This is a genomic window from Neorhizobium puerariae, assembly GCF_042429745.1.
In the GTDB taxonomy this organism is placed as follows: Bacteria; Pseudomonadota; Alphaproteobacteria; order Rhizobiales; family Rhizobiaceae; genus Neorhizobium; species Neorhizobium puerariae.
Map to the genome: position 1 here is coordinate 1 of NZ_JBHMAA010000038.1, position 54,993 is coordinate 54,993.

The following is a 54,993-nucleotide window of genomic DNA, read 5'->3' on the forward strand; positions in this document are numbered from 1 at the left end:
CAAGCTCAAACAATTCCGACGTGTCGCCACACGATACGACAAGCTGCTCGCAAACTTCATGGGCTTCGTCAAAATCGCCGCTATCGCCATCTGGCTCAAATAGTTAATTCGTCGCTACGGCCTAGACCGCCGCCGGCGGTGGCTCTATGGCATGTGTTGTCGAGGTGAAGCCCAGCCTGCCCAGCCCGCGGCGGACTTCCGGCGCATTCATGAAAAGCCGCCACAGCAGGCCGGACCGGTAGTTCTCGATCATCGCGACGACCGGCCCCTGGTCGATCGCCAGACAGGTGCCGGCCACCCAGCCCGTCTTCGGGGCGAAGGCATCGGCAAAACCGAACCGGCCGAACAGTTTCCCGTCCTCGTAGCGAAGCATCGCCCGCATGGCGCTTTCCGCTTCGACGGGCAGGAAGGGAAAGCTCGACAGGGCGGCGGTCGGGGCGATAACGCCGATATCGGATGTCGGCGAGCTGGCATTGTAGCCTTCCGGCCCCTCCGAGGCCGTCAGGCCCCATACTCCGGATTTGCGGTAGGCGGGCACGGTCAGGCAATAGTCGTGGTTGATGCGCGCATGCGCCACAGCCTGGTCCCAGTAATTGCCGTAGCGATCGCTCAGGCCGCGCGGATCGAGCACGCAGAACGAATATTGCGACAGGAACAGGGGGCCGCCATAGGGTTCGCCGAGCGGAAGCACGGTTCCGAGATAGGCATTGCCGTTGAGGATCTCCCCGGATCTTGCCCAGCCCGAATGATAGCTTTCGGGCTTTATCGGGTAGGAGTCCGAGCCGGCGGCGAGCACATAGGCCGACAACGCCTCGTTCCATCCCCGGATCGGGAGGTTCATGATCCACCCGTAGTTCGGGCTCCAGTGCCAGTAGAGCGCTTCGTCCTTGCCGCGGGTGAACCAGCTCCACTCCACGTCGTCGAACAGCCGGGTGATCCGGCTGCGGAGCATGCTTTCCGGGGCCGCCGGCCCGTCGAAATATTCCCGTGCGCAGATCAGGCCCTGCATCAGCAGCGTCGTTTCCACGAGATCGCCGCCGTTGTCGCGCTCGGCGAAATGGATCACCTCGCCTGTCGACCCGTCGATGAAATGGGCGAACGCCCCATGAAAGCGCGGTGAGCGCTGCAGGTGCGCGATGATGGACAGCAGCCGCTCCAGCGCATCCGGACGCACGATCCATCCCCGCTCGGCGGCGGCGATGATCGCCAGGATGCCGAAGCCCACGCCGCTGACCGAGACGATATTGGCCGCCGGGGCGCCCGATACGAGGCATTTGTCGAACGGCAGCCCGGTTTCGGGGTGCGCGCCATCCCAGAAGAACCGGAACGTCCGGGACTGGACCTGATCGAGATGGTCTTCGAGGGCGACGGACGACGAAGCGGAATTGAAATTCATGATCCTGGCTTTGGCAGCGAAATGGCTGAGCTTACGTAGGCGCTCGCAGCGCCCGATTCACTTCGAGCGCAGGCCGGCGGGAAACACTTTGGCGTGAGGGGTCAGAGCGCGGTCGCGTTCTGGCGCTCGATATCGTGGAACTGCAGCCGGGCGAGCTTGGCGTAAAGCCCGCCTTTCGCGATCAGGCTCTGGTGCGTGCCTTCCTCGGCGATGCGCCCGTCTTCCATGACCAGTATGCGGTCCGCCTTGAGCACGGTGGCGAGCCGGTGGGCGATGACGAGCGTCGTGCGGTTCTGCATCAGGCCGTCGAGCGCCTTCTGCACCAGCGTTTCGCTTTCCGCGTCGAGCGCCGAGGTCGCCTCGTCGAGAAGCAGGACCGGCGCGTTCTTGAGGATGGCGCGGGCGATCGCGATGCGCTGGCGCTGGCCACCGGAAAGCGTGATGCCCCGTTCGCCGGCAAGCGTGTCGTAACCCTGGTCGAGCTTCGAAATGAACTCGTCCGCCTGGGCGGCGATCGCGGCGGCGCGCACGGCCTCGCGGCTGGCATCCGGCGCGCTGAAAGCGATGTTGTCGTGAATGGAGGCAGCGAAGATCGTCACGTCCTGCGGCACGATGGCAAGCCGCGACCTGAGGTCGGAAAGCCCCGTCCGCCGCAGGTCGATGCCGTCGAGCTTCACCGTGCCGGCGGACGGATCGTAGAAGCGCAAGAGCAGCGAGAAGATCGTACTCTTGCCCGCGCCCGACGGCCCGACGATCGCGACCGTCTCGCCCGGCTTCACATGGAAGGAGAGCGAGTTCAGCGTGATCGCGCTGACGCGGGCGGGGTAGGCGAAGGAGACGGTTTCGAACTCGACCTCGCCGCGCGGCGGGGAGGGAAGGGCGACCGGGCTTTCCGGGTCGCGGATCGCCGGCACTTCGTGGAGCAGTTCGGTCAGCCGTTCCGCGGCGCCGCCGGCGGCCGACAGCTCGCCCCAGACTTCCGAAAGCTGGCCGAGCGAGCTTGCGGCGATCACCGAGTAGAGCACGAACTGGCCGAGCGTACCGGCCGTCATCGTGCCGGACAGCACGCTTTGCGCGCCATACCAGAGAACGCCGACGACGCTGCCGAAGACAAGAAGAATGCCGAAACCGGTCAGCAGCGCGCGGGCCTTGATCGCGACGCGGGCCGCGTCATAGGCGTTTTCCACCGCCTTGCCGTAGCGGTTGCCGGCGGTCGTCTCGCCGCCGAAGGCCTGCACGGTGCGGGTGGCGCCGATCGTTTCCGCCGCGAAGGCGGAGGTTTCCGCGAGCGTGTCCTGCGCCGCGCGGGAGCGCCGCCGGACCGAACGGCCGAAGCCCACCAGCGGAAAGACGATCAGCGGAATGGCCCCGAGCACCAGGGCGGAAAGCCTCGGGCTCGTGTAGATCATCATTCCCATGGCGCCAAGACAGAGGATGGTGTTGCGCAACGCCTGGGAGGCGGCCGAGCCGAAGGCCGACTTGATCTGCGTCGTATCGGCCGTCAGGCGCGAGACGATCTCGCCCGACTGGTTGACGTCGTAGAACGAGGGCGAAAGCCTGATGATGTGGGAAAAGACCTCGCGGCGCAGGTCCGCGACGACGCGCTCGCCGATGGTGATGACATAATAATAACGCATGGCGCTCGCGATCGCGAGGAGAGTGGCGAGCGCCAGCAGCATGCCGAAATAGTTGTTGATGAAGCTGCCGTCGGCAGACGCGAAGCCGTGGTCGACCATGCGGCGGACGGCGAGCGGCAGGGCAAGCGTCGTGGCAGCCGCCAGCACGAGGAAAAAAGTGGCGGCGGCAACCATCGACCGGTAGCGGGCAAGGTAGGGAAGCAGTCTCGTGAGCGGTCTTAAAGCCTTGCTTCTCGGTGGGTTTTCTCGCGCTTCTGCCACGTCGTCTCCATGGGCCCGACAGAGGCATTCTCGGCCCTGCGGGGTACTTGTACTTCCGGCAACCTTCCTGTATAGGCTCCGCATCGAATTGGGAAGCCGTGACCGGACCGGTCTGCGGCTTCATTTATTAAAGAGGGTTCTCGCTCGCAATTGCGACATATGGACCTCGCAGAGCAGGAATATCGACATGAAGGCTGACATCCATCCCGACTACCACATGATCAAGGTGGTCATGACCGACGGTACCGAATACGAGACCCGCTCCACCTGGGGTTCCGAAGGCGCAGTCATGAACCTCGAAATCGATCCCAAGTCCCATCCGGCCTGGACGGGCGGCAACCAGCAGCTCGTTGACCGCGGCGGCCGCGTCTCCAAGTTCAACAAGCGTTTCGGTGGCCTCGGTCTCTAATTCGCCTGACCGGACTGATCAACGAAGAGCCTGGCGAAAGCCGGGCTTTTCTGTTTTCAATGCGGGTTTCAAGGAGGAATGGCGATGACGGGTCGCCCGGAGCTTCTCTTCCCCCTGCGGCGAATCCTGATCATGGGCAATGGCGGATCGGGCAAGACCTGGCTTGCGAGACGGCTGGCGGCACGGCTGGGCCTCGAAGCCGTGCATTTCGACGACATCTACTGGCAGCCCGGCCGCTACGGCATCGCCCGCGACAAGCCGGTGGTGATCGGCGAGGTCGAGCGGCTTGCGGAGGCGGACGCCTGGTTGATGGAGGGCGTCTACGGCTGGCTGATCAACGCCATCCTCTCACGGGCGAGCCTGCTGCTGTGGCTCGATCTCAGTGAGGAGGAATGCGTTGCGAATGTGCGGTCCCGCGGTATCCAGGGCGGCGAAAGCCGGGAAAGCTTCGACGGGCTGGTAAGGTGGGTTTCCGGCTATCGCGCCCGCAAGGACAACTGGAGTTCGTTCGACGCGCACAGGAAGCTTTTCGATGATCACGACGGCGCGAAGTTCCGGTTCGAAAGCCGCGAGGAGATCGTGGCTTACCTGACGCAGATACCGGAGCGGAGCCGATAAACGAAAAGGCAGGCGAGAGGCTTACCTTCGATAGGTTCGTGCGTCTTCGGGATCAGTTGCCGAAGGCGGTGCGCAACAGGTTGAGCTGGGCGCGGACGCTGTTCTCGTTGTCCGGCAGCACGGTGGTGTCGGTCGGGCGGTAGATTTCGCGGTCGAGAAGCGCGACCCGATTCTGCAGGCGCAGCGAGCGCTCGACGAGGTCGCGGAAGCCTTCCGGCAGGTCGCCCCAGCCCGGCGCATTGCGGTCGACGTTGAAGCCGTCGAGGCGCACCTTGCTCTTTTCCGACATGACCTGGTCACGGCTCATTTCGCCGTTGTTGACGGCGCGCTGCAGAAGCAGCCAGGAAGCCATCTGCATCAGGCGGGTGGTGAGGCGCATGGATTCCGCTGCGTAGAGGACCGAGGCCATGCGCGGCAGGACCTTGGAGGCGGCGCGGCCCGGACCGTCAAGATAGCTTGCGGTTTCTTCGACCAGCGCCATGCCTTCCGAATAGAGCGCCTTGAACTGCGACGAGGCAGCGGCGCGGCCGGCAAAACTGACGGTGTTCAATCCGTGTTCGGACATCGAATTCATCCTGCTAACGCAATCACATTCAGGCAAATGGCAAGCTCGGGTAAAAGTTCCCGGCCGCTCCAACTGGCATGAACATGATACTTATAATGGAAATCCGCAAGGCGTTTCTTAAGGAAAGGTTAATACCCACAAGAAGTGGTAAACAGGCGCCATCTTCCTGAAATGGGACGTATTTCGGGGCGTGAATACAGCAGCGGATCGTGCCGGGAAACTGTTTTCTTGACAGCCTGCGGGCGAGCCGTGTCGCGGAGGAACGCCTGAAACGGGCCGGCGGCAAAAAAGAAGAGCCGCGGGAAGGCGGCTCTCAAGGTAAAACAGGGAGAAATCAGACCATTCGCCGAACGGTGAAACTGTCTGAGTCCAGGAAGGCCCGGACAAATTGATATTCTCCATTAATGATTAATATTTCTTTAAAGCGAAGCAAAAAACACGTTTAAACTTTGCTCCATCCGGTGTCTTCAAGTTCGGAAGAAGCTGTCGGCGGCGCGTCGGCCGGCTGTCTTCCTCTCCTTCTCGGCTTCCAGCCGGGCGATCTCCTCCTTCAGGAGCCCGATGCGCGAATCGAGCTCGTCGGCGGAGAGCATGGAAAGGTCCGAGCCGATTTCATGGGCCGTCGGTTTCGTCGGGCGATCGTCATCGAGAAAGCTCATGGTGCCTCCTTCATGTCTGCGTTGGCGTCGGGCTTGGCACGCGGATCGAGAGACAGGCTTTCCGGTGTCGCAAGCGGCGCGGTCGAGGCCGGCGCGGTCGTATAGGCGTCGCGGGCGCCCGCCGGCACCGGCGCGCGCTGGCGGCTGCGGATGATCGCATAGGCCGTCACCAGAATATGCGCGATCGCGGTCACCGCAAAGAGGGCATGCGGGCCGGCCCAGGTCATGACCGGGCCGCCGAGCGTTGGCCCGATGATGGTTCCGATGCCAAAGAGGAGAAGGAGGCCGCCCGAGACCTTCACGAAATCCTCCGGCGCGGCGAAGTCGTTGGCATGGGCGACGGCGATCGGGTAGAGCGCGTTGGCGGCCGCGCCATAGATCGCCACCAGCACGACGATGCTGTAGACATCGGTCGGTCTGATGAGCGCGATCGCCAGGCCCGCCAGCGCGGCTACCGCCGAAAGGCCCGCCAGCACATGGCGCCGGTCCATGTTGTCCGAGAGCCGGCCGGCCGGGAACTGCATGATGGCGCCGGCGAAGATGGTGATGCTGACCATGGCCGCGACGGCGCCGTGATCCAGGCCGGCGCGGGTGGCGAAGACCGCGCCCAGCGTCCCGTAAGCCCCGTTGGCCGTGCCGATCAGGAGAATGCCGACGAAGGAGATCGGCGAATTGCGGAAGAGCCCCGGGAGATCCAGCCGCGCCCGTTTCAGCGGCTGCGGGGAGGCAGCCTTCGAAAGCGTCGTCGGCAGCGCGGCGATGCAATAGAGGATGCCGCAGACCATGAAGAGCAGGGGTGTCGAGATATCCGCGAAAGGCACCATCAGCTGGCCGCCGACCACGCCGAACAGCGTGATCGAGATATAGAAGGAAAAGATCGTGCCGCGGCTTTCGCTCGTGGCGCGCTCGTTCAGCCAGCTTTCGATGATCATCGAGGTGCCGGCGGTGCAGAAGCCGGTGATGGCGCGCAGGGTCAGCCAGGCGTTCTGGTCGACCAGAATGCCCGTCAGCAGGACGTTGAGGCAGATGAGGGACAGGAAGCCTGAAAAGGCTCGCACATGGCCGATGCGGCGCACCACGTTCGGCGCCACGAAGCAGCCGATCACGAAGCCGGAGGCCCAGGTGGTGCCGAGCAGGCCGAGCACTTCGTTGGAATAGCCTTCCTGCGAACCGCGCACGGGCAGGAGAAGCCCCTGCAGCCCGTTGCCGAGAAAGAGGAAGAGCGTACCGCAGAGGAGGGCGAGGACAGGAAGAAGGTTTCGTCTCATCATCGGTACTGTTCAGCTCTTTCGCGAATGCGATCACAACGGCTTCGCGCGCAAGCATTGTTGCACGCGGATGAACCGGGCGTTAACGAAGGCGGAGCGGATCACCTTTTCCCCGAATCCCCTTCAAGTTTATCTGTGGTGGAGTGAAAAAATGTCCAGCCCATGGCGCGAGAACCGGATCTGAATGACGAAGACAATTGCCGTTCTGCTGATCCTCGCCATGCTGATCCAGATCATCAAGCCGCTCGGATTGCCGGGCCTGCGCCGCCGTGGCGATTTCTGGAAGCTTGCCCTCTTCGCCTTCGCGATCTGGGGCGCGGCGCTGCTTCTGCGCGATTTTTCCTGACCAGTCCCGAGGCGATGCGCGCGCCGGGGATCAGCAATCGATCCTGCCCTGCATGACCGGCACGCAGCGGCCGCTGATGGTGACGCCGGTGACGGTTCCCGCCGTCTTCGTCACGTCGAGTCCGATCAGGCTGCGGCGGCCCATTTCGACGCCCTGCTCGATCGTGAGATGCACATTCGCATCCGCTTCCGGCGCATGCGTGACAAGGAAGGCGGAAAGGGCGGCGGAGGCGCTGCCGGTCGCCGGGTCCTCCATCACGTTGTCGAGCGGTGCGAACATGCGGGCGCGGATATGCCACGGGTCCACGGCGCTGCGGACATAAAGGAAGAGCGAAAAATCCCCTCCCGACAGCGGGTGCCGGCCGGCTGCCTCGCGGAAGGCCGTGATGTTGGGCCTTGCGGCGGCCAGCGCGTCCAGGCTTTCGAGTTCGGCGATGGCGAAGGGCAGGCCGACGGAGGCGACCACCGGTCCGTGACCGGTCGTGCGGACGTGAGCGGCGTCGATCGAGGCGCAGGCGGCGATCAGGTCCGGAGCCACCGCATCGCCGATTTCCAGAGGCCGGGGCGCGCGGATCGCGGCTCCCGCCACCTTGCCGGCTTCCCGGAGAAGCTCGACCTCGACAAGCCCGGCGATTTCTTCGAAGCGAAGCGTCTTCCCGATCGGCCTGCCGAAAAGCTCCGGCTGCCGCCCGAGCACATAGGCCGTGCCGACATTGGGATGGCCGGCAAAGGGAATTTCCATCGTCGGCGTGAAAATGCGCACGCGGGCGCTGTTTTCAGACGCGTCCGCCGGCAGGACGAAGGTGCTTTCCGCATAACCGAACTCGGTGGCGATCTGCTGCATCTGCCGGCCCGACAATCCGCGCGCATCGGGAACGACGGCGAGCGGATTGCCGGAAAAGCGCTCGGTCGTGAAGACATCGACGGTGACGAAATCGACGGACGGCATGAACGTTCCTCCGGGTGCATGTTTCGCCTGTTGGTTAAGCGACGAAACAGGCGGGCGCCAGCCAATCTTTGTGATCCGTCGATCAATAAAACGAAACGCCGGAAACCGAAACGCAGGGTGCGAGGTCCGGATCAGGTCAGGCCATGGTCCTTCATCGCCTTCTCCTCGTCGCCGGTGATATAGGCAAAAATCCTCGGGCTACCGTCGGCGACGGTGACGAAGTAGAAATTGGTGAACCGCACATGGCCGCTTTCGCCGGCCTTGTTGACATAGGCGAAATCCCAGCCCACCTGCGCCAGCGCATGGAGGTCGTTAAGCGGCGTGACGGTGACGCCGGTGATGCGCATCTCTTTGCCGCCGATATCCCGGTAGCGCGCAAATCCCTGCGGGATGACATCGTGAAATTTCTCGTCGTTGGCGCCGCCGATCACCGCCTGCGGGGTCGAGCCGACGAAATAGGCGGCAAAGAACGATGCCACCTTGCCGGTATCCACCGACGGCGGGTCGCCGAGTGCTTCGCTGCTGATCCGGCCGTAGTCGTCGAAGAGAGCACGAACCCTGTCTTCCAGCTGCGTCATGTCTGGCTTCCTCGCTGCCGACACCCCCTTGCAGGGAACGCGATACCGTCCATTCGGTTCATCGAGGCTGTTCGCCGGCCGGCAAGAACAAAAGGCCGCCCCGTTGCGGGGGCGGCCTTTTCCCTCCCTTGAAAAGGAGCGTCCTACGCAGCCTTTTCGAGATTCTCCTGCGAGGTTCCCCTGCCGGCGAGGCTGTTCATCCTGGTGCGGTGTTCCTGCAGGGCTTGGTCGTGGTATCCCGTCCGGGATTGACGATATGCTCTACAACCGGCCATCAGGATCGCATCAGGACTTGTTGACGCTTGCGGCGTAGATCTGATCGATTGTTTTGGCCAGGCTCGCATCGAAGTCCGCGTCGCTCATGGAGACGCGCAGGTTCTCCGCCAGCGCGCGCGAGAAACTCGCGATCATGCCATGGTTATGGCTGAGCTTTTCGCAGGCGTCCGCGGTGCTGTAGCCGCCGGAAAGGGCGACGACGCGGATGACCGACTTATGGGCGACCAGAGGAGCGTAGAAATCGGCGACCGTCGGGATCGTCAACTTGAGCATGACGGTCTCGCCTGCGGGAAGCTTGTCGAGCTGCTGCGCGATCTCATCACGCAAGATGGCTTCAGCCTGTTCCTTTGTCGGGCTCTTGATGGAGACTTCAGGCTCGATGATCGGCATGAGGCCCTGGCCGATGATCTGGCGTGCCACCTGGAACTGCTGCTCCACGACGGCGGCGATGCCGGCCTTGTCGGCATGGCCGATCACCGAGCGCATCTTGGTTCCGAATATCCCTTTTTCGCGGCCGCGGATCAGGAGGGCATCCAGATCGGGCATCGGCTTCATCGTCTGAACGCCGTTTTCCTCGGCGTTGAGGCCCTTGTCGACCTTGAGGAAGGGGACGACGCCGCGCTTTTCCCAGAGATAGGACGGAACGGCCTGACCGTCGACGTCGCCATCCATGGTCCGCTCGAACAGGATGGCGCCGATAACCTTGTCGCCTGAAAAGGCGGGCGCGCTCATGATGCGGACGCGCATGGCATGCACCAGGCGAAACATCTCCTCGTCACCCTGATAGTCGGACTCGGACACGCCATAAAGACGCAACGCTCCAGGTGTTGAACCACCGCTTTGATCCAGCGCCGCAATAAATCCGGGCGCGGAACTCATCTTGTTCAACATCTTCGCGTCCACCATACTAAACTCCTGTCCCTCAAGTTGGCGCGCAACGCGCTCATATGTCCCTAAGCTGCCATTCGCGGATAACAGAAGTTTTTTTAAAGTGAAATGCACGCTTAAGCTATTGAAACGATTGAATTCATTTCAATCGTTTAAAATATCTAAATATTTTAAAGGCGGTTAATAACGAAGCGCGCCGCTCTATATAGGCGCGCTTCGTTGCAGGCATGCGACGATCAGGCCGTCTTCGACAGGACGGAGACGCCCGGCAGTTCCTTGCCTTCCATCCATTCGAGGAAGGCGCCGCCGGCGGTCGAGACGTAGGAGAAATCGTCGGCCACGCCGGCATGGTTGAGGGCGGAGACCGTGTCGCCGCCGCCGGCGACGGACGTGAGCTTGCCGGCCTTGGTTTCGGCTGCCGCATGCCTTGCGGCGGAAACGGTCGCCCTGTCGAAAGGCTCGATCTCGAAAGCGCCGAGCGGTCCGTTCCAGACAAGCGTCGAGGCCTTGGAAATCCAGGCATTGACGGTTTCCACCGACCTGGGGCCGACATCGAGCACCATGGCGTCGGCGGGGATCGCTTCTATCGCCACCACCTCGTTGGCGGCTCCTGCCTTGAATTCGCGCGCGACGACGCCGTCCACCGGCAGGACGATCGCGCAATTGGCGGCCTCGGCCTCTTTGATGATCTCCCTTGCCGTCTCGGCGAGGTCGTGCTCGCAAAGCGACTTGCCGACATCGATGCCTTGCGCCGCGAGGAAGGTGTTGGCCATGCCGCCGCCGATCACCAGCGCGTCCACCTTCTTCACGAGGTTCTGCAGAAGGTCGATCTTGGTCGAGACCTTGGCGCCGCCGACGATCGCGACTACCGGGCGGGCGGGATTGCCGAGGCCCTTTTCCAGAGCTTCCAGTTCTTCCTGCATGGTGCGGCCGGCATAGGCGGGCAGGTGATGCGCCAGGCCTTCGGTGGAGGAATGCGCGCGATGGGCGGCGGAAAAGGCGTCGTTGACGAAGATGTCGCCGTTCTTCGCAAGCGCCTCGGTGAAGGCCTGGTCGTTCTTTTCCTCGCCCTTGTGGAAGCGGGTGTTTTCGAGCAGCAGGATATCGCCGTTCGCCATCTTGGCGATCGCCTGTTCCGACTCGGGGCCGATGCAGTCGGACGCGAAGAAAATCTTCTGGCCAAGCACCGTGTTCACGGCGGGCACGATGAGGGAGAGCGACATGTCGGCGACCGGTTCTCCCTTCGGACGGCCGAAATGGGCGAGCAGGATCACCTTCGCCCCCTTCTTCGCCAGTTCCAGGATGGTCGGCGCCACGCGCTCGATCCGGGTCGCGTCGGTCACCTTGCCGTCGGAGACGGGGACGTTGAGGTCGACGCGCACCAGGACGTGCTTGCCTGCGATGTTGCTGAGATCGTCAAGGGTTTTAAAGGCCGGCATGGTGCTTGATCCATCTTCTGGGAAAGTTGCAGCGGACCATACTATGCCTGACCGATGACGCAAGACGCTTGGTCCGCCTCGCGCATATTCCCGTTTCGTGTCCCGGCGCTTCAGGCCGCCGGCGTCGGGCCTCCCGGCGGTGTTGCTCCCTTTTCCGGCACGGCCTTGCCCCGGTACTTGCGGAGCAGATCGCGGATGCGGTGGGCGATCTCGCGCATGTTGATGAAGATCGGCAGATTGGTGGCCGGCTCCACCGGCTCCAGCGAAATGCCGATGCTGCGGACATGTTCGTGCTCGTCGAGCTCGCGGACGATCAGCACGATCGAACCGAAGCGGATGCGGTCGGCATAATCCGCCTTTCCACCGAGCCGGGAGGTCATGAGATCGCCGATGGTCATGTTCTGCTCGTTGGCGGTGAGCAGGCCGGGGCCGTAGGCCGCGTCGAGCTCCCTGGCGGGCCGGGCCGGCGAGATGGCGAACGCGCCGAAGAACTCGGCGTCGTCCTCGTCCACCGGCGCATGGCTGGCGAAAAGCCGGTCGAGGAGCCTCGTGTAATTCGGCGCGACGAAGAGATAGACCTGATCGCCTTCCTTCAATCGCCCGGCATATTGGTAACGCATGCTGCGGCCGTCCCGGATCACCAGCGAGGGCATGGCCCAGCGGGGAATGCGCTCGCCATGCAGGATCGGGCTGCTCTTCATGACACGGTAGGAGATGAGCTCGTGGGTCGCCTTGCCGGGAAGGTCCAGCTCCACCTTGTCGACCGCGCCCATGCGCGGCGGGATGATGAGGCCGAGCCATTCGGCCACCGGCTTGATCGTCCAGCCCTGTACGAGAAGGGAGGCCAGCACGATGATGAAGGTGGTGTTGAAATAGATCGGGCCGTTCTCGACACCACTCAGGATCGGCATGATCGCAAGCAGGATCGAAACGGCGCCGCGCAGGCCCACCCAGGCGACGAAACCGGTTTCCTGCTGGGTGAAGTCGTAGGGCAGAAGGCTCAGCCAGACGGCGATCGGGCGCGCGACGAACATCAGGAAGAAGGCAAGGCCGATGGCCGGCAGCAGGATGGAGGGGAACTGCGACGGCGTGGCGAGCAGGCCGAGCACGAGGAACATGATGATCTGCGCAAGCCAGGTCAGCCCCTCGTTGAAGCGGACGATCTGCTGCTTGGCGAACATCTTCCGATTGCCGGAATAGATGCCGGCGACATAGACGGCGAGGAAGCCGCTGCCGCCCATCGCGCCGGTGAAGGCGAAGACGAGAAGGGCAAGCGTCAGCACGAAGATCGGAGCAAGGCCGCGATCGGACGTGAAGCGGTTCAGCACCCAGACGATCATCATGCCGCCCAGCAGGCCGAAGACGAGGCCAAGCCCCATTTCCTCGGCAAAGAGGAGCAGGAAATGAAGGTCGAGGCCCGAAAAGCCCTGGCCGGTGGCGATCAGCTCGGAGAGCGCGACCGTCAGGAAGATCGCCATCGGATCGTTGGTGCCGGATTCCACCTCCAGCGACGAACGCACCTTGTCGCGGATGTTGATGCCGCCGATACGCAGCAGGAAGAAGACGGCGGCGGCGTCGGTGGAGGCGACGATCGAGCCGAGCAGCAGGCCTTCAAGCCAGGAAAAGCCGAGAAGCAGGGAGGCGGCGAGGGCGAAGATGCCCGTCGTCAGCAGTACGCCCGCCGAGGCAAGCGTCAGCGCCGGCGCCGCCGCGATGCGGAAGGAATGGACGGGCGTCATGAAGCCGGAATCGAAGAGGACGATCGCCAGCGCCAGCGAGCCCAGCATGAAGGTGAAGGGATAGTTCTCGAACCGGATGCCGAGGCCGTCCACGCCGGCAAGCAGGCCGATCGACAGGAAGATGAGGAGCAGGGGGGCGCCGAAGCGGAAGGCAAGCAGGCTCGAAAGGGCAGCCACCAGCACGAGCACCGTGCCGATCAGCAGGATGATATAGAATGCTTCCACCTATGAAGCCCCTTCCTCTTGCACCTCGCTCGATACACGATCTCCGCCGGCACTCCCGAAACCGGAACTGTGCCGTGCCGCGACGCGGCCATGCAAGAATGGGGCGGAACCGGGCCGAAGGCCAGGCGATTCGATACAACGTCTTGATTAGGCGAAAACAATTCCGGCAAGAGAAGGGCAGGATATAAAAAACATATAAAGAAAAAGCGGCCCGGAGGTTTCCGGACCGCTTCCGCATTGAATTCGGCCCGGCTCTCGCCCCTCCCGATACGGGAAGGAAAGCGCCGGGGCGGTGTTCGTCAGATCAGCTTCGCAAGCGCAACGGCCGTGTCGGCCATGCGGTTGGAGAAACCCCACTCGTTGTCGTACCAGGTGAGGATGCGCACGAAATTGCCTTCCATGACCTTGGTCTGGTCGATCGCGAAGATCGAGGAGTGGCTGTCGTGGTTGAAGTCGCGGGAAACCAGCGGCTCTTCGGTATAACCGAGAACACCCTTCAGCGGGCCGTTGGCGGCGGCCTTGATGGCTTCGTTGATCTCTTCCTTGGTCGTGGCGCGCTTGGCGACGAATTTCAGGTCAACGACCGAGACGTTCGGGGTCGGCACGCGGATCGACGAGCCGTCGAGCTTGCCCTTCAGTTCCGGCAGCACGAGGCCGACGGCCTTGGCGGCGCCGGTCGAGGTCGGGATCATCGACAGGGCGGCGGCGCGGGCGCGATACAGATCCTTGTGCATCTGGTCGAGCGAGGGCTGGTCGTTGGTGTAGGAGTGGATCGTCGTCATGAAGCCGTGGTCGACGCCGATGAGGTCGTTCAGCACCTTGACGACCGGAACCAGGCAGTTCGTCGTGCACGAGGCGTTGGAGATGACCAGATGGTCCCTGGTCAGCTGATCGTGGTTGACGCCGTAGACGACGGTGAGGTCGGCGCCGTCGGCCGGGGCCGAGACGATGACGCGCTTGGCGCCGGCCGTCAGATGGGCCGCCGCCTTGTCGCGGGCGGTGAAGATGCCGGTGCATTCCATCGCGATGTCGATGCCGAGTTCCCGGTGCGGCAGGGTGGCCGGGTCCTTGATCGCCGTCACCTTGATCGGCTTGCCGCCGGCGACGGTGATCGTGTCGCCCTCGACCTTCACTTCAGCGGGAAAACGGCCATGGATGGAATCGTAGCGCAGCAGGTGGGCGTTGGTCTCGACCGGGCCGAGATCGTTGATCGCAACGACTTCGATGTCGGTGCGGCCGGATTCCACGATGGCGCGCAGGACGTTGCGGCCGATGCGGCCGAACCCGTTGATGGCAACCTTGACTGTCATTTCTTGATACTCCCGCTTTTGCTGGTCTTTGAGGAATGTTTGGGGCTCAGGCGAGCTCTTTCTCCGCAGCGGCGACGACCGCTTCCGCGGTGATGCCGAAATGCTTGTAGAGCTCCTTGGCCGGGCCGGAAGCGCCGAAGGACTTCATGCCGATGAAGACGCCCTTCGGGCCGATGAAATGGTCCCAGCCCTCGCGCACGGCTGCTTCGACCGCGATCTTCACCGGCGAATTGCCGATGACCGCGTTCTGGTAGGCTTCCGGCTGGTCGAAGAAGAGCTCGACGCACGGCACCGAAACGACGCGGGTCGCGATGCCCTTGCCGGACAGCGTTTCCTGGGCCTTCAGCGCGATTTCGACTTCCGAACCCGAGGCGAAGATCGTCACCCTGGCGTCCGATGCCGGAACGAGTTCGTAGGCGCCCTGGGCGGAAAGGTTCTTTTCCTCATAGGTCTTGCGGGCCGGCGCAAGGTTCTGGCGGGTGAGCGCCAGGCCGGACGGGCGGTGCTTTTCCTTGAGCGCGATCTGCCAGCATTCCGCCGTCTCGGTCTCGTCGGCCGGGCGGAAGAGGAGCAGGTTCGGGATCGCGCGCAGCGCGGCCAGATGCTCGACCGGCTGGTGGGTCGGGCCGTCTTCGCCGACGCCGATCGAATCGTGCGTCCAGACGTGCACGAGGCGGATGCCCATCAGGGCCGCCAGGCGGACGGAGGGGCGGCAATAATCCGAGAAGATCAGGAAGCCGCCGGAATAGGGGATCAGGCCGCCATGCAGCGCGATGCCGTTCATCGCCGCCGCGGTCGCATGCTCGCGGATGCCCCAGTGCATGTAGCGGCCAGAGAAATCGGTCGGGGTGATCGACTTCATCTGGCTGGTCTTGGTGTTGTTCGACGGGGTCAGGTCGGCCGAACCGCCGAGCGTTTCCGGCACCAGCCCGTTGATGATCTCCAGCACGTCCTCGGAGGCCTTGCGGGTGGCGACCGTCGGGTTGTTCTCGGCGACCTTCTTCTTGAAGGCGTCGATGGCGGCGTCGAAGTCTTCCGGCAGGTCGCCCGAGAAGCGGCGCAGGAATTCCGCGCGCGTTTCCGCGGCGACCGCGTCGAGGCGGACGTCCCAGGCCTTGCGGGCGTCGGCCGAGCGCTTGCCGGCGGTGCGCCAGGCATCCAGCACGTCGGCCGGAACGACGAAGGCCTCAGCTTCCCAGTCCAGCGCCTTGCGGGTGGCGGCGATCTCTTCGGCGCCGAGCGGCGAACCATGCACCTTGTGGGTCCCGGCCTTGTTCGGAGCGCCGAAGCCGATGACGGTCTTGGCGGCGATGAAGGTCGGGCGATCCGACGTCCGGGCGGCTTCGAGGGCGGCCGCGATCTGCTCCGGGTCGTGGCCGTCGATCTCGATCGTGTTCCAGTGCACGGCCTTGAAGCGGGCGATCTGGTCGGTCGAATCGGCGAGGCTGACTGGCCCGTCGATGGTGATGTTGTTGTTGTCCCAGATGAGGATGAGCTTGTTCAGCTTCAGGTGGCCGGCAAGCGCGACGGCCTCCTGGCTGATGCCTTCCATCAGGCAGCCGTCGCCGCACAGCACATAGGTGAAGTGGCTCTGCAGCTCGGAGCCGAATTCTTCTTCCAGCTTGCGTTCGGCGATCGCCATGCCGACGGAGTTGGCAATGCCCTGGCCGAGCGGCCCGGTGGTGGTCTCGATGCCCGAGGCATGGCCGTATTCCGGATGGCCGGCGGTCTTGGAGCCGAGCTGGCGGAACTGTTTCAGGTCCTCGATCGTCATGTCCTCGTAACCGGTAAGGTAGAGGAGCGAATAGAGGAGCATCGAGCCGTGGCCGGCGGAGAGCACGAAACGGTCGCGGTCCGGCCAGAGCGGGCTCTTCGGATCGAACTTGAGATAACGCGTGAAGAGCACGGTCGCGATGTCGGCGGCGCCCATCGGCAGGCCGGGATGGCCTGAATTGGCCTTTTCCACAGCATCCATGGCAAGGAATCGGATCGCATTCGCCATCCGGTTATGTGTGTCGCGAGAGGTCATGGCTAATCCGCTTTTTCCGGGTGTCGGTCGCGGTCCTTCGTGGGACCGTCGGGGAGCGGCTGATCCTTAGCAGGTGCAACGCGCAAGTCAACAAAAGCACAGGCCCGCCGATCGCATGATGACGAAGTTTCCCGCAGTCTGCCTGAATTCTGAGCAGGCGGGAGCGGATGCGGGAACATGGCAGATCATCCACAGCTAGGACATGTTCGGGAGGCCTGGATTGATTGACCGGCCGGCGGCCCGTGAATAGTCTGCGGCGCTTGGCGGGAAGGCGGGCCGGCGCGATTCGGCTCGCTTGCGTATCGACAGGAAGGCTCCCCATGCCTGCGGAAAAGACGATCGACATGGCGATTTCGGAGCTCAAGGCGGCGATAGGCGGCCTTGAAAGCGCCGTCGATGCGCGCATCGAGCGGCAGCGCGAAGCGCAGGACGCGGAAGGCGAGGTCCGGCGCGTGCATGCGGACCGCGCGCGTCTCGCCCAGGAGCTGGACCAGTCGCAATTCCGCGCCAACCGCCTGGAGGAGGTGAACCGGGAAGTCTCCCGGCGCCTGGTGACGGCGATGGAAACCATCCGCGCCGTGCTCGATCGCTGATGCGGCAATAAGACCCATGAAGGAAATGCCATGGCCCAGGTAACGGTGACGATCGACGGCAAGGCCTATCGCATGGCCTGCGAGGAAGGACAGGAAGACCACCTGACCGAGCTTGCCGAGCGTTTCGATCGTTATGTCGCACATCTCAAGAGCCAGTTCGGGGAGATCGGCGATCTCAGGATCACCGTCATGGCCGGAATCATGATCATGGACGAACTTTCCGAGATGACGCGCCGGGTCGGCGCGCTCGAAAAGGAGGTCTCCATGCTCAAGGCCAGCCGGGAAGGCTCGCTCGAAACCCAGCGGCACAACGACGACCTGGTGGTCTCCGCGCTTGGCGAACTGGCGTCCCGGCTGGAGAGCCTGACGGCGAAGATCAACGGACGCTCCCCGGCCTCCGTGAACTGACGCCGCCGCGCCGCAAACGCCGCTAAAAAAGGCGATGCACGCCACTGGCGCGAATCCGCTTTCCTTCTTATATTGGTCCTCGCGGTCTGCGCTTCTCGACAGGAACAAATGAATCCTCGGGGCCATACCCGATCCTAAGGGAGCTGTCCCTGTCCGGGCTCGTGGGCCTGGACATACGGCGCCCACCTACATTCGTAGGCGCCCAGGATCGAAAGTTTCCACCGGTTGTCGTGGATCGCGCTTCCTTCGTTTCTCCCCTTCCGGCCCATCGGTTTTGTGCCGATTCAGCGGTCCGAATCCCGGAAAATCCTGATATAACCATCTCCTCGCGCCGAATCCTGCCGCGTTGCGGGTTCCGTGCGCCTTCATCTTCCGTTCAACCGGCAAAACCGGATTTTCGAGTATGCGTATCAACGAGATTACCAACTGGGCCTATGGCGTCACCGTCATCCTGACGGTCCTGTCGGGCGGCGCCTTCATCCTGTCGACGAAGAGTGCCGATCAGGAACGTGTCGCGGTCGAGGAGCATCTGGCGCTCGACGCGCTTGCCGAGGAACTGGCGCTCGGGGCGGAAGAACGTTCGGACGAGGCCCGGCTCTACGTGATGCGCGGCGAGGAGCGGCATCTGCTGGCCTTTCAGGAAAAGGAGGCCGATGAGACGCGGCTCGAGGGGACGATCGGGGATATCCGGTCGCTGGGCGGCTCCGATGCGGAGCTTGCCGCGCTCGTCGAGGTCGAACGGCATGCGGATGTGCTGGACAAGGTCGAGGAGGCCGCCGTCGCCGCCTATCAGGGCGGGGATCGGTCCGGCGCCCGGGAGACGTTGTTCGGCCCGGAGCACGAGCGCCAGCAGACCCTGCTGCTGGAAACCGTGACCCGGTTCCGCCAGCTCGCCGGCACCCGGACCGAAGGAGCCGTCGCCACGGCGAAATCGCGCGCCGACTGGTGGGACACGGCTGCCAAGGCCATGCTCGGCGTCACGGCGGTGCTTTTCCTGGCCGTCCTCTATTTCATCCTCAAGCGCCGTGTCGCCGTTCCGCTCGTCCGCATGACCGGCATCGTCACGCGCCTCGCCAAGCAGGACTACGCCGTGGAAGTGCCGCTGGACCCGCGGCAGGACGAGATCGGCGAGATGAACAAGGCCATCCACATCTTCCGGGAGAACGGCCTGGAGCGGGACCGGCTGGATGCGGAGCGGCGTGCCGACCAGCGGACCAAGGACCTGATCCTGCACATGATGCACCGCGTCCAGGCCTGCCAGACGCAGGCGGAACTGGCCGAGGTCGTCACCCGTTTCGCACCGCAGATATTTCCCAACCTGGCCGGCCATCTCTATGTGCTGAACGACAGCCGCACGATGCTGGCGGAGATGGGCACCTGGCTGGAGCCCCGGCACTCCACCGCCTCGTTCCCGATGGATGCCTGCTGGGGATTGCGCCGTGGGCGGCCGCATCTGAGCAATCACGGCCAGGACGACGTTCCCTGCCAGCATCTCGGCGAGAGCGATGTCACGGGGCTGTGCATTCCGCTGACGGCGCAGGGCGATACGATCGGGCTTCTCTATTTCGAGGAGCGTCCGGGCCATGAGATGGCGCCCGAGAGCGCGCGCCTCTATCTCGAACTGATCGCCGAGAATATCGGGCTGGCGATCGCGAACCTGCAGCTTCGCGACAGGCTGACCAACCTCGCCGTGCGCGACGCGCTGACCGGCCTCCTCAACCGCCGCTGCCTTGACGAGGCCCTGGCGCGCCATGCCCGGGAGGCGGCCGAGACGCCGCTTTCCTGCCTGATGATCGACATCGATCATTTCAAGCGCTTCAACGACGAGTTCGGGCACGATGCCGGCGACGTGGTGATGCAATACGTGGCGCAGATGCTGCTCGACACCATCGGCGCGGCCGGGACCTGCTACCGCTTCGGCGGCGAGGAGTTCACGGTGCTCCTGCCCGAGACCGGCGAGATCGTCGCCTTCGATATCGCCGAGCGCCTGCGGCAGAAGATCGCAACCACCCCGCTCTCGCATCGCGGCCGGATACTCGGTCTCGTCTCGGTTTCCATCGGCATCGCGGTCTCCCCGGCCCAGGGGCCGGTCACGACGCTGGTCACCCGCGCCGACGCCGCCCTTCTCGAAGCCAAGGCCGCCGGCCGGAACCAGACCGTGGCGGCTGGCGCCGCGAAGTTCCCGGAGGAGGGCGGCCCGACGCCCCTGAAGCAGATAAACCGGCCGCAATCGCCCGGTCCGCGGGCTCCCTGAAGGGCTGCGTCTTTCCTGCAACAGTTTTTCCGGCAGATTTTGTTCCAGCCATTGCATTGGGTGGAATGGACCCCTATGCTTTCGGCAAGCAAGTGAAGGTGCATAGCTCCGAGAACCGGCCTCCGGTTTTCCGAGCTGTGCGCGAAACTTTTGCCGGCGAAGCGCTTCGTCAGCGTGATCGTGTCGAGGCAGGCCGCTCTCCGGAGCTGTCCATTCCCGTTTCGCGTGCAGGAATATTGTCCCAGCTAAAGAGCCCCTTTTGTTAACTGAAATTATCATCGTCATTGCGCTCACCGTCCTGAACGGTGTCCTGGCAATGTCGGAACTCGCCGTCGTTTCTTCCCGCCCTGTCCGCCTCAAGGTCATGGCCGAGCAGGGCAACAGAGGGGCGGCGACGGCCATACGGCTTGCCGAAGACCCCGGCCGCTTCCTTTCCACCGTACAGATCGGCATCACGCTCGTCGGTATTCTTTCGGGCGCCTTTTCCGGCGCCACGCTCGGCACGCGCTTTTCCGCATGGCTGGTCACCCAAGGCGTGTCGGGCAATGTCGCCGACGCGCTCGGCGTCGGCACCGTGGTCGTCGCCATCACCTATCTGTCCCTGATCGTCGGCGAACTGGTGCCGAAGCAGATCGCGCTGCGCGCGCCGGAAACGGTTGCCGCCCGCGTCGCGCCATCGATGATGTTCCTGTCGCGCATCGGCGCGCCGATCGTCTGGCTGCTCGATATTTCCGGCCGGATCGTGCTCGGCATTCTCGGCCAGAAGGGCGAATCCGGCGATCGGGTGACGGATGAGGAAATCCGCACCGTGCTTGCCGAAGCCCAGAGCGCCGGTGTGATCGAGACCGAGGAATCCGCCATGATCTCCGGCGTCATGCGGCTTGCGGACCGCGCGGCGCGCGGCCTGATGACGCCGCGCCGCGACGTCGAGGTGATCGATACCGAAGACGATCTCGAGGAACTCCGCGCCCAGCTTCGCGCCACGCAGCGCTCCCGCCTGCCGGTCCGCAAGGGCAGTTCCGACGAAATCCTCGGCGTGCTCTTCGTCAAGGACGCCTACGACTTCATCGCCGGCGACAAGCAATTCGACGTGATGGCGCTGATGCGCGAGGCGCCGGTCGTCTCCGACCTCACGGGGGCGCTCGACGTCATCCAGGCGCTCCGCCGGGCACCGGCGCATATGGTACTCGTCTATGACGAATACGGCCATTTCGAAGGCATCATCACCTCCGGCGACATCCTGGAGGCGATCACCGGCGTCTTCCAGGAGGACGAGCTCGAGGAGCCGGCGATCGTGCCGCGCGACGACGGTTCCTTCCTCGTCGCCGGCTGGATGCCGGTCGATGAATTCGCCGAGCAGATGGGCGTTCCGATCGGGGATGACCCCGGTTACGAGACCGTCGCCGGCTTCGTGCTCGACGAACTGAAGCATCTGCCGGAACTTGGCGAGAGCTTCTCGACGCATGGCTGGACCTTCGAGGTCATCGATCTCGACGGCCGCCGCATCGACAAGCTGCTCGTCACCAGGGCAACGGAAAAGGCGTGATGAGCAGCCGGGAGCGCAAGGCGCAACTGCGCGGCGAACGGCTTGCCGCGCGCGATGCCATCCTCCCGGACGAGCGGATCGAGAAGAGCCTGGCGATCGCCTCACACGGGACGGACGCCGTCGAACTGGAGCCGGGGACGATCGTCTCCGGTTTCCTGCCCATCCGTTCCGAAGTCGATCCCAGGCCGCTGATGGCTTTCCTCAGGGATCGCAATGCGCGGCTCTGCGTGCCGGTCATCCTCGACAGGCAGACGATCATCTTCCGCGAACTGGTGCGCGGCGCCGAGCTGGTTCCCGGCGTGTTCGGCACTTTCGGGCCGGGGCCGGATGCGGAGGAACTCGATCCCGATATCATGCTGATGCCCTTGTCGGCTTTCGATGCGGCCGGCCATCGGATCGGCTACGGCGGCGGTTACTATGACCGTGCGATCCACCGTCTGCATCAAAAAGGCCTGACGCCGAGGCTGATCGGGATTGCGTTCGACTGCCAGGAAGTGGCATCAGTTCCCTTTGAACCTCACGACATCAGACTGGACGCGATCCTGACGGAAAGCGGCTACCGGCCCTTCGCAGGGGGCTGAACAGATTGGATAGCAATGCGCCTTTTGTTTCTGGGTGACATGGTGGGCAAGACCGGCCGCACGACGGTATGGGAAAAACTGCCGGGCCTCGTCTCCGACCTCAAGCTCGATTTCGTCATCGTCAACGGCGAGAACGCCGCCGGCGGCTTCGGCATCACCGAGGAGATATTCCTCGAAACGATCAATGCCGGCGCCGATGTCGTGACGACGGGCAACCATGTCTGGGACCAGAAGGATGCGGTTGGTTTCGCCGGCCGCCACGACCAGTTCCTGCGGCCCGCCAACTATCCCGCCGGAACGCCCGGCCGGGGCTCCGGCCTCTATTATGCCCGGAACGGCGCGCGCGTGCTGGTCGCCAACATCATGGGCCGGGTCTTCATGCATCCGGAGCTGGACGATCCCTTCAAAAGCGCCGAGGCGATCCTCGATGCCTGTCCGCTGAAGGAGCAGGCGGATGCGATCATCTTCGATTTCCATGCGGAAGCGACCAGCGAGAAGCAGTGTTTCGGGCATTTCGTCGACGGGCGCGCCAGCCTCGTGGTCGGCACGCATACCCATGTGCCGACCGCCGACTGCCAGATCCTGAACGGCGGCACGGGCTACATGTCGGATGCCGGCATGTGCGGCGATTACGACTCCTCGCTCGGCATGGACAAGGAGGAGCCGCTCAACCGCTTCATCTCGAAAATGCCGAAGGGGCGTTTCGAAGCGGCGACGGGGCCTGCGACCATCTGCGGCCTCGGCATCGAGATTTCCGATGTCACGGGCTTGGCGGAAAAGATCGCGCCGCTGCGGATCGGCCCGAGGCTTGCCGAGACCATCCCGGATTTCTGGCGGTAGCGGCCCTCAGGCTTTCGGGCGGCGCGACAGCCATTCCCTGAATTCCGCGGCCGTCGTCACGCCGCCGTCCAGAACCGCCTCGTAGACGAGGGCGCTCGGCGCCGGCTTGCCGCCCCGCGGGGCGTTGGCGGCCAGTCCGGTCTTGATCGTCAGGATCGTTTCCCGCACGTCGTCCGTGAGGCGCGGGGCGAGCGTCTCCAGATGCCTGAGATCCGGCTGGCGTCCGGGTTCGTCGACGAACCAGATGTCGAGATTCCAGTCCTCGTCCTTTTCCGAGCGGTAGGTGACGGCGAGATAGTGCCCGTCGGGATAATCCTGCGGCGCCACATTCCAGAAGCCGCTGTCGTTGCGATAGCGCACCGCGCCGACGCACGGTCTCAGCATCAGGTTTCCGGCGATCTCCGCGATCGTCCGGCAGGTGCCCGGGTCGAGCCTTTCGCAGACGACCGTGATATCGATGTCACGGCGGACCATCAGCGCGAGCGCGGAACTGCCGACCCGCACGGGATTTCCCGCCATGCGCAGCAGTCCGTCGAGGTCCAGCGCGCTCACGACCGCATCGGATTCCGCCTGTCGTTCGGCCTGCCGTTCCAGAATGCCCGTCATGGTTCTTCCCGTCGTTTCCGGAGCCCGATGCCGGCTATCCCGGGCAAGGCCGGGAGCCGGCCTGTCTCAAAGCGCTTCCTCAAGCAGCGTCAGCAGGCGCTTGAAATGCCGCTCGGAACCGGCCTTGTCGTAAACGCCGTGGTCCGGCACGGCCCAGCCATGCGCCATGCCCACATAGTTCTCGATCGCATGATCCACGCCGCCGGCGCGAAGCGCTTCCGCGAGGCGGGCGGACTGTTCCGGCGGAAACGAGTTGTCGACGCCGGCGACCCCGACGTAAACCTTCGCCTTGATGCTGTCGGCCAGCCGGTGCGGACTGTCCCCGGCGTCGCTCGCCAGATTGCCGCCATGGAAGCTCGCGGCCGCCTTGACGCGGTCCGGATAACGCGCGGCGGCGGTCAGGGCGCGGCCACCGCCCATGCAATAACCGACCGTTGCGATCGGGCCGGTTGCGCCTTCCCCGGCCAGGGCGTCGATGAAGGCTGCGCTGTCGCGGGCCGTGAATTCCTGGGTGGTCGCCTGTATCATCGACTTGAGCCGGGTCCTGGAGGACTCCTCGCCGAAGGCCGTCCTGGCGTCGAACGGGCCATAGCCGCCGGAGCGGTAGAAGAGGTCGGGGACGAGCACGACATGGCCGGCATCGGCGATGCGCTGCCCCATGTCGTAGAGCGCCTGGCGCGGCCCGAAGGCGTCCATGTAGACGATCACGCCCCTGGTCGTCGCGGCGCCGTTTTCCGGCTTGATGACGGCGGCCTTCGCGATGCCGTCGGCGGTCCTGATCTCAATCTCGTGCTTCATGAAATATCCTTTCCACACTCTGCCCGCGCGGGTTTCCGGAGACCCTGTTTCGGACGGCGGCGTTTTCTTTTCAATAATCAATTCCATGCGCTCCACCAATGACAGAATTGTGAGAAATTCCGGCTGGACCGCTCTTTCGCATTGCCGCATGTTTTCGCCCGGGAATGAACAGGAATTTTGAGTTCTTTGGGAGCAGCATGATGCTACGGGCTCTGGCGTTCGCTCTTTCCGGCCTTCTTCTCTCGGCCTTTGCGGCTCTCGCACAGGATGCCGGATTGCCGGTCAGCCAATGTCAGGCGATCGCCCGGAATATACCCGGGGCGATGTTCGCGAGCCTCAAGCCATCCGGCCTGCAGTTCGCGCAGGCGAACAAGCCCCTGACGCTCGCCGAGAAGGAAGAGGTGAAGATCACCTTCGTCGGCCACTCCACCTATTTCATCGAAAGCCCGCAGGGCGTCGGGATCGCCACCGACTATAGCGGCGTCTATCCGCCGCCGCGCCTGCCCGATGTCGTGACGATGAACAAGGCGCATTCCACGCATTTTACGCTCAGCCCCGATCCGGGGATCAGGCATGTGCTGCACGGCTGGAGCGACGTGCCGGGCGAAAAGGCCGAGCACCGCCTGACCGTCGATGACGTCTATATCCGCAACGTCGTTTCCGACATCCGCTCCTGGGGCGGCGGCGTAGAGGAAAACGGCAATTCGATCTTCATATTCGAGGTCGCGGGCCTGTGCATCGGTCATCTCGGCCATCTGCATTTCGAGCTCATCGAGGAGCAGTATACGCAGATCGGCCGGCTCGACGTGCTGATGGTGCCGGTGGACGGCGGGCTCACCATGGGCGCGGACAGCATGAGCCGCGTCGTGCAGCGGCTTCGCTCCTCGCTGATCCTGCCGATGCATCGCTGGGGGCCGCCGCTCGACAGCTTCCTCGCCATGTTCGACGGCCGGTTCGATATCGCCTACGCCAGGGAGCCGGTGATCCGCATTTCCATGCGGAGCCTGCCGAAGAAGCCGACCATACTGGTGCCGCAGGGACTTTGAGGGGCTTTGGGCCCTTCGGCGCTTTTCCGGTCAGTGGAAATGCGGAAAGGCGAGGTGCTGCTTGACGCCGACTTCCGGCATCTTCCCGTCCTTCAGGTTCGCCTTGGCGATCTCCCAGCCGAACCTCAGCGAACTGTCGGTCGAGGCCCAGATTTCCGCGTCGTCGACCCGCAGGGCGAGCATGGCGAGCATCGGGTCGTCCTTGCCGTTCTCGTACCAGGCTGCCGTCACGGCGCTCCAGTATTCATCGATCCTGGCGGGGTCCCTGCGGACTTCCAGCGTGCCGGAAAGGCAGGCGTGGTAATCGTGGTTCCTGCCGATGACGCAGAAATGCGCCCGCGTGCCGGGACGGATGGCGCGCACCAGGTCGGTGTCGTTCTTCGTGAAGAACCAGATCGTGCTGGTCTTCGGGTCGACATTCGGCGCCATGGGCCGGAAGTGCATATGCGAGCCCTCGATGCCGAGCATGCCGGCATGGACGCCGTTGATCTCGTCCCAGAGCTGGCGTTCCGGTGCTTCGCGGGCTTCGGTGAGGCTTGCCATGGACCGTCTCCTTTGCTGTTCGGTTCGCTCACAAAACGGCAGGCGCCCGGCTTTGTTCCGGGGGCAGGGCGGCTGAAAAGCCCCACTGGCAACCGGAAATGCCCTTGAACGGCCAAAACTTCGAAATTATAAGGCGCCATTCCAAACAAGCTAAAGTGTCAGGGGTGCCATGGCTGGCCATTCACAGTTCAAAAACATCATGCACCGGAAGGGCAAGCAGGACTCGATCCGGTCGAAGCTGTTCTCCAAGCTTGCGCGCGAAATCACCGTCGCCGCCAAGCAGGGCCTTCCCGACCCGAGCATGAACGCGGCTTTGCGTCTGGCCGTCCAGAACGCCAAGGCGCAATCCATGCCGAGGGACAATATCGACCGCGCCATCAAGAAGGCGTCGGGCGCGGATGCGGAAACCTACGATTCCGTTCGCTACGAGGGTTACGGTCCGGGCGGCACGGCGGTCATCGTCGAGGCGCTGACCGACAACCGCAACCGCACCGCCTCCAACGTGCGCTCGATCTTCACCAAGGCCGGCGGCGCGCTCGGCGAAACCGGCTCGGTCTCCTTTTCCTTCGACCATGTGGGCGAGATCACCTACAAGGCGGGCGCCGGCGACGCGGACAAGGTGATGGAAGCGGCGATCGAGGCCGGCGCCGACGACGTGACCTCCGACGAGGACGGCCACACGATCATCTGCGCCTTCGAAAGCCTCGGCGAGGTGTCGAAGGCGCTCGAGGCGACGCTCGGCGAGGCCGAGACCGTCAAGGCGATCTGGAGGCCGCAGAACACGATCGAGGTCGATGAGGAGAAGGCGCAGTCGCTGATGAAGCTCATCGACAACCTGGAAGACGACGACGACGTGCAGAACGTCTATTCGAACTTCGAGGTTTCCGACGAAGTCATGGCCAAGCTTTCGGCCTGACGAGCCTTTCCTTCTCCCCGGCGGGGAGGAGGTGCCCCACGGGCGGAGCAGGAGCAGTCTCACTGGCGGGCTTTGCGCTTGCCGGATGCACCTTATCGCCTCGCATCCGCGGCGCTTCTCCCGGCGGGGGAGAAGCGGCAGGGGGCGGCGGTCGTTAGGGTCAGCCGCTCGCCTTTACCCTCTCCATCATCGGCAGCGTCGCAAACAGTTCCACCGAGCGGAGCCGCGCTTCCATGTCGTGGACCGGCATGGAGATGATCAGTTCGTCTGCCTGCGTTTCGCCGAGGAAGTCCCCGAGCTTCGCCGTGACCGTCGCCACCGAGCCGACCGCCGCATAGCGCAGCGTATGCTCGACGCTCATCTTCTCCATCGGGGTCCAGATGCCCTCCATGCTGTCGACCGGCTTCGGGAAGCGGGTACGGACGTTCTTGCGCAGGTTGACGAACTGCTGCTGCGAGGAGGTGAAAAGGCGCTCGGCCCCGGCGTCGGTGTCTGCCGCGACGCCCATGACGCCGACCATGACATACGGCTTCTCAAGCTCCAGCGAGGGCTGGAACCGTTCGCGATAGATGGCGATCGCTTCCATCAGCATGTCGGGCGCGAAATGCGAGGCGAAGGCATAGGGAAGCCCGAGCGCCGCTGCGAGATGGGCGCTGTAGATGCTCGATCCGAGCAGCCAGAGCGGCACATGGGCATCCATGCCGGGGACGGCGAGCAGGCCCTGATCCTTCTCCGGCGTGCCGAGCAGGCGCTGCAGTTCGAGGATATCGTGCGGGAAGCTTTCCGCGCCCGCATCGAGGTTGCGGCGCAGCGCGCTCGCGGTGCGCATGTCGGTTCCGGGCGCGCGGCCGAGTCCGAGGTCGACGCGGCCGGGCAGCAGCGCTTCCAGGGTGCCGAACTGCTCGGCGATGACGAGCGGGGAGTGGTTGGGCAGCATGATGCCGCCCGAGCCCACCCGGATCGTCTTCGTGGCGGCGCCGACATGGGAGATGACCAGCGAGGTGGCGGCGCTCGCAATCCCCGGCATGCCGTGGTGTTCGGCAAGCCAGACGCGTTTATAACCCTCTTCCTCGGCTTTGATCGCCATGCGGCGGGACTGGTCGAGCGCGTCGCGCACGGAATAACCTTCACCGACGGGTGAAAGATCGAGGATGGAAAAGGGGATCATCGGCATGTCCTGGGACAGGTGGGTGACAGAGCGTCCCACTTATCTAGGCAGCCGTGTCCAGGAATGCGACCCCGGGCCGATGGAAAAAGGGGCCGGGGATGCGGCCCCCTGCCGATCACGACTTGACGAGCCGCAGGTGGGAGCCCCGCGTTCCGGGTTCGTGAGGCGCCGGATCGTGCGGCGGGGGAACGATCACCGTCACCCGGGCGAAACGGCTCGCCTTCTGGTCGATCTCGGCGATCTGCCTGTCCATGCGGTCGAGCGCGAGGGTGGCGATATCCGTCCTCAGGCTCGCCGCGTGCCTCGACCTGGCGAGTTCGCCGAGGTCGGCATGCGTCGCGGAGGCCGCTTCCGCCTGGTCTCCGGCGGCTTCGGCAAGATTGCCGGCATGCTCGTTCAGGGCGTCCAGATAAAGGCCGAGGGCGTCGAGTTCCCGGCCGATCTGCCGCGTTGCGGCCGACAGGGCCTCGCCCCTGTCCGGCGATTGCCGGCCGTCCGCTCCGTCACTGCCCATCTCCTCGATCAGCTTCAGGGCGGCGGAGACCGCTTCCGCGGAACGGCTCAGGTCGAGCCTGGCGTTGCGGGCGATCGTAGCGGTGTGCCGGGCGAGCGCCTTTTGCTGGCGAAGCCCCTGGGCAAGGGCGCCGGCAGCGGCGGCAGCCCCCGAAAGGCGTGCGGAATGATCGGCTTGCCTTTCGGCGCCTTCGCTCATCGCGGTTCGCAGCTGGTCGGATTCGTCGCGCAGCAGGCGGGCATTGCCGATGACCGAATCCATCGTGCCGTTCAAGGCGTTGAGGCCGCGGTTGAAATCCCGCCGCATGCCGTCCCAGGGCGCGGGAAAGGGGCTGTCGAGCGTGGCGCCGAGATCCGCGGCGGCAAACCGCCTCACTCCGCTATCCAGCGCGTTGACGACGATGCGCATATGCTGCAATTCCAATTCATTCGGATCTCGATCCCGTATCATTCGGGCGCCTCCTTCGTGCTTCGCCCCCCTTTCTGCGCAAGCAACGCGATGAAAGGAAGGTGGTTTCCGGATTTGGCGAGGTTCTGCCCAAATCCTTTTCCACATGGTTAACGGCGAAGGCGAATCCCCCGGCCCGGGCTGCCGTCCCCGCATCGCGGCATGGCGCCCTTCGCCGCGAGGCGGTAGTCTCGCGCCATGACAGAGACGATTCGCATCATCGGCATAGATCCGGGACTTCGCCGCACTGGCTGGGGCATTATCGAGACGCTGGGCAACAGCCTTCGTTTCATCGCATCGGGCACAGTGACATCCGACGGGGACATGGACCTCGCCTCGCGCCTCTGCCAGCTGCACGACGGGCTTGCCGAAGTGGTGCATGGCTACCGTCCCGACGAGGCGGCCGTCGAGCAGACATTCGTCAACAAGGACGCGGTCGCCACGCTCAAGCTCGGGCAGGCGCGCGGCGTCGTCATGCTGGTGCCCGCGCGCGCCGGCCTGCCGGTCGCGGAATATGCGCCGAACGCCGTCAAGAAATCGGTGATCGGCGTCGGCCACGGCGAGAAGCAGCAGATCCACATGATGCTGAAGATCCTGATGCCGAAGGCGGACTTCAAGGGCAACGACGCGGCCGATGCGCTGGCGATCGCCATCTGCCATGCTCACCACCGGGGCGGAAGGCGCATGCGCGCCGCGCTCGCCGGCTAGTTTGTTCTTGACCTGTTCTCGTTCGACCGATAGGTAATACCGCAGAGGTATTACCATGCGAGTCACCGAAAAAGGCCAGGTCACGATCCCCAAGGAAATCCGCGACCGTTTGAAGATCGGTCCGGGTTCGGAGGTGGATTTCATCGCCGACGACAAGGGCGCCCGGCTGGTCGTGGTCGCGAGGGGGCAGGCCGCATCCGAAGAGGATTTCGAATCCTGGCTCAGGAGCAGGTCCGGGACCTTCGATACCGGGGGCATGACGACCGACGAATTCATGCAATGGCTGAGGGGGCCGCGCGATGATCTCGGTCCTCGTTGATACGAATATCTTCATCGACGTCTTCGGCCCGGAGGCCGCGTTCAAGGAATGGTCCTCGGATGCGATCCTGAAACTGAAGGCGGAAGCGCAATTCATCCTCAGTCCGATCGTGTGGGCAGAGCTTGCCACCATGGCGCCGAACGAGGAGGAATTGATGTTCCTGCTGTCGCGCCTCGATCTGGTGCGCGAGCCGCTGCCGTTTTCGGCGGCCTATCGGGCCGGCATGGCGCATGTGCACTATCGACGGAACGGCGGCCTGCGGGAACGGACCCTGCCGGATTTTCTCGTCGGCGCGCATGCGTTCGTCCGGTCGCACCGGCTCCTCACGCGCGACGCTTCCCGCTACCGGGCCTATTTCCCTTCGCTCGACATCATCTCTCCCGAAACCCATCCCCTGTAAATTTATCGTTGGCGGACCTTTTTCATGATCGGCAAGCTCAAAGGCACTATCGACGAGATCGGCGACGACTACGTGCTCGTGGATGTGCACGGTGTCTGTTACGAAGTCTTCTGCTCTTCCCGCGTGCTTTCGAAAATGGGCTCGGCGGGCGAGGCGGTGGTGCTGTTCATCGAGACCTATGTGCGCGAGGACCAGTTGAAGCTCTTCGGTTTCCTGACCGCGCTGGAGCGGGAATGGTTCAACCTCCTCCAGAGCGTGCAGGGGGTCGGCGCCAAGGTGGCGCTCGCCGTCCTCTCGACGCTGACGCCGTCGGAACTCGCCAATGCAATCGCATTGCAGGACCGCACGTCGGTCTCGCGCGCGCCGGGCGTCGGCCCGAAGGTGGCGATGCGCATCGTGACCGAACTCAAGAACAAGGCGCCCGCCTTCGCCGGCGAGGCGTCGTCGAATATCGGCCTCAAGCAGGAGATCGGCGAGGGCGTCGCCTCCGCGCCGGTGGCCGATGCCGTCTCGGCGCTCACCAATCTCGGCTATTCGCGCGATCAGGCGGCCAATGCGGTTGCCGCCGCCTTGAAGAACGGCGGCGAGGGGGCGGACAGCGCCAAGCTCATCCGCCTGGGGCTGAAGGAACTGGCGCGGTAATCGTTGGACACCACATTTCTTACTGGTATATTCAAGGTAAGAAAAATGGCTGAGGGTAAGAAATGGGCGCTTTGACGACAATGACCTCGAAAGGCCAGATTACCATCCCGAGCGAAGTGCGCGAGGCGTTAAATCTTCAGCCGGGCACCCGTTTCTATGTCGCGGCCCGGAATGGCCAGGTCGTTGCAATACCCAAGAATAAGAAACTGGCGGATTTTGCCGGTATCCTGGGCAAGCCTCCTGCAGGAGGCAGCCTGGCGATCGAAGATATGGACGACGCCAGCGCGGAGGCGGCGGCCAAAGAGGATGCCCGGATCATGCGCGAATGGCCGGAGCGTTCGAAGTGATCGGCATCGACGCCAATGTGCTGGTTCGCTTTCTGGTCGATGACGACCCCGAACAGAATGCCGCGGCGCGTCGTTTCCTGTCCGGGCGGACCGCCGACGATCCTGCCTTTGTCAGTGCGCTCGTGATCGCCGAAACCGCATGGGTGCTCAATCGCCGCCTCAAATACCCAATGCCTGTGGTGTCCGATCTGTTGCTCGATCTTATTTCAGCCGATGGCCTTGTGGTCGAATATACCGAGGAGCTTGATGCTCTTTTGAGTGTTGCCCAACCAAAGGCGGATTTTGCTGACTACCTGATTTTCTGGTCGGCACGGCGTGCCGGATGTCGTTCGGTTGTGACCTTCGACGAAACCGCGGCGAAAGCCATACCCGGAATGGAACTTCTCGCATGAGTGAACCTGCCCGCCTGATATCGCCGGAAAAGCGGGGCGAAGACCTGGATGTGACGCTGCGCCCGCAGTCGCTGGACGAGTTCACCGGCCAGGCGGAGGCGCGCGCCAACCTGAAGGTCTTCATCGAAGCGGCCAAGGCGCGGGGCGAGGCGCTCGACCATGTGCTCTTCGTCGGGCCGCCCGGTCTCGGCAAGACGACGCTGGCGCAGATCATGGCGAAGGAGCTCGGCGTCAACTTCCGCTCCACCTCCGGTCCGGTCATCGCCAAGGCGGGGGATCTCGCGGCGCTGCTCACCAATCTCGAAGAGCGCGATGTCCTCTTCATCGACGAAATCCATCGCCTCAATCCGGCGGTCGAGGAAATCCTCTATCCCGCCATGGAGGATTTCCAGCTCGACCTGATCATCGGGGAGGGGCCTGCGGCACGTTCGGTGAAGATCGACCTCTCGAAGTTCACGCTGGTTGCCGCGACCACCCGCCTCGGCCTGCTGACCACGCCGCTGCGCGACCGTTTCGGCATTCCGGTGCGGTTGTCGTTCTATACCGTGGAGGAGCTGGAGCTGATCGTACGGCGCGGAGCGCGGCTGATGAACCTGCCGATGACCGACGACGGCGCGCGGGAAATCGCCCGCCGCGCCCGCGGCACGCCGCGCATTGCCGGCCGGCTGCTGCGCCGCGTGCGCGACTTCGCCGAGGTGGCGAAGGCGGAGGCGGTGACGAGGGTGATCGCCGACGAGGCGCTCACCCGCCTGCTCGTGGACAATATGGGCCTCGACCAGCTCGACAAGCGCTATCTCAACATGATCGCCGTGAACTTCGGCGGCGGGCCGGTGGGCATCGAGACGATTGCCGCAGGCCTGTCGGAACCGCGCGACGCGATCGAGGATATCATCGAGCCCTACATGATCCAGCAGGGTTTCATCCAGCGCACGCCGCGCGGCCGTGTTTTGACCGCAAATGCCTGGAAACATCTGGGGCTCCAGCCGCCGAAGGATCTCGAGGCGGCGCAGTTCCGGATGTTTACCGAGGATGATTGAGTGATTTCCCGCCGCGGGTTCTTCAAGACGGTGGGCGCCAGCTTCTTGTCGATGATGGCGCTCGGAAGTTATGCCGTGGCCGAGCCGCTGGTTCGGCTGCGGACCGCCCGTTATGCGCTCACGCCTCCGGGCTGGACGCCGGGGCTGAAGCTGCGCATCGTCGCGCTGGCCGATTTCCATGCCTGCCAGCCCTGGATGCCGGCGGAACGGATCGTGTCGATCTGCGAGCAGGCCAACGCGCTTCAGCCGGACGTGGTCCTGCTCCTGGGCGACTATGTCTCGGGCATGCGTCTCGTCACGGACCGGATGGCGCCGGATGTCTGGGCGCAGGCGCTTTCGACCTTGCAGGCGCCGCTCGGCGTGCATGCCGTGCTCGGCAATCACGACTGGTGGGAGGATGCCGAGGTGCAGCGGCAGGGTGGCGGAACGCCGGCCAGCCGGCGCGTCCTGGAGGCCGTCGGCATCCCGGTCTACAGCAATCGCGCGCTTCGCCTCGAAAAGGAGGGACGGGGGTTCTGGCTGGCGGGGGTCGAAGACCAGCTCGCCATACTTCCGCGCCGGGGCCATCCGGAAATTCGCAAGGACGATCTTGCCGGCACGCTTGCGCAGGTCACCGATGCGGCGCCAGTCATCCTCATGGCGCATGAGCCGGATATCTTTCCGCAGGTGCCGGGCCGCGTGTCGCTCACCCTTTCCGGCCATACGCACGGCGGGCAGGTCCGGCTGTTCGGTTATGCGCCCGTCGTGCCGTCTCGGTTCGGCGACCGTTATGTCTACGGTCATGTCCGGGAAGGCGGCCGCGACCTGATCGTGTCGGGCGGGCTCGGCTGTTCCGGCCTGCCGATCCGTTTCGGCGCGCCGCCGGAAATCGTCGCCATCGACCTCGGCTGACACCGGCCGGCGCCGGAACATTCGCCGCCTGCCCGTGTTCTTCCTCCCGAAGGAGGATGCCATGCAGAAGATCGAAACCCGTGAGCATATCGCGAGGCGGCGGTCGGGGTCGGGGAAGACCGATGGCTGACGACCGCGACGACCGCATTCCGCCACCCGAGGTCGCGGCGGCGGCCGAGAAGGGCCTGAAACTCCGGTCGCAATACCGTCGCGGCGGCACGATGGTCGGCGTCGCGCGCGCTCGCGACCTGAAGAACCGCAAGCCGGTTTCCGACCAGACCATCAAAAGGATGGTGAGTTATTTCCACCGACACAGGGTGGACAAGCGGGCGGAGAATTTCGGCGACGACGAGAACCCGTCCACCGGCTACATCGCCTGGCTGCTCTGGGGCGGCGACGCGGGCCGGAATTGGGCCGAGGCGCACAGGAAGGCGATCGAGACGGCAAGGGAAGAAGCGCGGATGCGGCGTTTCAGGCGGCCGTATCCAGAGAACCTGCCAAATCCCTGACCGTCTGCCGCAGGAGAACCAGCCCGCCCGACCGCCAGCCGAGGGCCTCGATCCTGCGGGTGGACATGACGTTCACCGAGGCGCGGTCGGCGCCTTGCGGCAGTTCGGCCGGACAGTGCGGCAGGAAGCCGAGGATTTCGCGCGTGTCGGTGACGATGTCGGACACGTTGAAGACCTGGCCGTCGATCCTGCCCGCCTCCGTCTCCAGCATCAGCCGGACGGCCAGCGCGACATCGCGGCCGTGCACTTCACTGCCGGCCCGCGACGGCAGGGGGCGGCCGGCGAGGCAGTCTTCGAAAAGGCCGTCCCACTTGTTGGGGCGAAGGTTGCCGTAGACGCCGGTCAGTCTCAGGCTGGCGGTCGCAAGGCCGGGGCCGGAAAGGGCGGCCAGCGCGCGCTCGCCATCCAGCTTGACCTGCCCGTAGAGGCTGTCCGGCTCCGGAACGAGTTCCTCCGTGAGCGCCGTGCCGACCGGCAAGCCGTCATAGACCGCGCGGCTGGAGAGGAAGACCGCCCGCCGCGTGCCCGCCCGCCTGGCGGCTTCGAAGAGCCTGACCGTGCCGTCGAGGTTCAGCCGCCGGAAGCGGGCCGGATCGTCGCCCTCGCCGCCGCGATATTTGCCGGGGAGATGATCGAAGGCGGCGTGCACGAAGAAATAGGCGTCGTCGAAAGCCTCGATCTGGTCGAGGCCGGGATCGAGCGAAAGGGGGACGAAGCGGACGGGCCGCGTGAAGAAGCCCGGGGCGGGCGGCGTTCGTCCTCCGACGATGACCTGATAACCGGCGGCAAGCAGGCCTTCGACGACATAACGTCCCACAAGGCCCGTCCCGCCGGAGACCAGCACCTTCACGGACGTTCCTCCGGTTTCGGCAGGGAGGCGATGCCGGGCGGTTCGCGGCCCTCGTGGAACGCGCGCCAGAGATCGATCAGCGGCCGCAGCCGGTCCGCTTTCGGATGTTCCTTTTCCCAGGGCTTCTCATATTGGTAATGCAGCACGGCGATGCTCTCCCAATCCCAGAGAGCGGGCATGTTGAACCATACATATTGCAGCATGTTCATAAAGACAGGGAGGCCGTGCCAGTCCGGGAAGAAATATTCGAGGAAGGTCTGGTCGGTGCGCCGCCAGAAGGCATCCGGGCGGTCGAGTTCGGCAAGCATCCGCCCGAAGGTTCCGGCCGACGGCTCTGCGACGAAGACGCCGGAATTCAGCCGACGGAAATCGGCGAGGCTTTCGTAGACGTTCGGCGCCGCGGAAAATTCCGGATAGCCGAACAGCCTGTCGATGTTCTTCAATACCAGCGCATCGGCATCGATGAAGACGACCCTTTCGTATTCGGTGAGCTGCCAGAGCCGCAGCTTGCAGAAATTGTCGAGCGGCGTGTGGAAATCCGGCTTGCGGCCCCTGGTGAACGGAGCCGCGTCATGCAGGTTCTTGCGGGCATGGCGTTGGTTGAAGGCGTCCGAAAGCGGCAGGTGATCCGTTTCGACCAGCCGGCAGCCGAGTGCGGCGAGCGGGGCGAGATCGCCATCCGCAACGCCGCCCGTATGCAGCACGACGATATCCGCTCCGGTGCCCGTGCGCCCTATCGAGCGGACGAGCGCCGTGGCGCCCATGGCATAGTCGGCATTGGTGACGAGCGTGACGAAGGCGTTGCGAGCAGGTGTCATGGGATCGGAGTCCACACGGTAAAAGTCATTGTTCGACGGGCCCCCTCATCCGCCTGCCGGCACCTTCTCCCCGGTGGGGAGAAGAAGTATGCCGCTCCGCAATTGCTTTCATCAAACACGAAGGCAGATGGCCGTATCCGCGAGCCCCTTCTCCCCCTCGGGGAGAAGGTGCCGGCAGGCGGATGAGGGGCGTCCGGCACGCCCTCGCGCTGCGACCCAGGTCTTAGTTCGCTCACGAGACCGATTTCAGCCGCTTGCCTTCCGGATCGTGCTCGACCTTGGCGGCGATGTCCCTCGTCCAGGCGGAAACGGCGGGAACGCGTGATCTGTCAACGCGATAGGCGTATTTCTTCGCAACGTCGACGATCTCGCCGAGCAGGCCCTCGCCGAGCGTGGTCGGCTTGAGGCCGAGATCGAGGAACTTGCCGTTCCTGACCATCAGTTCGTTTTCGGCTGCCTCCTTGCGCGGGTTCGGCAGCCAGGCGACCTGCGAGCCGGTCATCTTCGCGATCATTCCGGCGAGGTCGCGCACGCGATGGGTCTCGGTCATCTGGTTGAAGATCTCGACCCGGCTGCCGCGCTGGGGCGGGTTCTTCAGCGCGATCTCGATGCAGCGCACCGAATCCTGGATATGGATGAAGGCGCGCGTCTGGCCGCCGGTGCCGTGGACGGTGAGCGGATAACCGATCGCCGCCTGGATGAGGAAACGGTTCAGGACCGTTCCGTAATCCCCGTCATAATCGAACCTATTGATCAATTGCGTGTGCCGGCGGGTCTGCTCCGTATGCGTGCCCCAGACGATGCCCTGATGCAGGTCGGTGATCCTCAGGCCGTCGTTCTTCGCGTAGAACTGGAAGAGAAGCTGATCCAGGCATTTCGTCATGTGGTAGACCGAGCCGGGATTGGCGGGGTAGAGGATTTCCTGGGAGACGGTGCGCCCGTCGGCCGTCTCGATGCCGACCGGCAGGTAGCCTTCCGGAATCGCCGCCCCCACCGTCGAATACCCGTAGACGCCCATCGTGCCGAGATGCACGAGATGCGCGTCGAGATCGAGTTCGACCAGCGCGTTCAACAGGTTATGGGTGGCGTTAACGTTGTTGTCGACCGTATAGTTCTTGTGGCGGTCGCTTTTCATCGAATAGGGGGCCGCGCGCTGCTCGGCGAAATGGATGATGGCGTCGGGGCGGTGCCTGGCGAGCCAGCCCTTCAGGAGCTCGTAGTCCCTGGCAAGGTCGATGAGGTTGAAATGAATGCGGCGGCCCGTTTCCGCGTGCCAGATGCGGGTGCGCTCCTGGATGCTGTCCATCGGGGTCAGCGACTGGACGCCGAGCTCGGTGTCGATCCAGCGGCGGGAGAGGTTGTCGAGGATGTGAATCTCGTGGCCGGCATCAGACAGGTGGAGCGATGTCGGCCAGCCGACGAAACCGTCGCCGCCCAGGACTGCTATCTTCATTGATCCGAGTCTCCGCTGGTTTTCGATGCGTTTCCTGATAGGGAGGATGTGTGACAGGACTGAGGTCCCGCACACGAAAACTGGGTCAACATTCCATGCTTATCCAGTGAGGGATGATAATTTTCCAAGGCAACACCATGGCGGAACACAATTTTTTGTTATCGGGCGAATTGATCGAAGGCGGCCATCGGCTCGCCCAGCGCGTCTATTACGAAGACACGGATTTTTCGGGCCTCGTCTACCACGCCCGCTATCTGCATTTCCTGGAGCGCGGCAGGACCGACTATCTGCGGTGTCTCGGATGCGAGCAGAGCGCGCTTCTTGTCACTGACGAGGAGGGGCTCGTCTTCGTCGTGCACCGCATGGAGATCGATTTCAGACAGCCGGCCCGCATGGATGACATCCTGACCATCCAGACGGTCACCGAAAAGGCGGGCGGGGCGAAGATGGTGCTCAACCAGGAGATCCGCCGGGGCGAGACGCTGCTGATCGCGGCGAAGGTGGTGATCGCCGTCATCAACCGGCACGGCCGGCCGCGCCGGCTTCCGGAAACGGTGGCCGAGAAGTTTCTGGGACATCCTCTCCGGGAGAGGCAAGTAGATCCCGCCAGCGAGCCTGTAACGCATTCTTAACGATAATGATGTCTTACTGGCTCATGAGGAATTTGTGCAACGCACGCCTTCCTTTGACCAAAATTGAAAGCGAGAAGCCAAGCTGAAAACTCAGGGCATCTTGGGGTTGAGGCCGGCGCACCCAGCGATCAAAGACATTCTCGCGAGAGCGCGCTTTTGAACCCGCCCGGTCCTTAAAAGCCGGGCGTTTGGATTCGGGGATAGTAGTAGATGGAACAGGTAGGTTTGGCGGCAGCGGCGAGCGAAGTGAGCCTCTGGTCGCTGTTCATGCAGGCCGGTCTCGTCGTCAAGCTGGTGATGATCGGGCTTCTTGGCGCATCGGTCTGGACCTGGGCGATCGTCATCGACAAATATGTGGGCTTCGGCAAGGCCAAGCGCCAGTTCGACCAGTTCGAACAGGTCTTCTGGTCCGGCCAGTCGCTGGAAGAGCTCTACCGGACGCTTGCCGAACGCCAGAACAACGGGCTCGCCGCGATCTTCGTCGCCGCCATGCGCGAGTGGAAGAAGAGCTTCGAGCGCGGCGCGCGTTCCCCCATCGGCCTGCAGATGCGCATCGATCGGGCGATGGACGTGACGATGGCCCGCGAAAGCGAGACGTACGAGGCGCGCCTCGGTTCGCTCGCGACGATCGGTTCCGCCGGTCCGTTCATCGGCCTTTTCGGCACGGTCGTCGGCATCATGACCTCCTTCCAGGCGATCGCCGGTTCGAAATCCACCAATCTCGCGGTTGTGGCGCCCGGTATCGCGGAGGCGCTGCTCGCCACCGCGATCGGCCTTGTCGCGGCCATTCCCGCGGTCATCGCCTACAACAAGTTCACTGCCGACGCGGGCAAGCTTTCGGCCCGCATGGAAGGTTTCGCGGACGAGTTCTCCGCCATTCTGTCGCGCCAGATCGACGAAAAGCTGCAGCCGCGCCAGGCGGCGCAGTAACGCCGGTTGCAGGGCTCTAGGGAGTACGTGTCATGGGTATGTCGGCCGGGGGAGCTAAGGCATCGGGTGGCGGGCGCCGCAGGCGCGGCCGTCGCGGCGGCGCCATCAGCGAAATCAACGTCACGCCGCTCGTCGACGTCATGCTCGTGCTGCTCATCATCTTCATGGTGGCCGCGCCGATGATGACGGTCGGCGTGCCGATCGACCTGCCGGAAACGCAGGCGAAGGCGATGAATGCCGATACCCAGCCGATCACCGTTTCCGTCAATCCGCAGGGCGCGATCTATCTCCAGGAAACCCCGATCGGCATCGACGAGATCGTGCCGAAGCTGCAGGCGATCGCCACGACGGGCTATAACGAACGCATCTATGTGCGCGGCGACACCACCGCCGCCTACGGTGTCGTCATGAAGGTCATGGCCCGCATTTCCGCCGCCGGTTACAAGAATATCGGCCTCGTGACCCTGCAGGAACAGGAGAAGTGATCGGGCGCCATGAAAGGTAGTCTCGGCTCATCGCTGGTCTTGCACTCGCTGGTGCTAAGCTGGGCGCTTCTGTCGCTCAGCGCGCCGGCCTCCTTCGAGGTGGCCGATGTCGAGGCGTTGCCGGTCGATATCGTCCCGGTCGAATCGATCACCCAGGTGCAGCAGGGCGACAAGAAGGCGCCGCCCTCGAACAAGCCCTCTCCGAAGGAAACCAAGAACCAGAAGGTCGTCGACCATGCCGAAAATGCCGGCGAGAACGATGTCGACCTGAAGACGCCCCCGACGCCGGCCAAGAAGCCGACCCCCGTCGAGGCCGCCGCCGCTCCGAAGCCCACGGAGCGGCCGACCCCCAATCCGACGCCCGAGCAGAACGAGGTCAAGGACATCGTCAAGGAAGAGACGGCGCCGAAGCCGACCGAGGTCGCGGCCCTGCCGCAGCCGAAGCCGGATGTGACGCCGCCTCCGCCGAAGCCGGAACCTGCCGCCCAGGCCAAGCCCGAGCCCGCTCCAGCACCTGCCGAGGCCAAGTCCGAGGATATCCCGCTGCCGGACGCGGTGCCGCTGCCGGCGGCCCGGCCGACGCCGACCCCGCCGAAGGAAGAAGCCAAGCCCGTCGAGAAGCCGGCTGAAAAGCCTGCCGAGAAGAAGCCCGAGATGCCGAAGCCCGCCGAAGCGGCGAAGGCCGCGGAAACGGCGAAGGCAACCGAAAAGCCGACGGACAAGAAGGAAGGCAAGAAGCAGGAAACCGCCAAGTCCTCGTCTTCCAAGCAGAGCGATTTCAACGCCGACCAGATCGCGGCGCTGCTCAACAAGCAGGATACGTCCGGCGGCGGCGCGAAGCGCTCGACGCAGGTCGCCGCCCGTGGCGACACGAAGACGATCGGTGTCGGCCTGAGTTCCAGCGAGATCGATAACGTCAAGGGCCAGATCCAGGGCAACTGGCAGCTTGTCGGCGGATTGACCGGTGTCGCGGAGGTCCGTGTGAAGATCAGGGTTCAGCTCGATCAGTCCGGCAATATCGTGGGCGAGCCTGAGGTGACCGCGACGGGCGGCCCGGAAGGCACCCGGCGCGCGGTGGAGGGCAGCACGCGCCGTGCGCTCCTGAGGTCCGCGCCGCTGAAGAATTTACCGGCCGAGAAATATCAGGGCGAAAAAGGTTGGAACGTCCTGGTGCTGAACTTCGATCCGTCCGAGTTCGCATTGTGAGCCGGCAGGTATGGAACCGATGCAGAAACAGATGAAACGGGACCTGCCCCGAAACTCTCGCGTTAAGCTGAAAGGCTTGTTTTTATGATCAAGAGCTCTTTTTTCCGCGCCGTCATGGTGGCTGCGGGCATGTTGACCGCATTCATGGCCGGAGCGCCGGCCAACGCCGAAGTCACGATCAACATCAACAAGGGTAATGTTCAGCCGCTGCCGATCGCGGTGACGGATTTCCTGTCGAACAACGACCTCGGGCCGCAGATTTCGCAGGTCATCGCCGCGGACCTGCAGCGGTCCGGCCTGTTCGCGCCGATCAACAAGCAGGCCTTCATCGAAAAGATCTCCGATCCCAACCGCGCGCCGCGCTTCGAGGACTGGAAGGTCATCAACGCCCAGGCGCTGGTCACCGGCCGCATCACCCGTGAAGGCGACGGCCGGCTGCGCGCCGAGTTCCGCCTGTGGGACACCTATGCAGGCCAGCAGATGACCGGCCAGCAGTTCTTCACCCAGCCGGAGAACTGGCGCCGCGTCGCCCATATCATCGCCGACGCGATCTACAAGCAGATCACCGGCGAGGAAGGCTATTTCGACACCCGCGTCGTCTTCGTGTCCGAAAGCGGACCGAAGAACGCCCGCCAGCGCCAGCTTGCGATCATGGACCAGGACGGCTTCAACGTCCGGATGCTCACCAACTCCAAGGACATCGTGCTCACGCCGCGCTTTTCGCCGAGCCGGCAGGAAATCACCTACATGTCCTTCGAGGGCAACCAGCCGCGCGTCTACCTGCTGCAGCTCGAAACCGGGCAGCGCGAGGTGGTCGGCAACTTCCCCGGCATGACCTTCTCGCCGCGCTTCTCGCCGGATGGCCAGAAGGTCATCATGAGCCTGCAGCAGGAAGGCAATTCCAACATCTACACGATGGACCTGCGTTCGCGCACCACGACGCGGCTCACCTCCACCCAGGCGATCGACACGTCGCCGTCCTATGCGCCGGATGGCGGACGCATCGCGTTCGAAAGCGACCGCGGCGGAAGGCCGCAGATCTACGTGATGAATGCCGACGGTTCCGGCCAGACGCGCATCTCGTTCGGCGACGGCTCCTACTCGACGCCGGTCTGGTCGCCGCGCGGCGATCTCATCGCCTTCACCAAGCAGTCGGGCGGCAAGTTTTCGATCGGCGTGATGCGCCCGGACGGTTCGGGCGAACGCATCCTGACGAGCGGATTCCACAACGAAGGTCCGACCTGGGCGCCGAACGGACGCGTCCTGATGTTCTTCCGTCAGGCGGCGGGGGCGGGCGGTCCGCAGCTCTATTCGATCGACCTGACGGGTTACAACGAAGTGCAGATCAAGACGCCGTCCTACGGCTCCGACCCGGCCTGGTCGCCGCTTCTCGAATAGGCGCAGGCCGGCGATATCGACGACGAAGAGGCGGGGTCCCGCCTCTTTCCCGCCCCAATCTGCTGAGAAAGGGCGAATAAGGGACACCGGAATATTTTGTTAACCATAAGCATTTGATCATGGTTAACCGAGCCCGGTTAGAGTCTGGCAACTCTAATTCACTGATCAAGGAGAGACCGGCCATGAGCCGCATCGATACCCCGGCGATGAGCCGCATGCAAACCCTCGCTCGCAATCCTGCGGTCATCGCCCTGACGCTCGCGCTTGCGCTCGCCGGCTGCGCCAACAAGAAGAATCTGCCGAACAATGCCGGCGAACTCGGCCTCGGCGGCGCCGGCGCCGCAACGCCGGGCTCCAGCCAGGACTTTACCGTCAACGTCGGCGACCGCATCTTCTTCGATACCGATTCGTCCTCGATCCGTGCCGACGCCCAGCAGACCCTCGACCGCCAGGCCCAGTGGCTGCAGCGTTATCCGAACTACGCGATCACCGTCGAAGGCCATGCCGACGAACGCGGCACGCGCGAATACAACCTCGCCCTCGGCGCCCGCCGTGCGGCCGCGGCCAGGGAATATCTCGCCTCCCGCGGCATTCCCGCCAACCGCATCAAGACGATCTCCTACGGCAAGGAACGTCCGGTCGCCGTCTGCGACGACATTTCCTGCTGGTCGCAGAACCGCCGCGCGGTCACCGTTCTGGGCGGCGCCGGTTCCTGATCGCATTCACGGGCCTTTGCCTGAAGACAGGGGCGGTCGTCCGGCCGCCCCTGTCTTTTTTGCGAATACCCTGTCTTTTTGAGAATGCATGATGGCCAGATGGCGATGCACGGCCGCCTTGCCGAATCGGCCGCCCGTTCGTCCGGTGGCCGGAGAAACGCTTTTCGGCCGGTCGTTCGCCGTTCTCATCCGGATGCGAAGGAAAACTGGAGCCGCGTTTTTCGTTTTTCCATAGTTTGGCCCTGATTTCCGGGATTTTTGAACGTGGCCTTGGTTGCTTTTTGGCGGCAGTTGGAAAAAATCCCCCTGCGCCAATCCGGTGCATACTAAAAAGCAGGACGGACACTCATGAAGAAACTTGTCTTGGCAGCGATGCTGGGGCTGATGGCAACGAGCGCCCCGGCAGGGGCTTTCTCGCTGCCGAAACTCTTCCAGGGCAATCAGACCGCTGCGCAACAGCCTTCGGCCAGCCAACGGCCGGTGATTCTTGTGCAGAACGCTGATGCCGTTCGTATCCAGCAGCTCCAGGAAGAAGTCCGCCAGTTGAACGGGCGGATCGAGGAAATGAGTTATCAGCTCCTGCAGATGCAGGAGCAACTGCGCAAGGCGCAGGAAGACAACGAATTCCGTTTCCAGGATCTGGAAAAGAAGAAGAGAACCGAAATCGACGACGCGGCCGGGAAACCGGCCGTGGCGTCCAATCGCGCCCCGGCTTCTTCCGCTGCTTCGCCTACCCAGCCCTCGGACGATATCGCGAGGATCATCGAATCACCTTCCGGCGGCGATGCCGGGCAGGGGCAGGCCGCGGGCCGCAACGCGCCGCCGCCGACAACGCTCGGTTCCATCGACTTCGACCAGAGCGGCAATCCCCGCGGCGCCACGCGCAACGACCGGGCCAACAATGCCGCAGGCCTTCCCGGCGTCAGCGTTCCGCAGACCCCGGGCAAGTCCGCCGCGCCGACAAGGACGGACCCGCAGCAGACCGCCTCGCTCGGCAGCGAGAACGATGCCTACCAGGTCGCCTACAACCACGTCCTTGCCGGTGACTATCCGCTCGCGGAGAAGGAATTCGCGTCCTATATCCAGGCCTATCCGAAAGGCGCCCGCATTGCCGACGCCAATTTCTGGCTGGGCGAGGCGCAGTATTCCCAGGAAAAATACAGCGATGCCGCCAAGACGTTCCTCAATGCACACCAGGCCTACGGAAAGTCGCCCAAGGCGCCGGAAATGCTCCTGAAGCTCGGCATGTCGCTTGCCGCCCTCGACAATACGGAGACCGCCTGCGCGACGCTCCGCGAAGTGACCAAGCGCTATCCGAGCGCGCCCAAGGCGGTGCTGAGCAAGGTCGGCAGCGAGCAGAAGCGCCTGCGCTGCGAATGAGCGGGGCGCGCCCGTGACCGACGGCGCCCCGGTTCCAGAGCCCGTCGAGGCGGCCCGGCGGCTTCTTGCCGACATCGCCAGACCGGCCCGTCTTCTTGTCGCCGTTTCCGGTGGCAGCGATTCCACCGGCCTGCTCCTCGCCCTTTCGAAAACCAATCCTCCCGGTTCCGGCATCGCGATCCTCGCCGCGACGGTCGATCATGGCCTGAGGCCCGAATCCGCCGCGGAGGCGCGCGCGGTCGCCGCGTTTTGCGGCAGGCTCGGCATTCCCCATTTCATGCGCCGCTGGGAAGGCGAAAAGCCGAGGACCGGCATTTCCGCCGCCTCCCGCGAGGCGCGCTATAGGCTGCTGATGGAGATTGCCGACGAGACCGGCGCCGCCGCCATCCTCACCGGGCACACGCTCGACGACCAGGCGGAGACGGTCGCCATGCGCGCTGCCCGCAACGGCGGCGAGGACAATCCCGGCCTGGCGGGCATGGCGGCGGCGGTGCTTCTCGACCGCCGCCGATGGCTTCTCAGGCCTTTTCTCGCAACCCGTCGCGCCGACATCCGCGCCTTCCTGGCCAGGGAGCGGCAGGGCTGGATCGACGATCCCAGCAATCTCAACCCGTATTACGAGCGGGTGAGGGTGCGCGGCCGGCTTGCGGCCGAAGAGCGATTCGACGCGGTCCCGCTTGTCCGGGCCGCCGGGCGGCGGACGGCCCTGTCCGATGCGGCCGCGCAGTGCGTTCACGATCATGTGACGGTTCGCCACGGCGTGCTGGCCCGTCTCGCCCCGTCCGGCCTCGGGGGCGACCCGGCCATATGCCGGCACGCGCTGTCGCTCCTGGCGGCGGTCCTCGGGGGCAGGGCGCACGCGCTCGGCCGCGATAGCATAGGCCGGGTCATGGCCTTTCTCGACAGCGGCCAGCCGGGCCGCATCACGGCCGGGCGGGTCATCTTCGATCTCCGCCGCGAAGGGCTTTATCTGGCGCGCGAGAACCGTGGCCTGACGCCGCTGCATGTGGGGGCGGGAGAAACGGCCGTCTGGGACGGCCGATACCGGATCGCAAACGGCAGCGAGGTGGAAATCACGGTCGGTCCCGCCGCACCGGGCCGGGAGGAGGCGTCCACCCTGTTTCCCGATGTTCCGCCGGCGGTCGCCATGCGGGCGATGGCCGTGATGCCGTACGTGGAGGCGAACTCCCTCTTCTCTCCGGCGCCGGGCCGATCGCCCGCGGCCGGCCAGATCCGCATCGAACCCATGCTCGCGCCGTTCGACCGTTTTTTGCCGCAGTTCGACCTTAATCTCGGCTCCGAGTTTGCGGTTTTGCTCGGATGCGACGTTTTTCCCCCGATGCCGGTTAAGGATTCCGCGCGGAAAAGCTAGGCACATGCTCCGGTTCGCCTTGGCAATTACTTGCCGCAACCCTATGTTATGCAGCAAGCAAGACGGCCGCCGTGAGAAGCTGGCCGTCACAGTCCGGGGAGTTCAATGAACCCAAACTTTCGTAATATCGCCCTCTGGGTCATCATAGCCCTCTTGCTGGTCGCATTGTTCAGCATGTTCCAGACGGCGCCGACGCAGACCAACTCGCGTGAGGTTCCCTATTCGCAGTTCCTGCGCGATGTGGATTCGGGGCGGGTCAGGGATGTCGTCGTAACCGGCAACCGGGTGCTCGGCACCTATACGGAAAGCGGCTCAGGCTTTCAGACCTACTCGCCCGTCATCGACGATTCGCTGATGGAGAAACTGCAGGCCAAGAACGTGACCATCGTGGCCCGCCCGGAAACGGACGGGTCTTCCGGTTTCCTCAGCTATCTCGGCACGCTGCTGCCGATGCTGCTCATCCTCGGCGTCTGGCTGTTCTTCATGCGGCAGATGCAGGGCGGTTCGCGCGGCGCGATGGGTTTCGGCAAGTCCAAGGCCAAGCTGCTCACCGAGGCGCACGGCCGCGTGACGTTCGAGGACGTCGCCGGTGTCGACGAGGCCAAGCAGGACCTTGAGGAAATCGTCGAATTCCTGCGCGACCCGCAGAAGTTCCAGCGTCTCGGCGGCCGAATCCCGCGTGGCGTGCTGCTCGTCGGCCCTCCGGGCACCGGCAAGACCCTGCTCGCCCGTGCGATCGCAGGCGAAGCCAACGTGCCCTTCTTCACGATCTCCGGTTCCGATTTCGTCGAAATGTTCGTCGGCGTCGGCGCGAGCCGTGTCCGCGACATGTTCGAGCAGGCCAAGAAGAATGCGCCCTGCATCATCTTCATCGACGAAATCGACGCCGTCGGCCGCCATCGCGGCGCCGGTCTCGGCGGCGGCAACGACGAACGCGAGCAGACGCTGAACCAGCTGCTTGTCGAGATGGACGGTTTCGAGGCGAACGAAGGCATCATCCTGATCGCCGCGACCAACCGCCCGGACGTTCTCGACCCGGCGCTCCTGCGTCCCGGCCGTTTCGACCGTCAGGTCGTGGTGCCGAACCCGGATATCGTCGGCCGCGAGCGCATCCTCAAGGTGCATGCCCGCAACGTGCCGCTCGCCCCGAATGTCGACCTCAAGGTTCTCGCCCGCGGCACGCCCGGTTTCTCCGGCGCCGACCTGATGAACCTCGTCAACGAAGCCGCCCTGATGGCGGCGCGGCGCAACAAGCGCCTCGTCACCATGCAGGAATTCGAGGACGCCAAGGACAAGATCATGATGGGCGCGGAGCGCCGCTCCTCGGCCATGACCGAGGCGGAGAAGAAGCTCACCGCCTACCATGAGGCCGGCCACGCCATCACCGCGCTCAACGTGCCGGTGGCCGATCCGCTGCACAAGGCGACGATCATTCCGCGCGGCCGTGCGCTCGGCATGGTCATGCAGTTGCCGGAAGGCGACCGCTACTCGATGAGCTACAAGTGGATGGTGTCGCGCCTCGTCATCATGATGGGCGGCCGCGTCGCCGAGGAACTGACCTTCGGCAAGGAGAACATCACCTCCGGTGCTTCGTCGGATATCGAGCAGGCCACCAAGCTTGCCCGCGCCATGGTCACCCAGTGGGGCTTCTCCGACGTGCTCGGCCAGGTCGCTTATGGCGAGAACCAGCAGGAGGTCTTCCTCGGGCATTCGGTCTCCCAGTCGAAGAACGTTTCCGAGGCGACCGCCCAGAAGATCGACACCGAGGTCCGCCGCCTGATCGACGAGGCTTATACCGAAGCCCGCCGCATCCTGACCGAGAAGCACGACGAGTTCGTCGCGCTCGCCGAAGGCCTGCTCGAATACGAGACCCTGTCGGGCGAGGAGATCAAGGCGCTGCTCAGGGGCCAGAAGCCGTCCCGCGATCTCGGCGACGACGCGCCGCCGGCCCGCGGCTCGGCGGTTCCGAGCACGGGCGGTTCCAAGAAGGACGAGCCGAAGGGCGGCGAGCCCGAAAGTGGCCTAGAGCCGCAGCCGCACTGAGCGGTCGATCGTGAAGTTTAAAACCGCCGCGGAGCAATTCGCGGCGGTTTTTGTTTACCGATCTATTCCGCCAATACAGGCCTTCACCTTGTTGGTAACGGGATATAAGCGATTTTGACGCTAATTTACGTGCCGACGCATGCGAACTATGGCATGAGCCAAGCTTCCGGCCGGTTTGGCCGTCCAGGACAAAGGCAGGTTCGATTCCTGCGAAGACCGCGCCATGGAAGGCGCGATGACGAAGGAGCTTATATGACACGCCGCTATTTTGGCACCGATGGCATTCGCGGACAGTCCAACGTTTTCCCGATGACGCCTGACCTTGCGATGCGCGTCGGCATTGCCGTCGGCACGATCTTCCGCAATGGCAACCATCGCCACCGGGTGGTGATCGGCAAGGATACGCGCCTCTCCGGCTACATGCTGGAAAACGCCATGGTGGCGGGCTTCACCGCGGCCGGCCTCGACGTCTTCCTGCTCGGGCCGATCCCGACGCCGGCGGTCGCCATGCTCACCCGTTCGCTGCGTGCGGATGTGGGCGTGATGATCTCCGCCTCGCACAACCCGTATCAGGACAACGGCATCAAGCTTTTCGGCCCGGACGGCTACAAGCTTTCCGACGAACTCGAGGCGCAGATCGAGGATCTCCTCGACAAGGACATGAATTCGCAGCTTGCCAAGTCCGGCGATATCGGACGGGCGAAGCGCGTCGAAGGCGACATCTATCGCTATATCGAACACGTCAAGCGGACGCTGCCGCGCGATGTCACGCTGCACGGCCTGCGGGTGGCGATCGACTGCGCCAATGGCGCGGCCTACAAGGTGGCGCCGCTCGCTCTCTGGGAACTCGGCGCCGAGGTGGTGACGATCGGCAACGACCCGAACGGCACCAACATCAACCTCGACTGCGGCTCCACCAGCCCCGAAAGCCTGCAGCGGAAGGTGCATGAGGTGCGCGCCGATATCGGCATCGCGCTCGATGGCGACGCCGACCGCGTCATCATCGTCGACGAGCGCGGCGAGATCGTCGATGGCGACCAGCTGATGGCCGTGATCGCCGAAAGCTGGGCCGAGGACGAGAAGCTGAGGGGCGGCGGCATCGTCGCGACCATCATGTCCAATCTCGGGCTGGAACGCTTCCTGAAGGGCAGGGGGCTTGACCTCCATCGCACCAAGGTCGGCGACCGCTACGTGGTGGAGCACATGCGCCATCACGATTTCAACGTCGGCGGCGAGCAGTCCGGCCATATCGTGCTTTCCGATTTCGGCACGACGGGCGACGGCCTCGTGGCCGCCTTGCAGATTCTGGCGCGGGTCAAGCGTCTTGGCCGTCCGGTCAGCGAGGTCTGCCGCCGATTCGATCCGGTGCCCCAGCTCCTGAAGAATGTCCGCTTCTCGGGCGGCAAGCCGCTTGAGGACGGTGTCGTGCGCCAGGCGATCGCCGATGCGGAAGCTGAGCTCTCCACCAGAGGACGCCTCGTCATCCGTCCCTCGGGCACCGAACCGCTGATCCGCGTGATGGCGGAAGGCGACGACCGGGCGCAGATCGAGCGCATCGTCGAGGGCCTCGTCGGCATCATCGCCAATGTGCGCAGCGCCGCCGCCTGACCATTGCGGCCTTATGCCCAGCAAGAAGCCGGCACGCGATGCCGGCTTTTTCGTTCAGGTTGTCTTCCTATCGCGCTCAGCCGAGTTCCTCAGCGAGCCCGATGAGAAGCCCTTCAGGCCCGCGGATGTAGCAGAGCCGATACGCGTCCTCATACCGGACGACTTCGCCTACGAGCTCGCCGCCGCGCGTGCGGAGCCTCCCAAGCGTGTCGTCGATGTCGTCCACTGCGAACATGACGCGGAGGTAGCCGAGTGCGTTGACCGGGGCGTTCCGGTGGTCTGCGACGACAGGCGGCGTGAGGAAGCGGGAGAGTTCGAGCCGGCCGTGGCCGTCCGGCGTGCGCATCATGGCGATCTCGACATGCTGATCGCCCAGTCCCGTGACCCGTCCGGCCCATTCTCCTTCGATCGTGGCCCGTCCTTCCAGTTCGAGGCCGAGTTCGCGAAAGAAATCGATCGCCGCCGTGAGGTCCTCGACGACGATTCCTACATTGTCCATCCGCTTGAGCGCCATGTTTTCAATCTCCGGGGTGTGGTTCCAATCGACGAGGCGTCGCCTCGTCTCACACAGGACGTTTGAGGCACCGCAACACCGACAGCCATCCACGCCCCTATCGGACGCTTGAAACATGGAGCGTCTCAAGCCGCCACCCCGTGTTCAAACGTTTTTTCAGCTTGCCCATCTCGTGGGCGTCGCCGCGGATACGGGCGCTTCGACATCCGCCGTGGCGCGCATCCATGTCCGGCCCGTCGTGGGATGGAAGGTGACCCAGCGGGCAAGATCGTCGCCCAGGCTTTCCTCCACCAGCCGGATGCCTTCGCTGAGGAGAAACCGCTTGGCGAAGGCGGCGTTCCGCGCGCCGATCCGGGGGCCTCCGAAGGCTCTCATGCGGCCGCCGTAGAGCTTTGCCTCAAGGCGCCGCCGCTCCGCTCCGCACCGGCACAGGTCGTCGACCAGCACCCGCAAGGCGACATCGCCATAGCGCATTTCCCGGTCGGCGGTCTCCAGGAGGCCGCCGGTCGGCAGGATGAAATGGTTCATTCCGCCGACGGAGGCGACGGGGTCGTAGATGCAGGCGGACACGCATGAGCCCAGAATGGTGACGAGAACCGTGTTGGGGTCGGTCGAAACGGTGGATTGGCCGCCGAGGATATGAATGGACTGGAGGTTCATAATGTCCTTCAAACAGAAAATTCGATCAAGCTAAATTAGCATAATTCGGATTCATGAAGGCGGCGAGCATCGCCGGGGCACCAACAATGAGTGGTAATAAATGCGGTTTACCGCGCTTTCGTAACTTCCGGTGGTGTTTTGTCCCATGCGGAAACAGCCCTTCGGCTTGGCGGCCGCAGGGGAGGCGGCCGCAGGGGGGCGGGCGCAAGGAAGGGCCGGCAGAAAGCCGGGTTCAGGGCCGGGCGGGGCCTTTCAGCGAGAAATAGACGAAAGCCACCACGAAGAAGGCGGCGATGCCGAGGCCGATCAGGAGGCGCTTGAGCCAGGGCGGCGTCTGCCGCGGCGGCTTCGGTTTCGGCGGGCGCTGGAACTTGATGACATTGTCGGACATATCGCCTTCATTAAAGGTTGCCGAAGCGTTTGCCAATGGAAGCGCCGCGCCGGGCCACGGTTACTTGGATCAGGACAAGCCTTAATCCATATTCTCAGCCGCAATTATGGAAAACATGCGGTAAACAAGCATGGTTAAGCGGCGCTTAACCTTTCTTCTCCATTATCGATTGCGGATCAACCCGGTGGCTGCGCGCTTTGCGCGCCATACGCGATACGAGCTTTGGAGATGAAGCCATGAGAAAGTGCTTGGCCGGCGTATTCGCGCTGGCGCTGACGGCGAGCACCGCCAATTCCGCCGATCTTTACCAGCCGCAGCCGGAGCCGATCGCGGACGCTCCGGAAGTGACCGTGCAGGAGGCGACCGGCTGGTATCTGCGCGGCGATGTGGGCTATTCCTTCAACAAGATGCGCGGAGCCGAATATTTCCAGGGCTCCAACAACACGCTGGTCGATTTCGACCGGGCATCGCTGAAGGACAGTTTCCTGCTCGGCGGCGGCGTCGGTTACCAGATCAACAACTACCTGCGCACCGACCTCACCTTCGACTACCTGACTTCGGCCGATTTCCGCGGCGGCACGACCGGCCTGTGCGGCGGCGTCACCTGTACGTCGAACGACAAGTCCTACCTGCATGCCTATTCGCTGATGGCCAACGTCTATGTCGACCTCGGCACCTACGGCTATATCACGCCCTATGTGGGCGGCGGCGTCGGCGGCACCTATGTCAAGTGGGGCAAGCTGCGCAACACCATCTGCGACGACCCGAACGTGCCGGGCTGCTACACGACCGAACACGGCGGCGAAAAGAGCTGGCGCTTCACCTATGCCCTCATGGCGGGCGCATCGATCGACATCACCTGCAACCTCAAGGCCGATGTCGGCTATCGCTTCCGTCACGTCCTCGGCGGCGACATGTTCGGCTACAACCTCGGCGGCGGTCCGGGCGAGGACAAGGGCTTCTACACGCACGAAGCCCGGGTCGGCGCGCGCTACATCTTCGGCGGCTGCGAAACCCCGCCGGCCTACGAGCCGCCGCCGGAGCCGATCGTCTACAAGTAAGCCTTCCGCCATCTCCATGCGAAAGCCGTCCCTCGGGGCGGCTTTTTGCGTTCGGAGCGGGGCTCCGGCTTTCCCGGGTGGCGAAGGGTGACGCCTGCGGCAGAAATTTATCGGAAAGCGACATCGGCCGCTTGACTGTGAAGGCGGAGAGGCATATCCACAGCGGCGGGACACTCCTCCCCAACGAGGAGCCATCTATCTGGAAGGGTAGCCATATGGCCGATGCCGCAAAGCCGGACGTACGTCCGAACAATTCCCATTTTTCTTCTGGCCCTTGCTCGAAGCGCCCCGGTTGGACGCTCGAAGCGCTTTCCGATGCTCCGCTCGGTCGTTCGCACCGCGCCAAGGTCGGCAAGGCGAAGCTGAAAGAGGCCATCGATCTTACCCGTGAAATCCTGAACGTACCGGCGGATTACCGCATCGGCATCGTGCCGGCATCCGACACCGGCGCCGTCGAAATGGCGCTCTGGTCGCTGCTCGGCGAGCGCGGCGTCGACATGCTGGCCTGGGAAAGCTTCGGCGCCGGCTGGGTCACCGACGTCGTCAAGCAGCTGAAGCTCAAGGACGTCCGCAAGTTCGAGGCCGATTACGGCCTCCTTCCGAACCTCGCCGAAGTCGATTTCGACCGCGACGTGGTCTTCACCTGGAACGGCACGACTTCGGGCGTGCGCGTCCCGAACGCCGATTTCATCCCGGACGACCGCAAGGGCCTGACCATTTGCGACGCGACGTCGGCGGCCTTCGCGCAGGACATGGACTTCTCCAAGCTCGACGTCGTCACCTTCTCCTGGCAGAAGGTGCTGGGCGGCGAGGGCGGCCATGGCATGCTGATCCTGTCGCCGCGCGCCGTCGAGCGCCTGGAGACCTACGTTCCGGCCTGGCCGCTGCCGAAGATCTTCCGCATGACCAAGGGCGGCAAGGTCACCGAGGGCCTGTTCACCGGTGAAACGATCAACACGCCGTCCATGCTCTGCGTCGAGGATTATATCGATGCGCTGAAATGGGCGAAGTCGATCGGCGGCCTCAAGGCCCTGATGGCCCGTGCCGACGCCAATGCCAAGGTGATCTTCGATTTCGTCGCGGCCAATGACTGGATCGCCAATCTCGCCGTCGATCCGGCGACGCGGTCCAACACGTCGGTCTGCCTCAGGATCGCCGATGCGGACGTCGCCGCGCTCGATGACGACGCCCAGGCCGCTTTCGCCAAGGGCGTGGTCGCCATCCTCGAAAAGGAAGGCGTGGCGCTCGATGTCGGCGCCTATCGCGATGCCCCGTCCGGCCTGCGCATCTGGGCCGGCGCGACGATCGACGAAGCCGACATGAAGGCTCTCATGCCGTGGCTGACCTACGCCTTCGAGACGCAGAAGGCTGCGCTCGCCAAGGCCGCCGCGTAAAGATCGCATTCCGGCTCCGCCCGAAAGGCGGAGCCCGTTCCTCACCCAAGACAGAACCTTCCTCAAGGAGCCCGCATCCATGGCACCTCGCGTTCTCGTATCCGACGAACTCTCGGAAACCGCCGTCCAGATCTTCCGCGATCGCGGCGTCGAAGTCGACTTCCAGCCGAAGCTCGGCAAGGACAAGGACAAGCTCGCCGAGATCATCGGCAATTACGACGGTCTTGCGATCCGTTCCGCCACCAAGGCGACGGAGAAGCTGATCGCCGCCGCGACCAATCTCAAGGTCATCGGCCGCGCCGGCATCGGCGTCGACAACGTCGATATCCCGGCCGCTTCGCGCCGCGGTATCATCGTCATGAACACGCCGTTCGGCAATTCCATCACCACGGCCGAGCACGCGATCGCGCTGATGTTCGCCGTCGCCCGCCAGCTTCCGGCGGCCGATAGCTCGACCCAGGCGGGCAAGTGGGAAAAGTCGCGCTTCATGGGCGTCGAGATCACCGGCAAGACGCTCGGCGTCATCGGCGCCGGCAATATCGGCTCGATCGTCTGCAAGAAGGCCATCGGCCTCGGCATGCATGTGCTCGCCTATGATCCGTTCCTTTCCAAGGAGCGCGCCGAAGAAATGGGCGTCACCAAGGTCGAGCTCGACGAGCTGCTGGCCCGCGCCGATTTCATCACGCTGCATGTGCCGCTGACCGACAAGACCCGCAACATCCTGGATGCGGCGGCCCTTGCCAGGACGAAGAAGGGCGTGCGCATCATCAACTGCGCCCGCGGCGGCCTTGTCGACGAGGCGGCACTTGCCGAAGCCATCAAGTCCGGCCATGTCGCCGGCGCCGGTTTCGACGTCTTCGAGGTCGAGCCCGCCACGGAAAGCCCGCTCTTCGGGCTCGACAACGTCGTCTGCACGCCGCATCTCGGCGCGTCCACGACGGAAGCGCAGGAAAACGTCGCCCTGCAGGTCGCCGAGCAGATGTCGGACTACCTGGTGAGGGGAGCCGTCTCCAACGCCATCAACATGCCGTCGATCACGGCGGAGGAAGCGCCGATCCTGAAGCCCTTCATCCGCCTCGCGGACGTGCTCGGCGCCTTCGTCGGCCAGGTCACGGAAAGCCCGATCAAGGAAATCGAGATCCTCTACGACGGCGTCACGGCGACGATGAATACCAAGGCGCTGACGAGCGCGCTTCTTGCCGGCCTCATCCGCAACCAGGTCGCCGACGTGAACATGGTTTCGGCGCCGATCATGATCAAGGAAAAGGGCGTCGTCCTTTCCGAGGTCAAGCGCGACAAGACGGGCGTCTATGACGGCTACATCAAGCTGACGGTCACCACGGAAAACCAGACCCGTTCGATCGCCGGCACGGTGTTCTCCGACGGCAAGCCGCGCTTCATCCAGATCAAGGGCATCAACATGGATGCGGATGTCGGCGCCAACATGATCTACATCGCCAACACCGACGTTCCGGGCATGATCGGCTTCATGGGCACGACGCTGGGCAATGCGGGCGTCAACATCGCCAACTTCCAGCTCGGCCGCGACAAGCAGGGCGGCGATGCGATCGCGCTGCTTTATGTCGATGGCCCGATTGCCGCCGACGTGCTGTCGAAGCTGACCGCCAACCCGGCCATCCGTCAGGCAAAGCCGCTCGTCTTCAACGTCGATTGAGGCATCCGCCTTCCCCTCCGGGGAAAGTGCGCTGTTCGCGCGCCTGCGACGGCAGGGATGTTTCCTCCCAAGGACCAGGGGCCCGGTGCAATGCGCCGAGCCCCTGTTTTTTTGCGAAGCCGTCGCCAATCGCGCGCCCTTCAATCCCTTGGGTTGTATTGAAGGGGCTTGGCTCCCCTTTTGAAGTCCGTTATCTACTTCAACGCGAAAATTTGCGTGCGGCCCTAAAATTCTGCGGTCGGCATCGCCATATCCACTGCAAAGACTGCATTCCGCAGTCGTGAGGAGAAGATGATGTTATCCAAGCTTCG

57 protein-coding genes, 1 other RNA gene and 1 pseudogene (1 of these 59 only partly in view) are annotated in these 54,993 nt (G+C 64.1%); 36 read left to right on the forward strand and 23 right to left on the reverse strand.

The genetic code is table 11. From position 1 onward, the window contains the following. A pseudogene (locus ACFFP0_RS28460) lies at positions 1-103 on the forward strand (IS5/IS1182 family transposase); the annotation flags it as partial. Positions 104-121: 18 nt separating this feature from the next. Here ACFFP0_RS28460 and ACFFP0_RS28465 read toward each other — a convergent pair. Both ACFFP0_RS28465 and ACFFP0_RS28470 read right to left on the reverse strand, forming a co-directional pair. After that, on the reverse strand, positions 122-1,396 hold the full coding sequence (locus ACFFP0_RS28465; protein ID WP_377265600.1) for a glucoamylase family protein: 1,275 nt from the start codon (positions 1,394-1,396) through the stop codon (positions 122-124). A 101-nt stretch (positions 1,397-1,497) separates the two neighbouring features. After that, the gene (locus ACFFP0_RS28470) at positions 1,498-3,294 is read right to left on the reverse strand and encodes an ABC transporter transmembrane domain-containing protein (RefSeq protein ID WP_512699797.1); all 1,797 of its coding nucleotides are present in this window, start codon (positions 3,292-3,294) and stop codon (positions 1,498-1,500) included. 187 nt (positions 3,295-3,481) lie between these two features. Here ACFFP0_RS28470 and rpmE point away from each other — a divergent pair, with 187 nt between their 5' ends. Continuing rightward, positions 3,482-3,703: a 50S ribosomal protein L31 gene (gene rpmE, locus ACFFP0_RS28475; RefSeq protein ID WP_377265602.1), complete on the forward strand. Its 222-nt coding sequence runs from the start codon at positions 3,482-3,484 to the stop codon at positions 3,701-3,703. 84 nt (positions 3,704-3,787) lie between these two features. Next, entirely contained in the window at positions 3,788-4,321 is a 534-nt protein-coding gene (locus ACFFP0_RS28480; RefSeq protein ID WP_377265603.1) for a P-loop NTPase family protein, read from the forward strand. Positions 4,322-4,373: 52 nt separating this feature from the next. On the opposite strand, the gene rcdA is transcribed toward ACFFP0_RS28480, so the two are convergent. The 3 genes from rcdA to ACFFP0_RS28495 all read right to left on the reverse strand — a co-directional run bounded on the left by rcdA (position 4,374) and on the right by ACFFP0_RS28495 (position 6,813). After that, positions 4,374-4,886, reverse strand: coding sequence for a protease adaptor protein RcdA (gene rcdA / locus ACFFP0_RS28485; RefSeq protein ID WP_377265604.1), 513 nt, complete (start codon positions 4,884-4,886; stop codon positions 4,374-4,376). A 467-nt stretch (positions 4,887-5,353) separates the two neighbouring features. Beyond that, complete coding sequence (locus ACFFP0_RS28490) at positions 5,354-5,545, reverse strand: DUF1192 domain-containing protein (protein WP_377265605.1); 192 nt, start codon at positions 5,543-5,545, stop codon at positions 5,354-5,356. Beyond that, positions 5,542-6,813: an MFS transporter gene (locus ACFFP0_RS28495; RefSeq protein ID WP_377265655.1), complete on the reverse strand. Its 1,272-nt coding sequence runs from the start codon at positions 6,811-6,813 to the stop codon at positions 5,542-5,544. The genes ACFFP0_RS28490 and ACFFP0_RS28495 overlap by 4 nt, the downstream gene beginning before the upstream one ends. 184 nt (positions 6,814-6,997) lie before the next feature. Between ACFFP0_RS28495 and ACFFP0_RS28500 the strand changes: the two genes are divergently transcribed. After that, entirely contained in the window at positions 6,998-7,159 is a 162-nt protein-coding gene (locus ACFFP0_RS28500) for a hypothetical protein (RefSeq protein ID WP_377265606.1), read from the forward strand. A 30-nt stretch (positions 7,160-7,189) separates the two neighbouring features. On the opposite strand, the gene ACFFP0_RS28505 is transcribed toward ACFFP0_RS28500, so the two are convergent. The 7 genes from ACFFP0_RS28505 to tkt form a co-directional block, all read right to left on the reverse strand. Then, positions 7,190-8,107, reverse strand: coding sequence for a PhzF family protein (locus tag ACFFP0_RS28505; RefSeq protein WP_377265607.1), 918 nt, complete (start codon positions 8,105-8,107; stop codon positions 7,190-7,192). 131 nt (positions 8,108-8,238) lie between these two features. Then, a complete protein-coding gene (locus ACFFP0_RS28510) occupies positions 8,239-8,685 on the reverse strand; it encodes a hypothetical protein (RefSeq protein ID WP_377265608.1) in 447 nt (148 codons plus the stop codon). A 285-nt stretch (positions 8,686-8,970) separates the two neighbouring features. Then, complete coding sequence (locus tag ACFFP0_RS28515) at positions 8,971-9,867, reverse strand: fructose bisphosphate aldolase (protein WP_377265609.1); 897 nt, start codon at positions 9,865-9,867, stop codon at positions 8,971-8,973. 218 nt (positions 9,868-10,085) lie between these two features. Further along, positions 10,086-11,288, reverse strand: a complete 1,203-nt coding sequence (locus tag ACFFP0_RS28520) for a phosphoglycerate kinase (protein WP_377265610.1) — start codon at positions 11,286-11,288, stop codon at positions 10,086-10,088. Positions 11,289-11,398: 110 nt separating this feature from the next. Continuing rightward, the gene (locus tag ACFFP0_RS28525) at positions 11,399-13,252 is read right to left on the reverse strand and encodes a potassium/proton antiporter (RefSeq protein ID WP_377265611.1); all 1,854 of its coding nucleotides are present in this window, start codon (positions 13,250-13,252) and stop codon (positions 11,399-11,401) included. A 299-nt stretch (positions 13,253-13,551) separates the two neighbouring features. Further along, entirely contained in the window at positions 13,552-14,562 is a 1,011-nt protein-coding gene (gene gap, locus ACFFP0_RS28530) for a type I glyceraldehyde-3-phosphate dehydrogenase (RefSeq protein ID WP_377265612.1), read from the reverse strand. A gap of 46 nt (positions 14,563-14,608) precedes the next feature. Continuing rightward, positions 14,609-16,591, reverse strand: coding sequence for a transketolase (gene tkt, locus ACFFP0_RS28535; protein WP_377265613.1), 1,983 nt, complete (start codon positions 16,589-16,591; stop codon positions 14,609-14,611). Between the two features lie 320 nt (positions 16,592-16,911). On the opposite strand from tkt, the gene ACFFP0_RS28540 reads away from it, so the two are divergent. The 7 genes from ACFFP0_RS28540 (at position 16,912) to ACFFP0_RS28570 (ending at position 22,813) form a co-directional block, all read left to right on the forward strand. Beyond that, positions 16,912-17,184 (forward strand): DUF4164 domain-containing protein, encoded by a 273-nt coding sequence (locus tag ACFFP0_RS28540; RefSeq protein WP_377265614.1) that lies wholly within the window; start codon positions 16,912-16,914, stop codon positions 17,182-17,184. Between the two features lie 30 nt (positions 17,185-17,214). Beyond that, on the forward strand, positions 17,215-17,592 hold the full coding sequence (locus tag ACFFP0_RS28545; protein ID WP_377265615.1) for a cell division protein ZapA: 378 nt from the start codon (positions 17,215-17,217) through the stop codon (positions 17,590-17,592). An 80-nt stretch (positions 17,593-17,672) separates the two neighbouring features. Then, positions 17,673-17,833, forward strand: a non-coding RNA gene (ssrS, locus tag ACFFP0_RS28550) — 6S RNA. 162 nt (positions 17,834-17,995) lie between these two features. Continuing rightward, on the forward strand, positions 17,996-19,846 hold the full coding sequence (locus ACFFP0_RS28555; protein WP_377265616.1) for a sensor domain-containing diguanylate cyclase: 1,851 nt from the start codon (positions 17,996-17,998) through the stop codon (positions 19,844-19,846). A 274-nt stretch (positions 19,847-20,120) separates the two neighbouring features. Beyond that, the gene (locus tag ACFFP0_RS28560; protein ID WP_377265656.1) at positions 20,121-21,392 is read left to right on the forward strand and encodes a hemolysin family protein; all 1,272 of its coding nucleotides are present in this window, start codon (positions 20,121-20,123) and stop codon (positions 21,390-21,392) included. Next, complete coding sequence (locus ACFFP0_RS28565; protein WP_377265617.1) at positions 21,392-21,973, forward strand: 5-formyltetrahydrofolate cyclo-ligase; 582 nt, start codon at positions 21,392-21,394, stop codon at positions 21,971-21,973. The genes ACFFP0_RS28560 and ACFFP0_RS28565 overlap by 1 nt, the downstream gene beginning before the upstream one ends. Before the next feature lie 15 nt (positions 21,974-21,988). Further along, the gene (locus tag ACFFP0_RS28570; RefSeq protein ID WP_377265618.1) at positions 21,989-22,813 is read left to right on the forward strand and encodes a TIGR00282 family metallophosphoesterase; all 825 of its coding nucleotides are present in this window, start codon (positions 21,989-21,991) and stop codon (positions 22,811-22,813) included. A gap of 6 nt (positions 22,814-22,819) precedes the next feature. Here the strand turns inward: ACFFP0_RS28570 and ACFFP0_RS28575 are convergent, their stop codons facing one another. Further along, positions 22,820-23,419 carry a hypothetical protein gene (locus tag ACFFP0_RS28575; protein WP_377265619.1) on the reverse strand — a complete coding sequence of 200 codons (600 nt, stop codon included), beginning with the start codon at positions 23,417-23,419 and terminating at the stop codon, positions 22,820-22,822. 66 nt (positions 23,420-23,485) lie between these two features. Then, positions 23,486-24,217 carry a dienelactone hydrolase family protein gene (locus ACFFP0_RS28580; RefSeq protein ID WP_377265620.1) on the reverse strand — a complete coding sequence of 244 codons (732 nt, stop codon included), beginning with the start codon at positions 24,215-24,217 and terminating at the stop codon, positions 23,486-23,488. 197 nt (positions 24,218-24,414) lie between these two features. On the opposite strand from ACFFP0_RS28580, the gene ACFFP0_RS28585 reads away from it, so the two are divergent. Then, entirely contained in the window at positions 24,415-25,263 is an 849-nt protein-coding gene (locus ACFFP0_RS28585; protein WP_377265621.1) for an MBL fold metallo-hydrolase, read from the forward strand. Between the two features lie 30 nt (positions 25,264-25,293). Here ACFFP0_RS28585 and ACFFP0_RS28590 read toward each other — a convergent pair whose 3' ends face one another. Beyond that, complete coding sequence (locus tag ACFFP0_RS28590) at positions 25,294-25,806, reverse strand: pyridoxamine 5'-phosphate oxidase family protein (RefSeq protein ID WP_377265622.1); 513 nt, start codon at positions 25,804-25,806, stop codon at positions 25,294-25,296. 169 nt (positions 25,807-25,975) lie between these two features. On the opposite strand from ACFFP0_RS28590, the gene ACFFP0_RS28595 reads away from it, so the two are divergent. Next, entirely contained in the window at positions 25,976-26,722 is a 747-nt protein-coding gene (locus tag ACFFP0_RS28595; protein WP_377265623.1) for a YebC/PmpR family DNA-binding transcriptional regulator, read from the forward strand. 160 nt (positions 26,723-26,882) lie between these two features. On the opposite strand, the gene ACFFP0_RS28600 is transcribed toward ACFFP0_RS28595, so the two are convergent. Beyond that, positions 26,883-27,890, reverse strand: a complete 1,008-nt coding sequence (locus tag ACFFP0_RS28600) for an LLM class flavin-dependent oxidoreductase (protein WP_377265624.1) — start codon at positions 27,888-27,890, stop codon at positions 26,883-26,885. 115 nt (positions 27,891-28,005) lie between these two features. Then, on the reverse strand, positions 28,006-28,854 hold the full coding sequence (locus tag ACFFP0_RS28605; RefSeq protein ID WP_377265625.1) for a hypothetical protein: 849 nt from the start codon (positions 28,852-28,854) through the stop codon (positions 28,006-28,008). 195 nt (positions 28,855-29,049) lie between these two features. Here ACFFP0_RS28605 and ruvC point away from each other — a divergent pair, with 195 nt between their 5' ends. The 9 genes from ruvC (at position 29,050) to ACFFP0_RS28650 (ending at position 34,096) form a co-directional block, all read left to right on the forward strand. Continuing rightward, on the forward strand, positions 29,050-29,559 hold the full coding sequence (gene ruvC / locus ACFFP0_RS28610; protein WP_377265626.1) for a crossover junction endodeoxyribonuclease RuvC: 510 nt from the start codon (positions 29,050-29,052) through the stop codon (positions 29,557-29,559). Positions 29,560-29,614: 55 nt separating this feature from the next. After that, positions 29,615-29,878, forward strand: a complete 264-nt coding sequence (locus ACFFP0_RS28615) for an AbrB/MazE/SpoVT family DNA-binding domain-containing protein (protein WP_377265627.1) — start codon at positions 29,615-29,617, stop codon at positions 29,876-29,878. After that, on the forward strand, positions 29,859-30,278 hold the full coding sequence (locus ACFFP0_RS28620; RefSeq protein ID WP_377265628.1) for a type II toxin-antitoxin system VapC family toxin: 420 nt from the start codon (positions 29,859-29,861) through the stop codon (positions 30,276-30,278). The genes ACFFP0_RS28615 and ACFFP0_RS28620 overlap by 20 nt, the downstream gene beginning before the upstream one ends. Positions 30,279-30,302: 24 nt before the next feature. Next, positions 30,303-30,920, forward strand: a complete 618-nt coding sequence (ruvA, locus tag ACFFP0_RS28625) for a Holliday junction branch migration protein RuvA (RefSeq protein WP_377265629.1) — start codon at positions 30,303-30,305, stop codon at positions 30,918-30,920. Positions 30,921-31,000: 80 nt separating this feature from the next. Further along, positions 31,001-31,267, forward strand: a complete 267-nt coding sequence (locus tag ACFFP0_RS28630; RefSeq protein WP_377265657.1) for an AbrB/MazE/SpoVT family DNA-binding domain-containing protein — start codon at positions 31,001-31,003, stop codon at positions 31,265-31,267. Beyond that, the gene (locus ACFFP0_RS28635) at positions 31,246-31,659 is read left to right on the forward strand and encodes a type II toxin-antitoxin system VapC family toxin (protein ID WP_377265630.1); all 414 of its coding nucleotides are present in this window, start codon (positions 31,246-31,248) and stop codon (positions 31,657-31,659) included. The genes ACFFP0_RS28630 and ACFFP0_RS28635 overlap by 22 nt, the downstream gene beginning before the upstream one ends. Next, entirely contained in the window at positions 31,656-32,696 is a 1,041-nt protein-coding gene (ruvB, locus tag ACFFP0_RS28640) for a Holliday junction branch migration DNA helicase RuvB (RefSeq protein WP_377265631.1), read from the forward strand. The genes ACFFP0_RS28635 and ruvB overlap by 4 nt, the downstream gene beginning before the upstream one ends. Further along, complete coding sequence (locus tag ACFFP0_RS28645) at positions 32,697-33,587, forward strand: metallophosphoesterase (RefSeq protein ID WP_377265632.1); 891 nt, start codon at positions 32,697-32,699, stop codon at positions 33,585-33,587. Between the two features lie 122 nt (positions 33,588-33,709). Beyond that, positions 33,710-34,096: a hypothetical protein gene (locus ACFFP0_RS28650; RefSeq protein WP_377265633.1), complete on the forward strand. Its 387-nt coding sequence runs from the start codon at positions 33,710-33,712 to the stop codon at positions 34,094-34,096. Here ACFFP0_RS28650 and ACFFP0_RS28655 read toward each other — a convergent pair. The 3 genes from ACFFP0_RS28655 to ACFFP0_RS28665 form a co-directional block, all read right to left on the reverse strand. Beyond that, on the reverse strand, positions 34,059-34,946 hold the full coding sequence (locus ACFFP0_RS28655; RefSeq protein ID WP_377265634.1) for an NAD-dependent epimerase/dehydratase family protein: 888 nt from the start codon (positions 34,944-34,946) through the stop codon (positions 34,059-34,061). The genes ACFFP0_RS28650 and ACFFP0_RS28655 overlap by 38 nt on opposite strands. Continuing rightward, the gene (locus tag ACFFP0_RS28660; protein ID WP_377265635.1) at positions 34,943-35,764 is read right to left on the reverse strand and encodes a glycosyltransferase; all 822 of its coding nucleotides are present in this window, start codon (positions 35,762-35,764) and stop codon (positions 34,943-34,945) included. Before ACFFP0_RS28660 ends, ACFFP0_RS28655 begins: the two co-directional genes overlap by 4 nt. Before the next feature lie 232 nt (positions 35,765-35,996). Next, on the reverse strand, positions 35,997-37,217 hold the full coding sequence (locus ACFFP0_RS28665; RefSeq protein WP_377265636.1) for an NAD-dependent epimerase/dehydratase family protein: 1,221 nt from the start codon (positions 37,215-37,217) through the stop codon (positions 35,997-35,999). A 137-nt stretch (positions 37,218-37,354) separates the two neighbouring features. On the opposite strand from ACFFP0_RS28665, the gene ybgC reads away from it, so the two are divergent. The 10 genes from ybgC (at position 37,355) to glmM (ending at position 48,987) form a co-directional block, all read left to right on the forward strand. Then, the gene (ybgC, locus tag ACFFP0_RS28670) at positions 37,355-37,849 is read left to right on the forward strand and encodes a tol-pal system-associated acyl-CoA thioesterase (protein WP_377265637.1); all 495 of its coding nucleotides are present in this window, start codon (positions 37,355-37,357) and stop codon (positions 37,847-37,849) included. A 210-nt stretch (positions 37,850-38,059) separates the two neighbouring features. After that, a complete protein-coding gene (tolQ, locus tag ACFFP0_RS28675) occupies positions 38,060-38,779 on the forward strand; it encodes a protein TolQ (RefSeq protein WP_377265638.1) in 720 nt (239 codons plus the stop codon). A 32-nt stretch (positions 38,780-38,811) separates the two neighbouring features. Beyond that, a complete protein-coding gene (tolR, locus tag ACFFP0_RS28680; protein ID WP_377265639.1) occupies positions 38,812-39,264 on the forward strand; it encodes a protein TolR in 453 nt (150 codons plus the stop codon). A 9-nt stretch (positions 39,265-39,273) separates the two neighbouring features. Beyond that, entirely contained in the window at positions 39,274-40,470 is a 1,197-nt protein-coding gene (gene tolA, locus ACFFP0_RS28685; RefSeq protein WP_377265640.1) for a cell envelope integrity protein TolA, read from the forward strand. 84 nt (positions 40,471-40,554) lie between these two features. Next, positions 40,555-41,868, forward strand: coding sequence for a Tol-Pal system beta propeller repeat protein TolB (gene tolB, locus ACFFP0_RS28690; protein WP_377265641.1), 1,314 nt, complete (start codon positions 40,555-40,557; stop codon positions 41,866-41,868). Between the two features lie 182 nt (positions 41,869-42,050). Continuing rightward, a complete protein-coding gene (gene pal / locus ACFFP0_RS28695; protein ID WP_377265642.1) occupies positions 42,051-42,584 on the forward strand; it encodes a peptidoglycan-associated lipoprotein Pal in 534 nt (177 codons plus the stop codon). Positions 42,585-42,932: 348 nt separating this feature from the next. After that, the gene (ybgF, locus tag ACFFP0_RS28700) at positions 42,933-43,964 is read left to right on the forward strand and encodes a tol-pal system protein YbgF (protein ID WP_377265643.1); all 1,032 of its coding nucleotides are present in this window, start codon (positions 42,933-42,935) and stop codon (positions 43,962-43,964) included. A 13-nt stretch (positions 43,965-43,977) separates the two neighbouring features. Then, complete coding sequence (tilS, locus tag ACFFP0_RS28705) at positions 43,978-45,336, forward strand: tRNA lysidine(34) synthetase TilS (RefSeq protein ID WP_377265644.1); 1,359 nt, start codon at positions 43,978-43,980, stop codon at positions 45,334-45,336. 105 nt (positions 45,337-45,441) lie between these two features. After that, entirely contained in the window at positions 45,442-47,379 is a 1,938-nt protein-coding gene (gene ftsH / locus ACFFP0_RS28710) for an ATP-dependent zinc metalloprotease FtsH (RefSeq protein ID WP_377265645.1), read from the forward strand. 252 nt (positions 47,380-47,631) lie between these two features. Beyond that, the gene (gene glmM / locus ACFFP0_RS28715; RefSeq protein ID WP_377265646.1) at positions 47,632-48,987 is read left to right on the forward strand and encodes a phosphoglucosamine mutase; all 1,356 of its coding nucleotides are present in this window, start codon (positions 47,632-47,634) and stop codon (positions 48,985-48,987) included. Between the two features lie 76 nt (positions 48,988-49,063). Here glmM and ACFFP0_RS28720 read toward each other — a convergent pair whose 3' ends face one another. The 3 genes from ACFFP0_RS28720 to ACFFP0_RS28730 all read right to left on the reverse strand — a co-directional run bounded on the left by ACFFP0_RS28720 (position 49,064) and on the right by ACFFP0_RS28730 (position 50,552). Further along, positions 49,064-49,501, reverse strand: coding sequence for a VOC family protein (locus tag ACFFP0_RS28720; protein ID WP_377265647.1), 438 nt, complete (start codon positions 49,499-49,501; stop codon positions 49,064-49,066). 156 nt (positions 49,502-49,657) lie between these two features. Beyond that, positions 49,658-50,161, reverse strand: coding sequence for a chemotaxis protein CheD (locus tag ACFFP0_RS28725; RefSeq protein WP_377265648.1), 504 nt, complete (start codon positions 50,159-50,161; stop codon positions 49,658-49,660). Between the two features lie 232 nt (positions 50,162-50,393). Continuing rightward, positions 50,394-50,552 carry a hypothetical protein gene (locus ACFFP0_RS28730; RefSeq protein WP_377265649.1) on the reverse strand — a complete coding sequence of 53 codons (159 nt, stop codon included), beginning with the start codon at positions 50,550-50,552 and terminating at the stop codon, positions 50,394-50,396. A gap of 236 nt (positions 50,553-50,788) precedes the next feature. Here ACFFP0_RS28730 and ACFFP0_RS28735 point away from each other — a divergent pair, with 236 nt between their 5' ends. The 4 genes from ACFFP0_RS28735 to ACFFP0_RS28750 form a co-directional block, all read left to right on the forward strand. Further along, a complete protein-coding gene (locus tag ACFFP0_RS28735) occupies positions 50,789-51,613 on the forward strand; it encodes an outer membrane protein (RefSeq protein WP_377265650.1) in 825 nt (274 codons plus the stop codon). 215 nt (positions 51,614-51,828) lie between these two features. Continuing rightward, the gene (locus tag ACFFP0_RS28740; protein ID WP_377265651.1) at positions 51,829-53,007 is read left to right on the forward strand and encodes a phosphoserine transaminase; all 1,179 of its coding nucleotides are present in this window, start codon (positions 51,829-51,831) and stop codon (positions 53,005-53,007) included. 79 nt (positions 53,008-53,086) lie between these two features. Beyond that, the gene (serA, locus tag ACFFP0_RS28745) at positions 53,087-54,682 is read left to right on the forward strand and encodes a phosphoglycerate dehydrogenase (RefSeq protein WP_377265652.1); all 1,596 of its coding nucleotides are present in this window, start codon (positions 53,087-53,089) and stop codon (positions 54,680-54,682) included. Between the two features lie 294 nt (positions 54,683-54,976). Continuing rightward, positions 54,977-54,993: the beginning of a Tim44 domain-containing protein gene (locus ACFFP0_RS28750; protein ID WP_377265653.1), read on the forward strand. Its footprint extends 1,003 nt past the window's final position; the window shows 17 of its 1,020 coding nt (coding positions 1-17); the start codon lies at positions 54,977-54,979; the stop codon falls past the right edge of the window.

Bases quoted from the DNA above. Each gene is read 5' to 3' on its own strand.
- ACFFP0_RS28465 (WP_377265600.1), bottom strand. From the start codon at position 1,396: ATGAATTTCAATTCCGCTTCGTCGTCCGTCGCCCTCGAAGACCATCTC.
- rpmE (WP_377265602.1), top strand. From the start codon at position 3,482: ATGAAGGCTGACATCCATCCCGACTACCACATGATCAAGGTGGTCATG.
- ACFFP0_RS28480 (WP_377265603.1), top strand. From the start codon at position 3,788: ATGACGGGTCGCCCGGAGCTTCTCTTCCCCCTGCGGCGAATCCTGATC.
- rcdA (WP_377265604.1), bottom strand. From the start codon at position 4,886: ATGTCCGAACACGGATTGAACACCGTCAGTTTTGCCGGCCGCGCCGCT.
- ACFFP0_RS28490 (WP_377265605.1), bottom strand. From the start codon at position 5,545: ATGAGCTTTCTCGATGACGATCGCCCGACGAAACCGACGGCCCATGAA.
- ACFFP0_RS28495 (WP_377265655.1), bottom strand. From the start codon at position 6,813: ATGAGACGAAACCTTCTTCCTGTCCTCGCCCTCCTCTGCGGTACGCTC.
- ACFFP0_RS28500 (WP_377265606.1), top strand. From the start codon at position 6,998: ATGACGAAGACAATTGCCGTTCTGCTGATCCTCGCCATGCTGATCCAG.
- ACFFP0_RS28505 (WP_377265607.1), bottom strand. From the start codon at position 8,107: ATGCCGTCCGTCGATTTCGTCACCGTCGATGTCTTCACGACCGAGCGC.
- ACFFP0_RS28510 (WP_377265608.1), bottom strand. From the start codon at position 8,685: ATGACGCAGCTGGAAGACAGGGTTCGTGCTCTCTTCGACGACTACGGC.
- ACFFP0_RS28515 (WP_377265609.1), bottom strand. From the start codon at position 9,867: ATGGTGGACGCGAAGATGTTGAACAAGATGAGTTCCGCGCCCGGATTT.
- ACFFP0_RS28520 (WP_377265610.1), bottom strand. From the start codon at position 11,288: ATGCCGGCCTTTAAAACCCTTGACGATCTCAGCAACATCGCAGGCAAG.
- gap (WP_377265612.1), bottom strand. From the start codon at position 14,562: ATGACAGTCAAGGTTGCCATCAACGGGTTCGGCCGCATCGGCCGCAAC.
- tkt (WP_377265613.1), bottom strand. From the start codon at position 16,591: ATGACCTCTCGCGACACACATAACCGGATGGCGAATGCGATCCGATTC.
- ACFFP0_RS28540 (WP_377265614.1), top strand. From the start codon at position 16,912: ATGCCTGCGGAAAAGACGATCGACATGGCGATTTCGGAGCTCAAGGCG.
- ACFFP0_RS28545 (WP_377265615.1), top strand. From the start codon at position 17,215: ATGGCCCAGGTAACGGTGACGATCGACGGCAAGGCCTATCGCATGGCC.
- ACFFP0_RS28555 (WP_377265616.1), top strand. From the start codon at position 17,996: ATGCGTATCAACGAGATTACCAACTGGGCCTATGGCGTCACCGTCATC.
- ACFFP0_RS28565 (WP_377265617.1), top strand. From the start codon at position 21,392: ATGAGCAGCCGGGAGCGCAAGGCGCAACTGCGCGGCGAACGGCTTGCC.
- ACFFP0_RS28570 (WP_377265618.1), top strand. From the start codon at position 21,989: ATGCGCCTTTTGTTTCTGGGTGACATGGTGGGCAAGACCGGCCGCACG.
- ACFFP0_RS28575 (WP_377265619.1), bottom strand. From the start codon at position 23,419: ATGACGGGCATTCTGGAACGGCAGGCCGAACGACAGGCGGAATCCGAT.
- ACFFP0_RS28580 (WP_377265620.1), bottom strand. From the start codon at position 24,217: ATGAAGCACGAGATTGAGATCAGGACCGCCGACGGCATCGCGAAGGCC.
- ACFFP0_RS28585 (WP_377265621.1), top strand. From the start codon at position 24,415: ATGATGCTACGGGCTCTGGCGTTCGCTCTTTCCGGCCTTCTTCTCTCG.
- ACFFP0_RS28590 (WP_377265622.1), bottom strand. From the start codon at position 25,806: ATGGCAAGCCTCACCGAAGCCCGCGAAGCACCGGAACGCCAGCTCTGG.
- ACFFP0_RS28595 (WP_377265623.1), top strand. From the start codon at position 25,976: ATGGCTGGCCATTCACAGTTCAAAAACATCATGCACCGGAAGGGCAAG.
- ACFFP0_RS28600 (WP_377265624.1), bottom strand. From the start codon at position 27,890: ATGATCCCCTTTTCCATCCTCGATCTTTCACCCGTCGGTGAAGGTTAT.
- ACFFP0_RS28605 (WP_377265625.1), bottom strand. From the start codon at position 28,854: ATGATACGGGATCGAGATCCGAATGAATTGGAATTGCAGCATATGCGC.
- ruvC (WP_377265626.1), top strand. From the start codon at position 29,050: ATGACAGAGACGATTCGCATCATCGGCATAGATCCGGGACTTCGCCGC.
- ACFFP0_RS28615 (WP_377265627.1), top strand. From the start codon at position 29,615: ATGCGAGTCACCGAAAAAGGCCAGGTCACGATCCCCAAGGAAATCCGC.
- ACFFP0_RS28620 (WP_377265628.1), top strand. From the start codon at position 29,859: ATGATCTCGGTCCTCGTTGATACGAATATCTTCATCGACGTCTTCGGC.
- ruvA (WP_377265629.1), top strand. From the start codon at position 30,303: ATGATCGGCAAGCTCAAAGGCACTATCGACGAGATCGGCGACGACTAC.
- ACFFP0_RS28630 (WP_377265657.1), top strand. From the start codon at position 31,001: ATGACCTCGAAAGGCCAGATTACCATCCCGAGCGAAGTGCGCGAGGCG.
- ACFFP0_RS28635 (WP_377265630.1), top strand. From the start codon at position 31,246: ATGGCCGGAGCGTTCGAAGTGATCGGCATCGACGCCAATGTGCTGGTT.
- ruvB (WP_377265631.1), top strand. From the start codon at position 31,656: ATGAGTGAACCTGCCCGCCTGATATCGCCGGAAAAGCGGGGCGAAGAC.
- ACFFP0_RS28650 (WP_377265633.1), top strand. From the start codon at position 33,710: ATGGCTGACGACCGCGACGACCGCATTCCGCCACCCGAGGTCGCGGCG.
- ACFFP0_RS28660 (WP_377265635.1), bottom strand. From the start codon at position 35,764: ATGACACCTGCTCGCAACGCCTTCGTCACGCTCGTCACCAATGCCGAC.
- ACFFP0_RS28665 (WP_377265636.1), bottom strand. From the start codon at position 37,217: ATGAAGATAGCAGTCCTGGGCGGCGACGGTTTCGTCGGCTGGCCGACA.
- ybgC (WP_377265637.1), top strand. From the start codon at position 37,355: ATGGCGGAACACAATTTTTTGTTATCGGGCGAATTGATCGAAGGCGGC.
- tolQ (WP_377265638.1), top strand. From the start codon at position 38,060: ATGGAACAGGTAGGTTTGGCGGCAGCGGCGAGCGAAGTGAGCCTCTGG.
- tolR (WP_377265639.1), top strand. From the start codon at position 38,812: ATGGGTATGTCGGCCGGGGGAGCTAAGGCATCGGGTGGCGGGCGCCGC.
- tolA (WP_377265640.1), top strand. From the start codon at position 39,274: ATGAAAGGTAGTCTCGGCTCATCGCTGGTCTTGCACTCGCTGGTGCTA.
- tolB (WP_377265641.1), top strand. From the start codon at position 40,555: ATGATCAAGAGCTCTTTTTTCCGCGCCGTCATGGTGGCTGCGGGCATG.
- pal (WP_377265642.1), top strand. From the start codon at position 42,051: ATGAGCCGCATCGATACCCCGGCGATGAGCCGCATGCAAACCCTCGCT.
- ybgF (WP_377265643.1), top strand. From the start codon at position 42,933: ATGAAGAAACTTGTCTTGGCAGCGATGCTGGGGCTGATGGCAACGAGC.
- ftsH (WP_377265645.1), top strand. From the start codon at position 45,442: ATGAACCCAAACTTTCGTAATATCGCCCTCTGGGTCATCATAGCCCTC.
- glmM (WP_377265646.1), top strand. From the start codon at position 47,632: ATGACACGCCGCTATTTTGGCACCGATGGCATTCGCGGACAGTCCAAC.
- ACFFP0_RS28720 (WP_377265647.1), bottom strand. From the start codon at position 49,501: ATGGCGCTCAAGCGGATGGACAATGTAGGAATCGTCGTCGAGGACCTC.
- ACFFP0_RS28725 (WP_377265648.1), bottom strand. From the start codon at position 50,161: ATGAACCTCCAGTCCATTCATATCCTCGGCGGCCAATCCACCGTTTCG.
- ACFFP0_RS28730 (WP_377265649.1), bottom strand. From the start codon at position 50,552: ATGTCCGACAATGTCATCAAGTTCCAGCGCCCGCCGAAACCGAAGCCG.
- ACFFP0_RS28735 (WP_377265650.1), top strand. From the start codon at position 50,789: ATGAGAAAGTGCTTGGCCGGCGTATTCGCGCTGGCGCTGACGGCGAGC.
- ACFFP0_RS28740 (WP_377265651.1), top strand. From the start codon at position 51,829: ATGGCCGATGCCGCAAAGCCGGACGTACGTCCGAACAATTCCCATTTT.
- serA (WP_377265652.1), top strand. From the start codon at position 53,087: ATGGCACCTCGCGTTCTCGTATCCGACGAACTCTCGGAAACCGCCGTC.